General features: G+C 71.7%; 50 protein-coding genes and 1 riboswitch (2 of these 51 cut by a window edge). Of the genes, 25 read left to right on the plus strand and 25 right to left on the minus strand.

The annotated features are described in order from the left end of the window. A protein-coding gene (locus ACWCPY_RS01885) for an NlpC/P60 family protein (protein ID WP_451262312.1) crosses the window boundary here: on the minus strand, positions 1-407 show its beginning. The gene continues 655 nt to the left of window position 1, outside the view; only the first 407 of its 1,062 coding nucleotides appear in the window; it begins with the start codon at positions 405-407; its stop codon lies beyond the left edge, outside the window. 314 nt (positions 408-721) lie between these two features. On the opposite strand from ACWCPY_RS01885, the gene ACWCPY_RS01890 reads away from it, so the two are divergent. Continuing rightward, a complete protein-coding gene (locus ACWCPY_RS01890; RefSeq protein WP_451262313.1) occupies positions 722-1,075 on the plus strand; it encodes a hypothetical protein in 354 nt (117 codons plus the stop codon). Between the two features lie 55 nt (positions 1,076-1,130). Here ACWCPY_RS01890 and ACWCPY_RS01895 read toward each other — a convergent pair whose 3' ends face one another. Continuing rightward, positions 1,131-2,267, minus strand: coding sequence for an NlpC/P60 family protein (locus ACWCPY_RS01895; RefSeq protein ID WP_451262314.1), 1,137 nt, complete (start codon positions 2,265-2,267; stop codon positions 1,131-1,133). 7 nt (positions 2,268-2,274) lie between these two features. Next, a riboswitch (cyclic di-AMP (ydaO/yuaA leader) is annotated at positions 2,275-2,440 on the minus strand. Between the two features lie 247 nt (positions 2,441-2,687). Here ACWCPY_RS01895 and pcrA point away from each other — a divergent pair. Continuing rightward, the gene (pcrA, locus tag ACWCPY_RS01900) at positions 2,688-5,150 is read left to right on the plus strand and encodes a DNA helicase PcrA (protein ID WP_451262315.1); all 2,463 of its coding nucleotides are present in this window, start codon (positions 2,688-2,690) and stop codon (positions 5,148-5,150) included. A 39-nt stretch (positions 5,151-5,189) separates the two neighbouring features. Here pcrA and ACWCPY_RS01905 read toward each other — a convergent pair whose 3' ends face one another. Both ACWCPY_RS01905 and ACWCPY_RS01910 read right to left on the minus strand, forming a co-directional pair. After that, positions 5,190-6,716, minus strand: coding sequence for a M23 family metallopeptidase (locus ACWCPY_RS01905; protein ID WP_451262316.1), 1,527 nt, complete (start codon positions 6,714-6,716; stop codon positions 5,190-5,192). A 234-nt stretch (positions 6,717-6,950) separates the two neighbouring features. Further along, the gene (locus ACWCPY_RS01910; protein ID WP_451262317.1) at positions 6,951-7,880 is read right to left on the minus strand and encodes an esterase/lipase family protein; all 930 of its coding nucleotides are present in this window, start codon (positions 7,878-7,880) and stop codon (positions 6,951-6,953) included. Between the two features lie 328 nt (positions 7,881-8,208). On the opposite strand from ACWCPY_RS01910, the gene ACWCPY_RS01915 reads away from it, so the two are divergent. Continuing rightward, positions 8,209-8,622, plus strand: coding sequence for a cobalamin B12-binding domain-containing protein (locus tag ACWCPY_RS01915; protein ID WP_329818731.1), 414 nt, complete (start codon positions 8,209-8,211; stop codon positions 8,620-8,622). A 46-nt stretch (positions 8,623-8,668) separates the two neighbouring features. On the opposite strand, the gene ACWCPY_RS01920 is transcribed toward ACWCPY_RS01915, so the two are convergent. Together ACWCPY_RS01920 and ACWCPY_RS01925 are read right to left on the minus strand one after the other, a co-directional pair. Next, positions 8,669-10,276 carry a DUF5691 domain-containing protein gene (locus ACWCPY_RS01920; protein ID WP_451262318.1) on the minus strand — a complete coding sequence of 536 codons (1,608 nt, stop codon included), beginning with the start codon at positions 10,274-10,276 and terminating at the stop codon, positions 8,669-8,671. A 22-nt stretch (positions 10,277-10,298) separates the two neighbouring features. Then, positions 10,299-11,708 (minus strand): SWIM zinc finger family protein, encoded by a 1,410-nt coding sequence (locus tag ACWCPY_RS01925; RefSeq protein WP_451262319.1) that lies wholly within the window; start codon positions 11,706-11,708, stop codon positions 10,299-10,301. A gap of 485 nt (positions 11,709-12,193) precedes the next feature. On the opposite strand from ACWCPY_RS01925, the gene ACWCPY_RS01930 reads away from it, so the two are divergent. The 5 genes from ACWCPY_RS01930 (at position 12,194) to sucD (ending at position 19,347) form a co-directional block, all read left to right on the plus strand. Next, positions 12,194-13,306, plus strand: coding sequence for an ATP-binding protein (locus ACWCPY_RS01930; protein WP_451262410.1), 1,113 nt, complete (start codon positions 12,194-12,196; stop codon positions 13,304-13,306). Continuing rightward, entirely contained in the window at positions 13,303-15,765 is a 2,463-nt protein-coding gene (locus ACWCPY_RS01935) for a DUF5682 family protein (RefSeq protein WP_451262320.1), read from the plus strand. Before ACWCPY_RS01930 ends, ACWCPY_RS01935 begins: the two co-directional genes overlap by 4 nt. After that, complete coding sequence (locus tag ACWCPY_RS01940) at positions 15,762-17,018, plus strand: VWA domain-containing protein (RefSeq protein ID WP_451262321.1); 1,257 nt, start codon at positions 15,762-15,764, stop codon at positions 17,016-17,018. Before ACWCPY_RS01935 ends, ACWCPY_RS01940 begins: the two co-directional genes overlap by 4 nt. A 241-nt stretch (positions 17,019-17,259) precedes the next feature. Next, positions 17,260-18,441 carry an ADP-forming succinate--CoA ligase subunit beta gene (sucC, locus tag ACWCPY_RS01945; RefSeq protein ID WP_072486624.1) on the plus strand — a complete coding sequence of 394 codons (1,182 nt, stop codon included), beginning with the start codon at positions 17,260-17,262 and terminating at the stop codon, positions 18,439-18,441. 21 nt (positions 18,442-18,462) lie between these two features. After that, positions 18,463-19,347: a succinate--CoA ligase subunit alpha gene (gene sucD, locus ACWCPY_RS01950; protein WP_329195357.1), complete on the plus strand. Its 885-nt coding sequence runs from the start codon at positions 18,463-18,465 to the stop codon at positions 19,345-19,347. 124 nt (positions 19,348-19,471) lie between these two features. On the opposite strand, the gene ACWCPY_RS01955 is transcribed toward sucD, so the two are convergent. Further along, positions 19,472-20,812, minus strand: a complete 1,341-nt coding sequence (locus tag ACWCPY_RS01955; RefSeq protein WP_451262322.1) for a helix-turn-helix domain-containing protein — start codon at positions 20,810-20,812, stop codon at positions 19,472-19,474. Positions 20,813-20,937: 125 nt separating this feature from the next. On the opposite strand from ACWCPY_RS01955, the gene ACWCPY_RS01960 reads away from it, so the two are divergent. Next, complete coding sequence (locus ACWCPY_RS01960; protein WP_451262411.1) at positions 20,938-22,521, plus strand: cell division protein PerM; 1,584 nt, start codon at positions 20,938-20,940, stop codon at positions 22,519-22,521. Here the strand turns inward: ACWCPY_RS01960 and ACWCPY_RS01965 are convergent. Then, positions 22,511-23,416: a hypothetical protein gene (locus ACWCPY_RS01965; RefSeq protein ID WP_451262323.1), complete on the minus strand. Its 906-nt coding sequence runs from the start codon at positions 23,414-23,416 to the stop codon at positions 22,511-22,513. The genes ACWCPY_RS01960 and ACWCPY_RS01965 overlap by 11 nt on opposite strands. A 319-nt stretch (positions 23,417-23,735) precedes the next feature. Between ACWCPY_RS01965 and purN the strand changes: the two genes are divergently transcribed. Together purN and purH are read left to right on the plus strand one after the other, a co-directional pair. After that, positions 23,736-24,392 (plus strand): phosphoribosylglycinamide formyltransferase, encoded by a 657-nt coding sequence (purN, locus tag ACWCPY_RS01970; RefSeq protein ID WP_451262324.1) that lies wholly within the window; start codon positions 23,736-23,738, stop codon positions 24,390-24,392. Next, positions 24,379-25,932 (plus strand): bifunctional phosphoribosylaminoimidazolecarboxamide formyltransferase/IMP cyclohydrolase, encoded by a 1,554-nt coding sequence (purH, locus tag ACWCPY_RS01975; RefSeq protein WP_451262325.1) that lies wholly within the window; start codon positions 24,379-24,381, stop codon positions 25,930-25,932. Before purN ends, purH begins: the two co-directional genes overlap by 14 nt. A gap of 69 nt (positions 25,933-26,001) precedes the next feature. On the opposite strand, the gene ACWCPY_RS01980 is transcribed toward purH, so the two are convergent. Next, positions 26,002-26,766 (minus strand): RDD family protein, encoded by a 765-nt coding sequence (locus ACWCPY_RS01980; RefSeq protein ID WP_451262326.1) that lies wholly within the window; start codon positions 26,764-26,766, stop codon positions 26,002-26,004. 226 nt (positions 26,767-26,992) lie between these two features. Here ACWCPY_RS01980 and ACWCPY_RS01985 point away from each other — a divergent pair, with 226 nt between their 5' ends. The 4 genes from ACWCPY_RS01985 to ACWCPY_RS02000 all read left to right on the plus strand — a co-directional run bounded on the left by ACWCPY_RS01985 (position 26,993) and on the right by ACWCPY_RS02000 (position 31,522). Continuing rightward, positions 26,993-27,853, plus strand: a complete 861-nt coding sequence (locus tag ACWCPY_RS01985) for a bifunctional methylenetetrahydrofolate dehydrogenase/methenyltetrahydrofolate cyclohydrolase (protein ID WP_451262328.1) — start codon at positions 26,993-26,995, stop codon at positions 27,851-27,853. A gap of 29 nt (positions 27,854-27,882) precedes the next feature. Further along, positions 27,883-28,503, plus strand: a complete 621-nt coding sequence (locus ACWCPY_RS01990; protein WP_451262329.1) for a DUF3017 domain-containing protein — start codon at positions 27,883-27,885, stop codon at positions 28,501-28,503. 531 nt (positions 28,504-29,034) lie between these two features. Next, entirely contained in the window at positions 29,035-30,024 is a 990-nt protein-coding gene (locus ACWCPY_RS01995) for a malate dehydrogenase (protein ID WP_189544219.1), read from the plus strand. Positions 30,025-30,145: 121 nt separating this feature from the next. Continuing rightward, the gene (locus ACWCPY_RS02000; protein ID WP_451262330.1) at positions 30,146-31,522 is read left to right on the plus strand and encodes a B12-binding domain-containing radical SAM protein; all 1,377 of its coding nucleotides are present in this window, start codon (positions 30,146-30,148) and stop codon (positions 31,520-31,522) included. A gap of 4 nt (positions 31,523-31,526) precedes the next feature. Here ACWCPY_RS02000 and ACWCPY_RS02005 read toward each other — a convergent pair whose 3' ends face one another. Beyond that, positions 31,527-32,261, minus strand: a complete 735-nt coding sequence (locus ACWCPY_RS02005) for an isocitrate lyase/PEP mutase family protein (RefSeq protein WP_451262331.1) — start codon at positions 32,259-32,261, stop codon at positions 31,527-31,529. A 99-nt stretch (positions 32,262-32,360) separates the two neighbouring features. Beyond that, positions 32,361-32,876, minus strand: a complete 516-nt coding sequence (locus ACWCPY_RS02010) for a carboxymuconolactone decarboxylase family protein (RefSeq protein ID WP_451262332.1) — start codon at positions 32,874-32,876, stop codon at positions 32,361-32,363. Positions 32,877-32,923: 47 nt separating this feature from the next. Between ACWCPY_RS02010 and pdxR the strand changes: the two genes are divergently transcribed. Beyond that, a complete protein-coding gene (gene pdxR, locus ACWCPY_RS02015) occupies positions 32,924-34,327 on the plus strand; it encodes a MocR-like pyridoxine biosynthesis transcription factor PdxR (RefSeq protein ID WP_451262333.1) in 1,404 nt (467 codons plus the stop codon). A 175-nt stretch (positions 34,328-34,502) separates the two neighbouring features. Here the strand turns inward: pdxR and ACWCPY_RS02020 are convergent, their stop codons facing one another. Then, positions 34,503-35,357 (minus strand): hypothetical protein, encoded by an 855-nt coding sequence (locus tag ACWCPY_RS02020; protein WP_451262412.1) that lies wholly within the window; start codon positions 35,355-35,357, stop codon positions 34,503-34,505. Positions 35,358-35,484: 127 nt separating this feature from the next. Between ACWCPY_RS02020 and ACWCPY_RS02025 the strand changes: the two genes are divergently transcribed. Together ACWCPY_RS02025 and ACWCPY_RS02030 are read left to right on the plus strand one after the other, a co-directional pair. Beyond that, the gene (locus tag ACWCPY_RS02025; protein ID WP_451262334.1) at positions 35,485-35,760 is read left to right on the plus strand and encodes a hypothetical protein; all 276 of its coding nucleotides are present in this window, start codon (positions 35,485-35,487) and stop codon (positions 35,758-35,760) included. 5 nt (positions 35,761-35,765) lie between these two features. Then, on the plus strand, positions 35,766-36,947 hold the full coding sequence (locus ACWCPY_RS02030; protein WP_451262335.1) for a glutathionylspermidine synthase family protein: 1,182 nt from the start codon (positions 35,766-35,768) through the stop codon (positions 36,945-36,947). A 106-nt stretch (positions 36,948-37,053) separates the two neighbouring features. On the opposite strand, the gene ACWCPY_RS02035 is transcribed toward ACWCPY_RS02030, so the two are convergent. Together ACWCPY_RS02035 and rocD are read right to left on the minus strand one after the other, a co-directional pair. Next, positions 37,054-37,794: an SMI1/KNR4 family protein gene (locus ACWCPY_RS02035; RefSeq protein ID WP_451262336.1), complete on the minus strand. Its 741-nt coding sequence runs from the start codon at positions 37,792-37,794 to the stop codon at positions 37,054-37,056. Between the two features lie 66 nt (positions 37,795-37,860). After that, positions 37,861-39,066, minus strand: a complete 1,206-nt coding sequence (rocD, locus tag ACWCPY_RS02040) for an ornithine--oxo-acid transaminase (protein WP_451262337.1) — start codon at positions 39,064-39,066, stop codon at positions 37,861-37,863. A 140-nt stretch (positions 39,067-39,206) separates the two neighbouring features. Between rocD and trpS the strand changes: the two genes are divergently transcribed. After that, positions 39,207-40,220: a tryptophan--tRNA ligase gene (trpS, locus tag ACWCPY_RS02045; RefSeq protein ID WP_107408268.1), complete on the plus strand. Its 1,014-nt coding sequence runs from the start codon at positions 39,207-39,209 to the stop codon at positions 40,218-40,220. 112 nt (positions 40,221-40,332) lie between these two features. Continuing rightward, the gene (locus ACWCPY_RS02050) at positions 40,333-40,923 is read left to right on the plus strand and encodes a 2'-5' RNA ligase family protein (RefSeq protein WP_072486605.1); all 591 of its coding nucleotides are present in this window, start codon (positions 40,333-40,335) and stop codon (positions 40,921-40,923) included. A gap of 21 nt (positions 40,924-40,944) precedes the next feature. Here ACWCPY_RS02050 and ACWCPY_RS02055 read toward each other — a convergent pair whose 3' ends face one another. Then, the gene (locus ACWCPY_RS02055; RefSeq protein ID WP_451262338.1) at positions 40,945-41,820 is read right to left on the minus strand and encodes an SDR family NAD(P)-dependent oxidoreductase; all 876 of its coding nucleotides are present in this window, start codon (positions 41,818-41,820) and stop codon (positions 40,945-40,947) included. Between the two features lie 47 nt (positions 41,821-41,867). Continuing rightward, on the minus strand, positions 41,868-43,217 hold the full coding sequence (locus ACWCPY_RS02060) for an FAD-binding protein (RefSeq protein WP_451262339.1): 1,350 nt from the start codon (positions 43,215-43,217) through the stop codon (positions 41,868-41,870). Between the two features lie 143 nt (positions 43,218-43,360). Between ACWCPY_RS02060 and ACWCPY_RS02065 the strand changes: the two genes are divergently transcribed. Continuing rightward, entirely contained in the window at positions 43,361-44,290 is a 930-nt protein-coding gene (locus ACWCPY_RS02065; RefSeq protein WP_451262340.1) for a YihY/virulence factor BrkB family protein, read from the plus strand. Here ACWCPY_RS02065 and ACWCPY_RS02070 read toward each other — a convergent pair. Then, positions 44,238-45,491, minus strand: coding sequence for a D-alanyl-D-alanine carboxypeptidase family protein (locus ACWCPY_RS02070; protein WP_451262341.1), 1,254 nt, complete (start codon positions 45,489-45,491; stop codon positions 44,238-44,240). The two genes, ACWCPY_RS02065 and ACWCPY_RS02070, sit on opposite strands and share 53 nt — an antisense overlap. A gap of 121 nt (positions 45,492-45,612) precedes the next feature. On the opposite strand from ACWCPY_RS02070, the gene ACWCPY_RS02075 reads away from it, so the two are divergent. From ACWCPY_RS02075 to ACWCPY_RS02085, 3 genes are all read left to right on the plus strand, one after another. Further along, positions 45,613-45,858: an SCO4848 family membrane protein gene (locus ACWCPY_RS02075; RefSeq protein WP_093549020.1), complete on the plus strand. Its 246-nt coding sequence runs from the start codon at positions 45,613-45,615 to the stop codon at positions 45,856-45,858. A gap of 29 nt (positions 45,859-45,887) precedes the next feature. Then, positions 45,888-47,213, plus strand: coding sequence for a metallophosphoesterase (locus tag ACWCPY_RS02080; RefSeq protein ID WP_451262342.1), 1,326 nt, complete (start codon positions 45,888-45,890; stop codon positions 47,211-47,213). 187 nt (positions 47,214-47,400) lie between these two features. Continuing rightward, on the plus strand, positions 47,401-48,957 hold the full coding sequence (locus ACWCPY_RS02085) for an ABC transporter substrate-binding protein (RefSeq protein WP_451262413.1): 1,557 nt from the start codon (positions 47,401-47,403) through the stop codon (positions 48,955-48,957). Positions 48,958-49,075: 118 nt separating this feature from the next. Here the strand turns inward: ACWCPY_RS02085 and ACWCPY_RS02090 are convergent, their stop codons facing one another. From ACWCPY_RS02090 to ACWCPY_RS02105, 4 genes are all read right to left on the minus strand, one after another. Next, positions 49,076-49,816: a TetR family transcriptional regulator gene (locus ACWCPY_RS02090; protein ID WP_451262343.1), complete on the minus strand. Its 741-nt coding sequence runs from the start codon at positions 49,814-49,816 to the stop codon at positions 49,076-49,078. A 23-nt stretch (positions 49,817-49,839) separates the two neighbouring features. After that, a complete protein-coding gene (locus ACWCPY_RS02095; protein WP_451262344.1) occupies positions 49,840-50,274 on the minus strand; it encodes a thiol-disulfide oxidoreductase DCC family protein in 435 nt (144 codons plus the stop codon). Between the two features lie 5 nt (positions 50,275-50,279). Then, positions 50,280-50,711 carry a hypothetical protein gene (locus ACWCPY_RS02100; RefSeq protein WP_451262345.1) on the minus strand — a complete coding sequence of 144 codons (432 nt, stop codon included), beginning with the start codon at positions 50,709-50,711 and terminating at the stop codon, positions 50,280-50,282. Between the two features lie 67 nt (positions 50,712-50,778). Then, entirely contained in the window at positions 50,779-52,005 is a 1,227-nt protein-coding gene (locus tag ACWCPY_RS02105; RefSeq protein WP_451262346.1) for an MFS transporter, read from the minus strand. 88 nt (positions 52,006-52,093) lie between these two features. On the opposite strand from ACWCPY_RS02105, the gene ACWCPY_RS02110 reads away from it, so the two are divergent. Beyond that, complete coding sequence (locus tag ACWCPY_RS02110; protein WP_451262347.1) at positions 52,094-52,621, plus strand: MarR family winged helix-turn-helix transcriptional regulator; 528 nt, start codon at positions 52,094-52,096, stop codon at positions 52,619-52,621. A gap of 77 nt (positions 52,622-52,698) precedes the next feature. Here ACWCPY_RS02110 and ACWCPY_RS02115 read toward each other — a convergent pair whose 3' ends face one another. The 4 genes from ACWCPY_RS02115 to ACWCPY_RS02130 form a co-directional block, all read right to left on the minus strand. Then, positions 52,699-53,298: a hypothetical protein gene (locus ACWCPY_RS02115; protein ID WP_451262348.1), complete on the minus strand. Its 600-nt coding sequence runs from the start codon at positions 53,296-53,298 to the stop codon at positions 52,699-52,701. 175 nt (positions 53,299-53,473) lie between these two features. After that, positions 53,474-54,232, minus strand: coding sequence for a succinate dehydrogenase iron-sulfur subunit (locus ACWCPY_RS02120; protein ID WP_329818763.1), 759 nt, complete (start codon positions 54,230-54,232; stop codon positions 53,474-53,476). Continuing rightward, the gene (gene sdhA / locus ACWCPY_RS02125) at positions 54,232-55,986 is read right to left on the minus strand and encodes a succinate dehydrogenase flavoprotein subunit (RefSeq protein WP_329818764.1); all 1,755 of its coding nucleotides are present in this window, start codon (positions 55,984-55,986) and stop codon (positions 54,232-54,234) included. The genes ACWCPY_RS02120 and sdhA overlap by 1 nt, the downstream gene beginning before the upstream one ends. A gap of 29 nt (positions 55,987-56,015) precedes the next feature. Beyond that, positions 56,016-56,411 carry the 3' portion of a succinate dehydrogenase hydrophobic membrane anchor subunit gene (locus tag ACWCPY_RS02130; RefSeq protein ID WP_451262349.1) on the minus strand. Its footprint extends 81 nt past the window's final position, so the window shows 396 of its 477 coding nt (coding positions 82-477); its start codon lies beyond the right edge, outside the window; it ends in the stop codon at positions 56,016-56,018.

The following is a 56,411-nucleotide window of genomic DNA, read 5'->3' on the forward strand; positions in this document are numbered from 1 at the left end:
TACGACGCCCGCTCCAGGTACTGGTCCGGGTCGGAGGAGAGCGCCAGCTGTACGGACGTGTCGAGGCCGCCGGTGCGGTACTGCGCGGCGGCGAACGAACCCAGTGCGTCGCGCGAGGCGTTGAGGCGCTCGGTCCTGCGGGCGGCCTCGTCGCGCAGGTCGTCGAGGGCGTCCTCGGCGGCGGACGCCTTCTCCTTCGCGCCGTTGTACTGCTCGGTGGCGACCTCCGCGTCGTGGTACAGCCGGTCCACCTCGGCCTTGACCTGGGCGGGGGTGCGCTGCGGGTCGGCGTGCGCCGGGCCGGGCATCACTGCGGCGGTGGCGGCCCCGGTGAGGGCGAGGGTCGCCGCGGTGCGGGCAGCAGGGCCGGTGTACGGGCGCTGCTTGGGTTTTCGATGCGCTGCCACGAGGGCGTGCGTCCTTCCTGACGACTGCCCGTCGGGGGATACCGGCGGGCCCGCCACAACTCTCGGCGGGGCGACCGCTGCACCGTCCGCGTACGGAACGGCGGTGGAGCCGGTCGCCTGCCTAGGGACGCTAAACCCGGGGCACGGGCAGGAGTCGTAATGACGCTTATTGTCTGAATTTGGCGTGGCAATGTCGTCGAGTGATCGGAAAAATTACACCAGAGTAAGGCAATTGGTACAGGCGCGAGTGAAGTGGTCAGGAAGGTGTACCTGCCTGCCGAGCGGTGATATGGCCGGGGCTAGGCTGCGGCCTCATGGACGTACTCATTCATGTCTTCGTCGCCCTGCACATCATCGGCATCGCCTCCCTGCTGGGCGGTTTCCTGACCCAGATGAAGGCGATGGGCGCGGGCACGGCCCGGTTCGTCCCGGCGATGCTGCACGGCGCGCTGACCATGCTGGTCACCGGCGTCGCGCTGGTCGGGCTGAACGAGGCCGACGGCAACCACGTGAACAACATCAAGATCGGCGTCAAGCTGCTGGTCCTGGTCGTCGTCCTCGCGCTCGTCTACATCAAGCGGGACGAGGAGACGGCCGACAAGGGTGCCTTCGCGGCGGTGGGCGGACTGACGATGCTCAACATCTTCATCGCCACGCTCTGGACCTGATCCCGCCCGCGTCGCGCCGCCCCGGCACCGGGGCGGCGCGACGCGTGGAGGCCTGCTAAGCGGGCCGCACGCTGCCGTGGATCGGCATGTAGTAGATCGACTCCTCGCGCACGTTCGCCCCGGGCTTCGGCGCGTGGATCATCATCCCGTCGCCCTTGTAGATGCCGACGTGGCTGATGTCGTCGTAGAAGAAGACCAGGTCCCCCGGCCGCAGGTCCGCCGTGGCGACCCGGGTGCCGATCTCGACCTGGTCCCATGTGGTGCGCGGGATGTCGACCCCCGCCGCCTTCCACGCGGCCTGGGTGAGTCCGGAGCAGTCGTACGACGCCGGGCCCGTCGCGCCCCAGACGTACGGCTTGCCGATCTGGGCCCTGGCGAAGGCGAGGACCTTCTCCGCCTTGGTGGTGGCGCTGCTGCCGGACCCGGTGCCCGTCCCCGTGCCGCCGCCGGACCCCTTCGCGGCCTCGTCGGCCTTGCGGTCGGCCTCGGCCTTCGCGGCGGCCTGCTGCTTCGCCAGCTCCTGGGCCTTGCGCTTCGCCTCCGCCTCCTTCTTGCGCTCGATCTCCGCGAGCCGTGCCTTCTCCTCGGCGGTGAGCTTCGACAGCAGTGCGCGCGCCTCGCCCAGCTTCGCCTGGACGTTCTGCTTGCTGGTGCGCAGCGTGGCCTGCGTCGTCGTCAGCGTCTCCAGGCTCCGCACCGCTTCGGCGCGCTTCTTCGCCGTCTTGGCCTGCTGCGTACGGAAGTCCGTGATCGCCTGCTGCTGCCGGCTGGTCATCCGGTCCATCAGCTGGTTCTGGTCGAAGTACGACTGCGGGTCGTCGGCCAGGAAGAACGTGGCGCTCGGTGTGAGCGAACCGCTGCGGTACTGCGCGGCCGCGTAGGTGCCGAGCGTCCTGCGCGCCTCGTTGAGCTTGTCGGCGCGCTTCGCGACATCGTCCAGCAGGGCGTCGACCTCGGCGCGCTGGGCGGCGGAGGCCTCCTTCGCCCGGTTGTACTGCTGGGTCGCGGTGCCCGCCTGCCGGTAGAGGTCGTCGACCTTCTTCTGCACGTCCTCGATGCCGGGTTTCGGATCGGGTGCGGCCATGGCGCTCTGCGTGGAGAGCAGGGTCACGGACGCCAGCGCCGCGGTGGTGAGACCGACGGCCGGTGCGGTGGTGCGCACCCGGGTGCGCGGCTTGCGATGGGATGCCAAGGCCGGCATCTCCTTCCGTGGACCGCCTACCGGGTTAGCTGTCGGGTTCGGGCGGAACGGAAGGCTGCCCTACGGTCCGAGTGGGGGATAAGGACCGATTCACCCCGGTACTGCGTATGGGTCCCCGGTTCCGAACTCCCGTGGGGGCAGCCCGGATTCGGCGGAGGCGCCCGCTCGGCGTGGTTCGCCTCAAGGGGGTACGGGCCGCCCGGTCGAGCACGCTAGCCAACCCGTGGTGCTGCTGTGAAGGTTGATGTTCGATATGCCCGATACATTTTCGTGACCTTGCCGGAACGGGGTGGTGGAGGCCCGGAATCCCTCACGGGCTGTGGGCGCGCACCTGCGCCGGGTGTCCGTCGCGGTGTGCGGTTCGCCATGCGGCCTCCGGCTGTCGGTGGGGCGGCCTAGACTCGACTAGCGATGAGCAGCCTCTTTGACGACAGCTTCCTGGCCGGCCTCCAGCACTCGGAGGAAGAGCCCCCGCCGCCCCCCGAGGACTCCGCACCCGAAGCGGTGCCGGAGGACCTCTTCGCGGGCGTGTTCGACGGGCCCCCGCCGCCCAGGGACGCCTACTACCGCGACGGCGGGCACCGCCCCGTCATCGACGCCGCGGCGCTCCTCGACGGGCTGAACACCGAGCAGCGCGCCGCCGTCGTCCACGCGGGCTCCCCGCTGCTCATCGTCGCCGGGGCCGGCTCGGGCAAGACCCGGGTGCTGACCCACCGGATCGCCCACCTCCTCGCGGAGCGCGGGGTGCACCCCGGCCAGATCCTGGCGATCACCTTCACCAACAAGGCCGCGGGCGAGATGAAGGAGCGCGTCGAGCAGCTCGTCGGACCGCGCGCCAACGCGATGTGGGTCATGACCTTCCACAGCGCGTGCGTACGCATCCTGCGCCGCGAGTCGAAGCGGCTCGGGTTCACCTCGTCGTTCTCGATCTACGACGCCGCCGACTCCAAGCGGCTGATGGCCCTGGTCTGCCGCGATCTCGACCTCGACCCGAAGCGCTTCCCGCCGAAGTCGTTCACGGCCAAGGTCTCCAACCTGAAGAACGAACTGATCGACGAGGAGACCTTCGCAGGCCAGGCCGCGGACGGCTTCGAGAAGACCCTCGCCCAGGCCTACGCGATGTACCAGTCCCGGCTGCGCGAGGCCAACGCGCTGGACTTCGACGACATCATCATGACGACGGTCCACCTGCTCCAGGCGTTCCCGGACGTCGCCGAGCACTACCGCCGCCGCTTCCGCCACGTCCTGGTCGACGAGTACCAGGACACCAACCACGCCCAGTACACCCTCGTGCGCGAGCTGGTCGGCCCGGCGGGCGAGGGCGACGCCCCGGCGGAGCTGTGCGTCGTGGGTGACGCGGACCAGTCGATCTACGCCTTCCGCGGCGCGACCATCCGCAACATCCTCCAGTTCGAGGAGGACTACCCGAACGCGACGACGATCCTCCTGGAGCAGAACTACCGCTCCACACAGACGATCCTCTCCGCCGCCAACGCGGTCATCGAGCGCAACGAGAGCCGCCGCCCCAAGAACCTCTGGACGAACGCCGGCACGGGCGCCCGGATCACCGGCTACGTCGCCGACACCGAGCACGACGAGGCGCAGTTCGTCGCCGACGAGATCGACCGGCTGACCGACGCGGGCGACGCCAGGGCCGGCGACGTCGCGATCTTCTACCGTACGAACGCGCAGTCCCGTGTCTTCGAAGAGATCTTCATCCGCGTCGGCCTGCCCTACAAGGTCGTCGGCGGCGTGCGCTTCTACGAGCGCAAGGAGGTCCGGGACATCCTGGCCTACCTGCGCGTCCTCGCCAATCCGGAGGACACCGTCCCGCTGCGCCGCATCCTCAACGTGCCCAAGCGCGGCATCGGCGAGCGCGCCGAGGCGATGATCGACGCGCTGTCCCTGCGCGAGAAGATCACCTTCCCGCAGGCGCTGCGCCGGGTCGACGAGGCGTACGGCATGGCGGCCCGGTCGGCCAACGCCGTCAAGCGGTTCAACACGCTGATGGAGGAGCTGCGCACGATCGTCGAGTCGGGCGCGGGCCCCGCGGTGGTCCTGGAGGCCGTCCTGGAGCGCACCGGCTACCTCGCCGAGCTCCAGGCGTCCACCGACCCGCAGGACGAGACCCGGATCGAGAACCTTCAGGAACTGGCCGCCGTGGCCCTCGAATTCGAGCAGGAGCGCGGAGCGGCCGACGAGGAGGGCATGGGCACGGCCGCGGGCACCGGCACGCTCGCCGAGTTCCTGGAGAAGGTCGCGCTCGTCGCCGACTCCGACCAGATCCCCGACGAGGACGAGGACGGCTCCGGTGTCATCACGCTGATGACACTGCACACCGCGAAGGGCCTCGAATTCCCCGTCGTCTTCCTGACCGGCATGGAGGACGGCGTCTTCCCGCACATGCGGGCGCTGGGACAGGTGAAGGAGCTGGAGGAGGAGCGGCGGCTCGCCTATGTAGGCATCACCCGGGCCCGCGAGCGCCTCTATCTGACCCGGGCCGCGATGCGCAGCGCGTGGGGCCAGCCCTCGTACAACCCGCCGTCGCGGTTCCTGGACGAGATCCCGGACCAGCACCTGGAGTGGAAGCGGACCGGGCCGATGGCGGCTCCGGCCGGACCGACCTCGGGGATCACGTCCTCGCTGTCCTCGTCGCGTTCGCGCTCCGGACCCTCGGGCTTCGCGACCCGGCGGACCTCGGACAAGCCGACGATCACGCTGGTCGTCGGGGACCGGGTCACGCACGACCAGTTTGGGCTCGGCACGGTCACGGCGGTCGAGGGCGTCGGCGACCAGGCGAAGGCCACGGTCGACTTCGGCGACGAGCGTCCGAAGAAGCTGCTGCTGCGGTACGCGCCGGTCGAGAAGCTGTAGCCGGAGCGGGCGGGGGCCGTGGTCCCCGCCCCGCCGGGCTCAGGTCGGGTTGAGGCCGTGGCTGCGCAGCCACGGCAGCGGATTCACTGCCGCTCCGCCACCGGGCCGCACCTCGAAGTGCAGGTGCGGGCCGGTCGAGTTCCCGGTGTCGCCCGAGTACGCGATGACGTCACCGGCCTTGACCGGGCCCGAGCGGATCTTGGTGCTGCTGAGGTGGCAGTACCAGGTCTCGGTCCCGTCGGCCATGGTGACGATGGCCATGTTCCCGTAGGCGCTGTTGAGCTGGGTGCGCACGGTGCCGTCGGTCGCGGCCATCACGGGCGTGCCCTCCAGGACCGGGAAGTCGATGCCCGTGTGCACGGACATCCAGTTGACGCCCGCCTGGCCGAAGTACGCGCTGAGGCCGTGCTGCTTGACCGGCAGGACGAACTTGGGGCGCAGGGCCTCCTTGCGGGCGGCCTCTTCCTCGCGCTTCTTCTTCTCGGCGGCCTGCCGCTCCCGCAGGTCGATGCGTTCCTGGGTGCGGCTGGCGCGGTCGGCGAAGTTCTCCGCGTCGGCGCTGAGGTTGGCGAGCTGGGTGTCCAGCTTGTTGTTGGCCGCACCCGCCTTGACGGAGCCGGGGTCGGCCGCCGCCATCGTGGTGTTGTCGTCCTTCTTGTCCTCGCCGCCGAGCCCGCCGACGGAGGCCGCGGCGATTCCGGCCACGCTCATCACGCAGGCGGAGGGGATGGCGACGGTGAGGAGCGCGGAACGCTTGGCGGGGGAACGCCTTCGGCTGCGGCCGGCGCCGCCGCCGCGGGTGGCGGAGCGGCCGAGGGGACGGTGCGGGCCGGGCACGGCCTCTGCGGCGTCCGCGATGGCCGCGACGCTGATGGTGGCGGCGTCATGTACGTCCACGACGTCCGCTGCGGTGTCCGGGGCGTCGGCGCTGTCTGCGGCATGGGTGACGTAGGGCGCGTACGGGTCGTAGGAGCCCGGGTCGGTGTAGGTCCCGTGTGTTCCGGGCGCGTCGTGTGCCGACGGCGCCTCGTAGGGCACCTGTGCGGTTTCCGCGGTGTGCGCGAGGTGCTGTTCGTGCTCGGGCGTGGCGCCGGTGTTCCAGGCGGTGGCGTCGTACGCGCCGGTGTCGTACGCGGCGTTCTCGCCCGTGGCCCACGGCTCGTTCGTGTGCCAGCCGCTGGTGTCCCACTGGCCCGTGGCGTCCGGGGCGCCGCCCTGCGCCGGGATGCCGGTGAACGTGGCGGTGGCCGTGTTCGCCTCCGTGCCGTAGTCGGCCGAGGGCGTCCAGACGGCCGTCGTCTCGTACGTCGGTCCCGCCTCGTACTGCTGCTGGGGCTGCGCGGCGTACGGGGCGTAGGCGTCGTACGAGGCGGTCGGGTGTGCGCCCGTGTCCCACTGGGTGGAGTCGTACTGGCCGCTGTAGTCGGACTGCCCGGCTCCGTAGCCGCTGCCGTACGCGCCGTCGTGACTGCCGGGGAGTGAACCGAAGAGCGGGTCGCTGTCGAAGCCGCCGGTCGCCTCGCTGTCGTATCCGGCGTACCCGGCGTGGGGGTGCTGGTCGTTCACCAACTTCTCTCTCGCCTCGGCAGCAGGACCTGTGCTCTGGGTTTCCGGCGGGGGAATCCCAGGGGGAGCAGTGGCCGCGACTGTACCCGGCGGTACGTGACGCCGACAATCTTCGGCGGGCATGGGCGACTCAGGAAACGGGCAATCGGCCGTCTTTCGACGGACTGCGCACAGAGCCTTGGCTCTATGTTCGAAACGCGTTCTATTTGTGGGGTCCCTGTCGGGCCGTGGGGCTCATGCGGCTCCCGCGGTTCCTCCGGTTTCCCCGGCTTCTCCGGTCACTCCGAATCCGGTGGCCCCGGTGGTTCCGGCCGCCGGTTCGCGGGACTCCAGCGCCTGCCGGACCGCGGCGGCGACAGCCGGATGCACCGGCAGGGCGAGATGGCCGATTCCCGTGACGCGCACGTTCTGCGCGTCGAGATCCGGATGGTCGATGCGGCCCGCCTCGGCAGGCACGATCACCCGGTCCAGCTCGCTCCAGAAGCTCACGAACCGGGTACGGCAGCCGGGCGCGGGCCTGCGCAGCTCCTCGATCGGCGCGGACCCCGTACGCATCTGCCGCACGATGGGGTGGGCGCTCGCCAGCGGGGCGACGGCCGTGCCCGCGTGCGGTGTGCCGAGGGTGACCAGGGTGCGGACCCGCTGGTCACCACCGAGTCGCTGTACGTAGTAGCGGGCGATCAGACCGCCGAGGCTGTGCCCGACGATGTCTACCTCGTGGTGTCCGGTACGTGCGCAGATCTCCTCGACATGGCGCCCGAGCAACTCTGCCGCTGTCCGGATGTCGCAGGTCAGCGGCGAGTAGTTGAGCGATTCCAGGTGGCGCCAGCCGTGCCGGGCGAGGGAGCGGCGCAGCAGGACGAAGACCGAACGGTTGTCGATGAAGCCGTGCAGCAGGACGACGGGCGGCCGTTCGTCGCCCTCGGCGGGGAGGACGGAGGCGGCGGCCGGGGCGGTGGGGGTGGCGCCGGGAGGCGTGGTGTGCGACCCGTCCGGGAGTGGCGCGGCGCGTCGTTCCCCCGTGATGCCGGTGGGGTAGAGGAGCGCGTGGCCGGCGAGGACCACCAGCTCCAGCGCGGTGGCCTTCAGCAGTGCGACCGGCAGCAGAGCGGGGCCCGGACACGCCCGGCCCAGTGGGGGCGGAAGGAAAGGCAGGACCTTCATGGCCGACCTCCTGCTTCGGCGGGCGGGGGAGGCGGCCGGGTGGTGACCGGCGCACGGTCGGCCGGTGGACCGGATGGACCGGGCAGCCGTACCACCGTGCCGTGCGGCTGACGGCGCGGTGGTACGGCGACCTCGTCGCGGCTCCCCTGGCGGCCGGTCCCGCACGGCAGGTCTGCCGCATGACGCGGGGACGGCGCCCGGTGAACATGTCCCACGTGTGATTTCCCCCTCCCCGTCCACCGCGAAACGACGGCTTGCGGGATGCTGTAGATAACGTTCGTTCACATCCCCGGCCCTTCAGGCACGGGAGAGGCATGTGGAGGCAGTGATGGGTGTGACCGGTCCGATCCGTGTGGTGGTGGCGAAGCCGGGCCTGGACGGCCATGATCGCGGGGCCAAGGTGATCGCGAGGGCGCTGCGCGATGCGGGCATGGAGGTCATCTACACCGGGCTCCACCAGACGCCCGAGCAGATCGTGGACACCGCGATCCAGGAGGACGCCGACGCGATCGGGCTCTCGATTCTCTCCGGTGCGCACAACACGCTCTTCGCCAAGGTCATCGAGCTGCTGAAGGAGCGCGAGGCGGAGGACATCAAGGTCTTCGGCGGCGGCATCATCCCGGAGGCGGACATCGCACCGCTGAAGGACCAGGGCGTCGCGGAGATCTTCACCCCGGGCGCCACGACGGTGTCGATCGTCGAGTGGGTCAACGCGAACGTCCGCCACCCGGCGGAGGCCTGACCCGCCGGGCCCGGGGCTCGTGGCTCCGGGCCCGGGGCCGGTTCCGTCAGTCCGGGATCAGCTCCGAGTCCATCGCCGCGCGCAGCCGCAGGGTGGAGACCAGCCGTTGGAAGGCCTCGGACCAGTAGCCGTTCGCGCCCGGTGAGGCGTCCTCCGGTTCGTCCGGAGTGGTGGTGAGAACCTCCAGGCGGTCCGCCTCGGCCGGGTTCAGACAGCGTTCGGCGAGACCCATCACGCCGCTGAAGCTCCAGGGATAGCTGCCCGCGTCCCGGGCGATGTCCAGGGCGTCGACGACCGCGCGGCCCAGCGGTTCGGCCCAGGGCGTCGGGCAGACCCCCAGGATCTGGAAGGCCTCCGTCAGGCCGTGCGCGGCGATGAAGCCGGCCACCCAACCGGCCCGTTCGGCCGCGGGCAGTATGCCGAGGAGCTTCGACCGCTCGGCGAGCGACGCCGTGCCGGGGCCGTTCGACGGCGGGGCGGAGGGGGTGCCGAGCAGCGCGCGGGCCCACTCGGGGTCACGCTGGCGCACCGTGGCCCGGCACCAGGCCGCGTGCAGTTCCTCGGCCCAGCCGTCCGCGACCGGAAGGGCGACGATCTCCCGCGCGGTACGGCCGGCGAACCGCGCCGGCCAGGTGGCGAGCGGCGTCGCCTCCACCAACTGACCGAGCCACCACGACCGTTCCCCCCGCCCGGACGGGGGCACCGCCACCACCCCGTCGCGCTCCATCGGGGCGTCGCATTCGTGCGGTGCCTCCACGGCGACCGAGGCCTCGTCGCCGGTGAGGTCCGGGCTCACACAGGACAGCGCGCGGGACGCCATCCGGCCGGCCAGCGCCGACCCCGGCAGCGCGGACAGCAGCTCGGCGGCGGTCGAGCGGACATTGCGGCTGCGGTCGGAGAGGGCCTGCTCCAGGAAGGGCTCGTCCAGCGGGGACAGCCCGGTGCGCAGCGAGTCGAGGAACATCAGCCGGTCCTCGGCCCGCTCGGTGCTCCAGGTGGTCGCGAGCAGCACGAGCGCTTCGGCGGGATCATGTGCCCGGACCGCCGCGAGCAGCGCGACCCGCTCGGCGAACAGACCCTCCTCCCACAGCCGGGCCACCGCTTCCGGCTCCGTCGGGCCGGGCAGCGACGAGCCGCCCGAGGAGCCGCGCAACGCGAACTTCCACTCGGGGTTCAGCCCGGCCAGCCACAGCCCGCGCGGCCCGGCGAAGACCATGGCCGACGGCCGCAGGTCCGTACGCGCCCTGGCCGCGTCGAGCAGGGCCGGCAGCAGCGCGGCCGGGGCCCGGAAGCCCTGCCGGTTGGCCGTGGCCAGCCACTGCGGGATCAGCTCCGTGAGGTCGGGAGCCGTACCGCGCCGGCCGCCCGAGCCGCCCGCCGCCGACCGGTCCGCCAGCAGCTGGGCGAGCCTGCGCCGCGCGGCCGGGGGCAGCGCCGGCCGCGGGTCGACGGGCGCCGGCTCGGGCCGGGCGGCCGGGGCTGCGGGCAGGAGGCCCGCCCTGCGCCGCACGGTGTGGAGTGCCGCCGCGTCCAGCAGTCCGGCAGGTCCGCCGTCCGCCCCGGCGGGGCGGCGGTCGGTGCCGAGCAGCGCCGTGGTGACGAGCTCTTCCCACGGGGCGGGTGCGGACGGGGCGGGTGTGATGGTGCCGGACATGGGTCCCCCTTCGAATCCGACGTCAGATGAGCGGCACGGTCCCGCACGCCACGTCGTCACCGGACCCGGCGGACCAGGCCGCGAACGGGTCGAAGCCGCGGTGGCCGCATTCACCGAAGACCGTGACCGGCGCGCCGCCGGAGAGTGCGACGAGTCTCCACAGACCGGGCCGGGACAGCGCCACCGGGGCGACGGGCAGGGCGGCCCCGCCCGCCGCGTCGGCCAGTTGCCAGCCGTCCCCCGACGGCACGGGTACGACATCGCGCAGCGCCACCGGCCAGGCGTCCAGCCAGGGGTCCTCCCGCAGGGCGTCCCCGTACGCCTCGATCGCGGCCGCCGCCGTGTCCCCAGGAGGCGGGGTGCCGGCCGGCGACGGCACCCCGAACTGCCGCCCCAGCTCCGCCCGCAGCCGACCGGCGCCCGGATAGGGCGTGAGCTCGGCGTCGAGCGTGCCGCCCACCGGCAGTGCCAACCCCGGGGAGCGTCCGGCCGCCCCGAAGGAGAGCAGCAGCGCCGTGCGGCCGGTCTCCCTCCCGTGCAGCCAGATACGGCGCGCGACGAGCTTGCCGTCCGGGGTGTCGTACTGGGCGAGGACCAGCCAGTGGTCGCGGACCGGTGGGCCCTCGGCGGGGGCCGTCAGTCCCACCCGGGTGCGGACCGTGGCGGCCAGCGGCTCCGGCAGCCGGTCGATCCCCAGCCAGGCGCTGTCCAGCAGATGCAGCAGCGCGCACTCCTCCAGCAGGCGCACCGGCCAGCCCGGACCGGATGCCGCGAGGGCACCCAACTCCCGCACACGGGCGGCCAGTCCGGGCGCCTGGGCGTCGACCATGCGGGCCGCCGTCTCCTCCCAGAGCCCGTACCCCGGCTGATCGGCCGCCGCCAGCCCCCCGCGCAGCAGATCGGCCAGCCGCTCCTCCAGCTCCAGCGCACCGCCGGTGATCCGCTCGGCGCGGCGCTCGGCCCGCCGCCGGGCGGCCTCCGGATCGGCCGGGCCCGCGGCCGAGGCGCCCTCCGCCGTGCGCTGCTCCGCTCTCTCCGCCTTCCCGGCCGACCGTTCCCGGCGGCCCGTCAGCCACTCACCGGCCCAGTCCGGCATCTCGCCCGGCGGCAGGGCCGATTCGTCCGACGCCCAGACCAGCAACAGGCCCAGTGCGTGCTTGCACGGGAACTTCCGGCTGGGGCAACTGCATGTGTAGGCGGGGCCGGTGATGTCGACCACCGTCCGGTACGGCTTGCTCCCGCTTCCCTTGCACAGCCCCCACACCGCACCCGAACCGTCGCACCCGCCGCCCGACCAGGGACCGGCCGGACCCAGCTTGCTCCCCGCCTTGCGTGACGCATCGTCGGGAGCGAGGGCCAGTACCTGCTCCACCGTCCAGCGCGCCACCGGGCCGGCGGTGCGCAGGGGTTCTCCCCCGTGAGATAGCAGCATGGGAACGACGGTAGATCGCACCACTGACAATCGCCCTGACCTGCTGTTCGGTCAGCGTGCACGCCGTCGACGAGATCTACGAGGTCACCTACGAGGTCACCGGCTCGGGTGTCGACGGGATCCAGTTCCACGGCGGCGGGGGCAAGGCCATGGGACCGGAGATCGGGGCGGTCGAGTCGCCCGCCCTGCCCCGGCGGAAGACCGTCACGCCGCGCGGGATCATGCCGCCCGCGGTCATGCCGATCGCCGTCGACGGGAACGGGGCGGACGTCTCCTGCTCGATCACGCACAGGGGCAAGGTCATCAAGGAGGCGAAGGGCGAGGGCATGCTCGCCGCGGGCGGCTGCGTGGCCGTCTCGCCGGTGGCCGGCCGAACTCCCCGTCCACAGCCCGCGGATCGGCCCCGACCCGCGGTCGGGGCCGATTGTCAGTGCCATGGTGCACGGTGGGAACCACATCGGGTCGACCGATCCGGAGGGGGATCCATGACCGTGTCCGAAACCACCGCCACCGTCGGCGTACAGGCTCTCCGGCCGCATGCCGAGGACGCCTTCGCCCATGAGCTGAAGGCCCTCGCCGCGGCCGACGACCGCCCGCGGCCCGCCCGTTGGAAGCTTTCCCCGTGGGCCGTCGCCACCTACCTGCTCGGTGGCACCCTGCCGGACGGCACCGTGATCACACCGAAGTACGTGGGTCCGCGCCGCCTCGTCGAAGTCGCCGTGACCACCCTCGCCACCGACCGGGCCCTGCTGCTCCTCGGCGTCCCGGGCACCGCCAAGACCTGGGTCTCGGAGCACCTCGCGGCCGCCGTCAGCGGCGACTCGACACTGCTCGTCCAGGGCACCGCGGGCACCCCCGAAGAGGCCGTCCGCTACGGCTGGAACTACGCGCAGCTGCTCGCGCACGGGCCCAGCCGCGACGCCCTGGTGCCCAGCCCGCTCATGCGCGCCATGTCCGACGGCATGACCGCGCGGATCGAGGAGCTCACCCGTATCCCCGCCGACGTGCAGGACTCGCTCATCACGATCCTGTCGGAGAAGACGCTCCCCGTCCCCGAACTCGGGCAGGAGGTCCAGGCGGTCCGCGGCTTCAACGTCATCGCCACCGCCAACGACCGCGACCGCGGGGTCAACGAACTCTCCAGCGCGCTGCGCCGCCGGTTCAACACCGTCGTGCTCCCGCTGCCCGCCACCCCCGACGCCGAGGTCGACATCGTGTCCCGGCGCGTCGAGCAGCTCGGGCGCTCGCTCGACCTCCCGGCCGCACCGGACGGCATGGCCGAGATCCGTCGCGTCGTCACGGTCTTCCGTGAACTGCGCGACGGAGTCACCTCCGACGGCCGCACCAAGCTCAAGTCCCCCTCGGGGACGCTGTCGACGGCCGAGGCGATCTCCGTCGTCACCAACGGCCTGGCCCTCGCGGCCCACTTCGGCGACGGGATGCTGCGCCCCGGCGACGTGGCGGCGGGCATCCTCGGCGCGGTCGTCCGCGACCCGGCGGCGGACCGCGTGGTCTGGCAGGAGTATCTGGAGACGGTGGTCCGGGAGCGGGACGGGTGGAAGGACTTCTACCGCGCCTGCCGCGAGGTGTCCGCGTGACCCGGGCCCCACGTCCCGAGGGACCGCTGCTGCTGGGGGTGCGGCATCACGGACCGGGCTCGGCCCGCGCCGTCCGCGCGGCGCTGGATGCCGCCCGTCCGCAGGCGGTGCTCGTCGAAGGGCCCCCGGAGGCGGACGCGTTGCTGCCGCTGGCCGCCGACGAGGGGATGCGGCCGCCGGTCGCGCTGCTCGCCCATGCCGTCGACGACCCGGGACAGGCGGCGTTCTGGCCGCTGGCCGCTTTCTCGCCCGAATGGGTCGCGATCCGCTGGGCCCTTGAGCACGGCGCGCCGGTCCGGTTCATCGACCTGCCCGCGGCGAACTCCCTGGCCATGACGCGGGCCGAGGAGAGCGAAGCGGACGGGGCCGGGCAGCGCACGCCCGGCGTCGACGCCCACGCCGACGCCGGTGTCGAGGGCCCGGCCGCCGGGCCGGTACCGGTCGACCCCCTCGCCGTGCTCGCCGGGGCGGCGGGCTACGACGACCCGGAGCGCTGGTGGGAGGACGTCGTCGAGCACCGCACCCAGGGCGGCGAAGCCGCCGACCCGCGGGCGCCGTTCGCCGCGCTCGCCGAGGCGATGACCGCCCTGCGCGAGGTGCACGGGGACGGCGGCCACCCCCGCGACGCCGTCCGCGAGGCGCACATGCGCATCCAACTCCGCAAGGCCGGAAAGGAGTTCGGCGACGAGGTCGCGGTCGTCTGCGGTGCCTGGCACGTACCCGCGCTCGGCACCCGGACCACCCTCGCCGCCGACCGCGCCCTGCTCAAGGGACTGCCCAAGGTCAGGGCCGAGCTGACCTGGGTGCCCTGGTCGCACCGGCGGCTCGCCCGGCACAGCGGATACGGGGCGGGGATCGACTCGCCCGGCTGGTACGGACACCTCTTCGACGCCGCGGACCGCCCGGTCGAGCGGTGGATGACGAAGGTCGCCGGACTCCTGCGCGACGAGGACCGGTTCGTCTCGTCCGCCCATGTCATCGAAGCCGTCCGGCTCGCCGAGACCCTCGCCGCGATGCGCGGCCGCCCGCTCGCCGGACTGGGCGAGACGACCGACGCGATCCGGGCCGTGATGTGCGAGGGCTCCGACGTGCCGCTCGCGCTCGTCCAGGACCGGCTGATCGTCGGCGAGACCCTCGGCCAGGTGCCGGACACCGCCCCCGCCGTCCCCCTCCAGCGCGACCTCACCCGTCGACAACGCACGCTCCGGCTCAAACCCGAGGCGCAGGAACGGGAGCTGGAGCTGGACCTGCGCAAGGACAACGACGCGGCCCGCAGCAGACTGCTCCACCGGCTGCGCGTCCTCTCCGTCGGCTGGGGCGAGCCCGCCGAAGGCCGCGCCGGCACCGGCACCTTCCGGGAGAGCTGGCGGCTGCGCTGGGAGCCCGAGCTGTACGTACAGGTCGCGGAGGCCGGGACCTGGGGCACCACCGTGCTCTCCGCGGCGACCGCCAAGGCCGGTTCCCGGGCCGCATCGGCGACCACGCTCGCCGAGGTCACCGCCCTCGCCGAGCAGTGCCTCCTCGCGGAACTGCCCGACGCGCTCCCCGTGGTGATGCGGGCCCTCGCCGACCGCGCCGCGCTCGACGCCGACGTGGGTCATCTCGCCGACGCCCTGCCCGCGCTCGCCCGCACCCTGCGCTACGGGGACGTGCGCTCCACGGACACCGCGGCACTCGGCGCGGTCGCGGCCGGGCTCGCCGAGCGGATCTGTGTCGCGCTGCCCCCTGCCTGCACCGGGCTCGACGCCGGCGGCGCCGAGGAGATGCGCGGCCGGGTGGACGGGGTCCACACCGCGATCGGCCTGCTCACCGCGGCCGTACGGACCGGTGCCAGCACGGACGCCGACGGCCCGGACACGGACGGACTGCGCGAGCGCTGGACAGCCGTACTGCACCGGCTCGCCGCCCGGGACACGGTCGCGGGGGTCGTCCGTGGGCGCGCGACGCGCCTGCTGCTCGACGACGGGCGGCTCGCGGAGGACGACGCGGCACGGCTGATGGGCCTGGCCCTGTCGCCCGGCATGCCCCCGGCCGACGCCGCGGCGTGGATCGAGGGGTTCGTCGGCGGAGCCGCCGGCGGAGGCATGCTGCTCGTCCACGACGAGCGGCTGCTCGGCCTGGTCGACGCCTGGCTCACCGGAGTGCCCGCCGAGCTCTTCGCCGACGTACTGCCCCTGCTGCGACGCACGTTCTCGGCGTACGAAGCGGGTGTCCGGCGCACCCTGGGCGAACTCGTGAGGCGGGGCCCGGCCACCGGGGGACCGGCCGCCACCGGCGCCGGCACGGCGCCCGGGACGACGGCCACCGGATTCGCCCCGGGCCTGGACGAGGCCCGGGCCCGCGCGGTCGAGCCGGTGCTGCGCCTGCTGCTCGGACTGCACAACGACCCTGACCCGGACGGCGACACCCCGCCCGGGAGAGCCGCGAACGCCGAGGAACCGCTGGGGGCCACGGGATGACCACGACCACGACCACGGGCGCCGGAACGGCCGGCGTCGCACCACTCCCGGCCCACACCCCACCGCCCACGCACACCGGCCCGCAGCCCGGCCCGGCGAACGACGAGCGGCTACGGCGGTGGCGGCTGGTCCTGGGCGCGGACGGCGCGGAGAGCACCGGCCGCACCCTCACCGGGCGCGACGCCGCGATGGACGCCGCACTGACCGCGCTCTACGGAGACGCAGGCAGGCCCGGCGGCAGGGGCAGGAACAGCCGCTCGGCCGGGCTCGGGGCCTCCGCCCCCTCCGTGGCCCGCTGGCTCGGCGACATCCGCACGTACTTCCCCGGCTCCGTCGTCCAGGTCATGCAGCGGGACGCGATCGACCGGCTCGGTCTCGCCGCGCTGCTCCTCGAACCGGAGATGCTGGAGGCGGTCGAGGCCGACGTCCACCTCGTCGGCACGCTCCTCTCGCTCAACAAGGCCATGCCCGAGACGACGAAGGAGACCGCAAGAGCGGTCGTGCGCAAGGTCGTCGAGGACCTGGAGCAGCGGCTCGCCTCCCGCACCCGGGCCACGCTCACCGGCGCCCTGGACCGCTCGGCGAGGATCAGCCGCCCCCGTCACCACGACATCGACTGGGACCGCACCATCCGGGCCAACCTCAAGAACTACCTCCCCGAGCACGGCACCGTCGTCCCCGAACGGCTCATCGGCTACGGACGGGCCGCCCGGTCGGTGAAGAAGGACGTGATCCTCTGCATCGACCAGTCGGGGTCGATGGCCGCCTCCGTCGTGTACGCCTCCGTCTTCGGCGCCGTGCTCGCGTCCATGCGGACCCTGCGGACCAGGCTCGTCGTCTTCGACACGGCGGTGGTCGACCTCACCGACCAGCTCGACGACCCGGTGGACGTGCTCTTCGGTACCCAGCTCGGCGGCGGCACCGACATCAACCGCGCACTCGCGTACTGCCAGTCGAGGATCACCCGCCCCGCCGACACGGTGGTCGTCCTCATCAGCGACCTCTACGAGGGCGGGATACGCAACGAGATGCTGAAGCGGGTCGCCGCGATGAAGGCCTCCGGCGTGCAGTTCGTGACGCTGCTCGCACTGTCCGACGAGGGCGCGCCCGCCTACGACCACGAGCACGCCGCCGCGCTCGGCGCCCTGGGCGCACCGGCCTTCGCCTGCACCCCGGACCTCTTCCCGGAGGTGATGGCTGCGGCCATCGAGAAGCGGCCGCTCCCCGTGCCGGACAAGGAGGCCCACCGCTGACACGCTGCCGTTCCGTCCACCGGCACACGGCCACCGGCGTGATCTGTGACCGTAATCACCGCTCAGGTGCGATCTCTGATTTATGGTCCTGCGGACCACGGGGATAACCTGCGAGATGGACATGCCGCGTATCCGGGGTCACCGTGTGCGCATTCCTAGTGACAGAGCAGTCACGTTGCCCCTCGCGGCACGCCCACGCAGAAAACCAACCGCGAGACCATTGATTAAGGGACGGACGCGCGTGGACCTGTTCGAGTACCAGGCGAGGGACCTCTTCGCCAAGCACGGTGTACCGGTGCTGGCCGGTGAAGTCATCGACACGCCTGAGGCAGCCCGCGAGGCGACCGAGCGACTGGGCGGCAAGTCGGTCGTCAAGGCGCAGGTGAAGGTCGGCGGCCGTGGCAAGGCCGGCGGTGTCAAGCTGGCCGCCACCCCCGACGAGGCGGTCGCCCGCGCGACCGACATCCTCGGCATGGACATCAAGGGCCACACGGTCCACAAGGTGATGATCGCCGAGACCGCGCCGGAGATCCTTGAGGAGTACTACGTCTCGTACCTCCTCGATCGCACCAACCGCACCTTCCTGGCCATGGCCTCGGTGCAGGGCGGCATGGACATCGAGGAGGTCGCGGAGAAGACCCCCGAGGCCCTCGCGAAGGTCCCGGTCAACGCCGTCGACGGCGTCGACATCGAGAAGGCCCGCGAGATCGTCGCCCAGGCGAAGTTCCCGGCCGAGGTCGCCGAGAAGGTCGCCGAGGTCCTGGTGACGCTGTGGGACACCTTCGTCGCCGAGGACGCGCTCCTCGTCGAGGTGAACCCGCTCGCCAAGGTCGCCTCCGGTGACATCCTCGCGCTCGACGGCAAGGTGTCTCTCGACGAGAACGCCGACTTCCGTCAGCCCGAGCACGAGGCCCTCGAGGACAAGGCCGCAGCCAACCCGCTCGAGGCTGCCGCCAAGGCCAAGAACCTCAACTACGTCAAGCTCGACGGCGAGGTCGGCATCATCGGCAACGGTGCCGGTCTGGTCATGTCGACCCTGGACGTCGTCGCGTACGCCGGTGAGAACCACGGCAACGTGAAGCCCGCCAACTTCCTCGACATCGGTGGCGGCGCCTCCGCCGAGGTCATGGCGAACGGCCTGGAGATCATCCTCGGCGACCCGGACGTCAAGTCCGTCTTCGTCAACGTCTTCGGTGGCATCACCGCCTGCGACGAGGTCGCCAACGGCATCGTCCAGGCGCTCGCGCTGCTCAAGTCCAAGGGCGAGGAAGTCACCAAGCCGCTGGTCGTGCGCCTCGACGGCAACAACGCGGAGCTGGGTCGCAAGATCCTCTCCGACGCCAACCACCCGCTGGTCCAGCGCGTGGACACCATGGACGGCGCGGCCGACAAGGCCGCCGAGCTCGCCGCGGCTGCGAAGTAAGGAAGAGGGACTCAGACCACCATGGCTATCTTCCTCACCAAGGACAGCAAGGTCATCGTCCAGGGCATGACCGGTGCCACGGGCATGAAGCACACCAAGCTCATGCTCGGTGACGGCACCAACATCGTCGGCGGCGTGAACCCGCGCAAGGCCGGCACCTCCGTCGACTTCGACGGCACCGAGGTACCCGTCTTCGGCTCCGTCGCCGAGGCGATGGAGAAGACCGGCGCGGACGTGTCCGTCCTCTTCGTGCCGCCGGCCTTCGCGAAGGCCGCCGTCGTCGAGGCCATCGACGCCGAGATCCCCCTCGCGGTCGTCATCACCGAGGGCATCGCCGTCCACGACTCCGCCGCCTTCTGGGCGTACGCGGGCGCGAAGGGCAACAAGACCCGGATCATCGGCCCGAACTGCCCCGGCCTGATCACCCCCGGCCAGTCCAACGCCGGCATCATCCCGGGCGACATCACCAAGCCCGGCCGCATCGGTCTCGTGTCCAAGTCCGGCACGCTGACCTACCAGATGATGTACGAGCTCCGTGACATCGGCTTCTCGTCCGCCGTCGGCATCGGTGGCGACCCGGTCATCGGTACGACGCACATCGACGCCCTCGCGGCGTTCGAGGCCGACCCCGAGACGGACCTGATTGTGATGATCGGCGAGATCGGCGGCGACGCCGAGGAGCGCGCGGCCGACTTCATCAAGGCCAACGTCACCAAGCCGGTCGTCGGCTACGTCGCGGGCTTCACCGCCCCCGAGGGCAAGACCATGGGCCACGCCGGCGCCATCGTCTCCGGCTCCTCCGGCACCGCCCAGGCGAAGAAGGAGGCCCTCGAGGCCGCCGGCGTCAAGGTCGGCAAGACGCCGACCGAGACCGCCAAGCTGGCCCGCGAGATCCTCGGCGCCTGATCGCTCCGCCACACCGGAGCGGCACCGCTGTATCGCGTCACCGCACAGACGGCGCGGGCCCGTACCCGATCAAGGGGTACGGGCCCGCGCCGTTTCGGTGTCTCCGAGACGTCGCCGGAGCGGCTCAGCCCACCCCGGGGACCAGCCGTGCCGGGCCCCGTACGAGCTCGCCGTGGAGGTTCTTCCGCAACTTCAGGTCCCGCGGCGTCAGCTTCTGCGGACCGCCGCGCGGCGGTACCCCGCCGACCTGCTGGGCGGGCGACTCCGGGGTCTCGTAACGGGTCGCGGCCGTACCCAGCGTGAAGAGCGTCAGCCCGATGATCAGCACGGTGAAGGAGATGGCGGCCCGGGTCCACAGCTGGGCCTTGCGCTCGCTGTCCGTGCGGACCGTGACGGGCGGGGGCAGCGAGTCGGAGGACTGGGCCAGGGCGAGCGCGCCCAGCCGCTCGTTCAGGAGCGCCGACTGCTCGGCGGGCGAGGAGGGCTCCGCCAGCTCGGGCAGCCGCTCGGCGACCGCGGCGCGGGCGTTCATCAGCCGGCCCGCCGCCGCCGGGGTGCTCGCCTCCGTCTCCGCCGCGGTCTCCGGCAGATCCAGGCCGACACCGTCGTAGAGCAGCAGGGTGGCCCGGTACGAGGGCGGCAGGGCGAGCAGCGCGTCGAGCAGGGCGCGCGGACCGGGCTCCGCCGGTGGCGGGTCCAGCCGGCGGTGGGTGCGGCGCAGGCGGTGCCACGGCGACATGGCGTACTCGTACGCGGCGGCCCGCACCCAGCCGACCGGGTCCCGGTCCACCGCGACCTCGGGCCAGCGCTCCCAGGCCAGCGCGAAGGCCCGTGCGACGGACTCCCGGGAGAGGTTCCGGCGTCCGGTCAGCAGAAACGTCTGCTGGAAAAGGGCCGCGGCGCAGTGCCTGTACAGGGCATCGAACACCTCGGCGGGAGAGGGCCCGGCTTCGGCCCCGGGGGCCGGTCCGGGCGTCGCTGATACGCCGTTGGAGGTGGGGGCCGGTCCGGGCGTCGCGGACGGGCCGGGCGGATCGGGGGTGGTGCCGGGCTCGGTCGGGGCCATGGCGGTGCTCCCGGTGGCTTCGACGGGGGGCGGCGCCGGCGGTTTCGTGGACGTCACAGGCTTGGACAGCCTGGCGATCGTCGTCGGCGCCGCCGGGCGGGCCGCACGTTTGGCGGCGGCCTTCGGCCGGGTGTTCGCAGCGGCCGGTTTGGTCCGGGCGCTCGGCGGCGTGGCCTGCGGGCTCGGCCGGCCGCCACTGATCAGCCTGGCGTATGCCTCACGTTTCCGCCCCCGGGGAGTGGTGCGGCCGGTCTCCCAGGACCGGACCGTGGCGCGGGTGACGCCCACCACCGTCGCGACCTGCTCTTCACTCAGTGACTTCGCCTCACGCAGTCTGCGTCGCTCCTTGGGGGAGGGGAGCGGGCGGGCGGAGGCCGTATCGGTCGGGCCCTGTGTCATGACGGACCCCCCGCAGGGCTGCACCGGGTAGAAAAGTACATAAGCGTATATTGAGCGACACAGCGGCCATTTGCCTGTTACGCGGAAAAAGCGCGTGTCGTTGGGAACATGGCCCGGTGACCCAAGTGACCGAAGGCAACCCGTCGTTGTCGGCGGAGCAGGGCCGGTCCGCCGTGCTGGCCCTCGCTCTTCTGCGTGGAGCGGTTGCGGCCGGGCTCGGACTGGCCTCCGTCGTCGTTCTCGTCCTGGTGCTGTGGATCAGTTCCCCGGCCTCCGACAGCAACCCCGGCAGCGCGCTCCACGCGGCGGCCGGGCTCTGGCTGCTCGCCCACGGCGCCGAGCTGATCAGGACCGACACGCTCAGTGGGGTCCCTGCCCCGGTGGGCCTCGTTCCGCTGCTGCTCGCCGTGGTCCCGGTGCGGCTGGCGCACCGGGCGGCCCGGGACGTCCTGGTGCCGGAAGAGGGGCGCCCGGCGCTTTCGGCGGTGGGTGCGTTCGTCATGGTCGTCAGTGGATATCTGCTGGTCGGGGCGGTTGTCGCGTACTGCGTGCGGGACGGCTCGCCGGCCGTGCACCCGCTGTCGCTGCTCTTCCCCTCGGCCGTTGTGGTGGCGGGTGCGGCGGCGGCCGGGGTCTGGACGGCGGCCGGGCGGCCGGTCGGCCCGCCGCCTTCCTGGGCGCCGGTGCGCCTGCACGAGGCGCTGGCGCACCGCCGGTTCAGGGAGCGCGCGGGAACGGTGTGGCGGTCGGCGGCGGCCGGGGTGGCGGTGCTGCTAGGCGGCGGGGCGCTGCTCGTCGCGGTGGCGCTGATGTGGCACGCGCACTCCGCCCAGCAGTCGTTCGTCCAGCTCTCGGGCGACTGGGCGGGCCGGGTCGCGGTGCTCCTGCTCGCGCTGGTGCTGGTGCCGAACGCGGCGGTATGGGGCGCGGCGTACGGGCTGGGGCCGGGTTTCGCCCTCGGTACGGCGTCCACGGTCACCCCGGTCGCCTTCGCGGGGCGTCCGGCGCTGCCCCGCTTCCCGTTGCTGGCCGCGGTGCCCGCCGAGGGCCCGGGAACGGTCCTGAACTGGTCGGCCGTCGCGGTGCCGGTCGCGGCCGGGGTGACGGTCGCCTGGTTCACGGTGCGGCGGGCCGCGCCCCCGCACACCGCACGCGAGGAGGCGTGGAGCCTGCGGGAGACCGCGCTGGCTGCCGCCCTCGCCGCGGTGGGGTGCGGGGCCGGTACGGCGGTGCTGGCGGCGGCGGCCGGGGGGCCGCTCGGCACCCGGGCGCTGGCGGAGTTCGGGCCGGTGTGGTGGCTCACCGGCGCGGCGGCGCTGGTGTGGACGGCGCTCGTCGGCGTCCCCGCGGCGCTGCTGCTCCGGGCCTGGCGGCTGCGGGAGCCCGACGGGGGCGTGTGGTGGCGGCGGGCGGACGCGGTGCCGGCGGAGGGGGCCGGGGCGGCGAGCGTCGCCGGGGTTCCGCGCACGGCGTCGGGGATGGGCGTGAAGCCGGAGCGGGCGCCGGGAGGCGGTCCCGCGCCCCTGCCCGTGGCCTCCCCGGCGACCGGTGCCCCGGCGCCACCCGTGCCGCCCGCCGCCCGTATGACCGCGCCGGACGGGGACGAGGACTTCGCGCCGTACGACTTCCTGCCGACCGGCCCCTGGAACGAGCGGACGGCCCGGCCGGAGGAGGCCGGGCCGTCCGGGACGAAGGGTCCTAGTTCTTGACGCCGAAGAACGGCTCCAGCGGCTTCGGCAGCTGGTCGTTGCAGGCCACCTGGCCGGCCTTGGTCAGGGCGTCGTTCACGCAGGTGTAGTAGTCGCGGTAGACCAGCTGCACCGTGAACGTCGTCGCGACGATCGAGAGCGCCAGCAGCGCCGTCACCAGGCCGCTGACCGCGGCCGTGGTCTGCTGCCGGCCGCCGGTCGGGGCGGCGGGCGCGGATCCGGGCGCCGGAGCGGAACCGGAGGCCCGTGCCGGGCCCGACGCCTGTCCGGCGCCCTCGCGCGCCCCCTCGGACGCGCCCTTCGGCTTGGCGCGGAGCGAGCTGATCGCCCAGTACACGGCGAGTGCGCCGAGCAGCAGGGCGATCTCGGGGAAGTCGAAGAGCGCGAAGAAGAAGGCCCACATGCCGGAGAGCAGCGCGTAGCGCGCGCGGCGCTGTGCGGGGTCGGTGGGGTCCCAGCGCAGCCCGCCGGGGCTGCCCTCGGGGCCGCCCTGGCCGTTCTGCCCGCCCTGGCCCCCGGGCCGGCCGCCGAAGCCGCCGCTCTGGCGACCGGGCTGCCGGCTGCTCCACTGGCCGCCCCGGGCCGGCCGGTCGTCGGAGGAGCCGCCCTCGGGGGATCCGTCGCCGTTCCCCTGGCCGTTCCCGTCGCCCTGGCCGTTCCCGTTCCCGGTGTTCGCGGGGCGGCGGGGCTGCCAGGGCTGGTCGGGCCGGTTCTCGGGCGGCGCGGCGAACGGGTTGTCGTCCGCCCGGCCGGAGGAGCCCGGCGCACCGGACGAGCCGGCGGCGGAGGAAGAAGAGGAGGAGGGGCCCGTGGGGGACTGGCGTTCTCGCATCAGCAGGGAGGTCCGCTCGGGCAGCGGCTGGCGGAAGGCGGTGCGGTGGCGTCGGTCCGGCATGTGGTGAACGTCTTCCCCATCTCGTCATTTCCGCCCTGCGGACGGTTCGCTGTCCCCTGACGCTACCTCCCGGTCAGGAGGGGCCGAAAGCTGGGAGCGGGGCCCGAACGGCCGATATCCGTCACCCGGGCCCGCTCCCTCTCCCCGGAGCCGGGCCACCGGACGCCCACCCCCGTCCCGTGGGAGTCCGCCGAGGTGCCGGTATCGTTGCTGACGGTCGGCCTGTTCGTAGAGTTCCCCGTATCGAGGGGCTCAGTTCTTTCGTACGACCATACAAATCAGCGTCGCTCTGCTTCACCACGCGAGAAAGGGCCCAGCCGTGGCCGCCCCGCCCCCCTCCACCGCCCCGGCACGCCTGGTCGTGCTGGTCTCCGGTTCGGGTACGAACCTTCAAGCCCTGCTCGACGCCATCGGTGACGACCCCGAGGGCTTCGGCGCGCGGATCGTCGCGGTCGGCGCCGACCGCTCCGGCATCGCAGGCCTGGAACGGGCGGAGCGCGCCGGACTGCCGACCTTCGTGTGCAGGGTCAAGGACCACGCCACCCGCGAGGAGTGGGACGCCGCACTCGCGGCGGAGGTGGCCGGGTACCGCCCTGACCTCGTGGTGTCCGCGGGGTTCATGAAGATCGTGGGCAAGGAGTTCCTCGCCCGGTTCGGCGGCCGGTTCATCAACACCCACCCCGCCCTGCTCCCCAGCTTTCCCGGTGCCCACGGGGTGCGTGACGCACTCGCGTACGGCGTGAAGGTCACCGGGTGCACCGTCCACTTCGTCGACGACGGCGTCGACACCGGTCCGATCATCGCGCAGGGCGTGGTCGAGGTGACCGAGGAGGACACGGCGGAGGGCGAAGCCGCTCTCCACGAACGCATCAAGGAAATCGAGCGCAAGCTGCTCGTCGAGGCCGTGGGGCGGCTCGCCCGCGACGGCTATCGCATTGAGGGACGAAAGGTTCATCTCGGTCATGTCGGTGAATAAGCCCATCCGTCGCGCCCTGGTCAGTGTCTACGACAAGACGGGGCTGGAGGACCTCGCCCGCGGTCTGCACGAGGCGGGTGTCGAGCTCGTCTCCACCGGCTCCACCGCCGGACGGATCGCCGCCGCCGGAGTCCCGGTCACCAAGGTCGAGGAGCTCACCGGCTTCCCCGAGTGCCTCGACGGCCGCGTCAAGACGCTACACCCGCGCGTCCACGCAGGCATCCTCGCCGACCTCCGCCTGGACACCCATCGCGAGCAGCTCGCCGAGCTGGGCGTGGAGCCGTTCGACCTGGTGGTCGTCAACCTCTACCCGTTCAAGGAGACCGTCGCCTCCGGCGCCTCCGCCGACGAGTGCGTGGAGCAGATCGACATCGGCGGCCCGTCCATGGTCCGCGCCGCCGCCAAGAACCACCCGTCCGTAGCCGTCGTCACCAGCCCGGAGCGGTACGCCGACGTCCTCGCCGCGGTCAAGGCGGGTGGCTTCGACCTGACCGCCCGCAAGCGCCTGGCCGCCGAGGCGTTCCAGCACACCGCCGCGTACGACGTGGCCGTGGCCTCCTGGTTCGCCGACGACTACGCAGCCGCCGACGACTCGGGCTTCCCCGACTTCTTCGGTACGACGTACGAGCGCAAGAACGTCCTGCGCTACGGCGAGAACCCGCACCAGCCCGCCGCGCTCTACACCTCCGGCGCCGGCGGCCTGGCCGAGGCGGAGCAGCTGCACGGCAAGGAGATGTCGTACAACAACTACACGGACACCGACGCCGCGCGCCGGGCCGCGTACGACCACGCCGAGCCGTGCGTCGCGATCATCAAGCACGCCAACCCGTGCGGTATCGCGATCGCCGACGACGTCGCCGAGGCCCACCGCAACGCGCACGCCTGCGACCCGCTGTCGGCCTTCGGCGGTGTCATCGCCGTCAACCGTCCGGTGACCGTCGCCATGGCCGAGCAGGTCGCGGAGATCTTCACCGAGGTCATCGTCGCCCCGGCGTACGAGGACGGCGCGGTCGAGATCCTGGCACGCAAGAAGAACATCCGCGTGCTGCGCTGCCCCGACGCCCCGACCGCCCCGGTCGAGGTCAAGCCGATCGACGGCGGCGCGCTGCTCCAGGTCACCGACCGCCTCCAGGCCGAGGGCGACGACCCGGCCAACTGGACCCTCGCCACCGGTGAGGCCCTGGCCGCGGACGAGCTGAAGGAGCTCGCCTTCGCGTGGAAGGCCTGCCGCGCGGTCAAGTCCAACGCGATCCTGCTCGCCAAGGACGGCGCCTCGGTCGGCGTCGGCATGGGCCAGGTCAACCGCGTCGACTCCGCGAAGCTGGCCGTCGAGCGGGCGGGCGAGGAGCGCGCCCGCGGTGCGTACGCCGCCTCCGACGCGTTCTTCCCGTTCCCGGACGGGCTGGAGATCCTGACCGCCGCGGGTGTCAAGGCCGTGGTCCAGCCGGGCGGTTCGGTCCGTGACGAGCTGGTCGTCGAGGCCGCGAAGAAGGCGGGCGTGACGATGTACTTCACGGGCACGCGCCACTTCTTCCACTGACGGTTCCTCAGCACGAAGGGCCGGAACTCCGCGAGGAGTTCCGGCCCTTCGTGTCGTGCGCGGTGCGTGTTACTTCTTGATCACCAGGGTGCCGGCGGCACGGTCGTGCCAGCCCTGCAGCTTCCCGGAGTTGTCGAAGAACGGCGAGAGGTAGACCAGCAGCGCACCGATGTAGCAGATGAACACGCCGACGATCGGGATGATCCAGCGGATGAAGCCGGCGCCGAGGCCCGGGTTCAGGCCGGTGTTCTCCTTGACGACCTTCACGCCGAGGGCCATCTTGCCGAGGGTCGAGCCGAGCAGCGAGATCATCAGCCACTCGTAGAGCAGCGTGATCAGACCGAAGATCAGGATCATGCCGAGCATGGTGGCGATGATGCCGCTGCTCGCGTCGTTCACGCAGGACTGGTAGCCCGGGTCCAGGGAGGAGCCGCAGTCGTCGACGCTCTTGGCTATGCCCATCGCACCGGCCAGGCCGATCGCGCTGAGGATGCCGTAGAGGACACCGATGACCGCAGCGTCGATACAGCGTGCGCCGAGGCGGCGGCCCATCGAGGCGACCTGGACGGTGCCCAGGACCGGGACGTTGATGTACCCGTTGTTGGCCTGGAGGGTGCCCGGCGCCTGCTGCGGGTAGCCGTAACCCGGCTGGCCCGGCTGCTGGCCCGGCTGCTGCGGGTAGCCGTAGCCCGGCTGACCCTGCGGCGGCACGCCCTGCGGGGCCTGCTGCGGGTAGCCGTAACCGGGCTGGCCCTGCGGCGGCTGGTTCGGCTGCTGGCCCGGCTGCTGGCCGTAGGGGTTGTTCGGATTCGGGTTCGGGTCGCCGAAACTCATCTGGGCGTTCCTCCAACGTGCATGCGGGGACGATGCGGCCGCACGGAGGAAAGAAAGGTCAGTGGTCCGCCCCCCGGGTACTACTGCGGCACTGCGGCAATAATCGTTATAAACGAAATGTAAGTTTGTCCAGTCGTGACCGTTGCTTGTTGCGCAAGTGCAACATCGCGCCACCGCCTGCGGCCTGAATTGGTACGCGGGCGGGGTCATCCGCGAGGATGGGGGCATGACTGCCCAGATTCTCGATGGCAAGGCCACCGCAGCCGCGATCAAGTCCGATCTCACCGTCCGCGTGGCGGCCCTCAAGGCACGGGGCATCACCCCTGGCCTGGGAACCCTGCTCGTCGGGGACGACCCGGGCAGCCGGTGGTACGTGAACGGCAAGCACCGCGACTGCGCGCAGGTCGGCATCGGCTCCATCCAGCGCGAACTCCCCGACACCGCCACCCAGGAGGAGATCGAGGAGGTCGTACGGGAGCTGAACGCCGACCCCGACTGCACGGGGTACATCGTGCAGCTTCCCCTTCCCAAGGGGATCGACACCAACCGCGTCCTGGAGCTGATGGATCCGGCCAAGGACGCCGACGGCCTCCACCCGATGAACCTCGGCCGGCTCGTGCTGAACGAGACGGGCCCGCTGCCCTGCACCCCGCAGGGTGTCGTCCAGCTGCTCCGCCACCACGACGTGGAGATCAACGGGGCGCATGTCGTGGTCGTCGGCCGCGGTGTCACCATCGGCCGCTCGATCCCGCTGCTGCTGACCCGCAAGTCCGAGAACGCCACCGTCACCCAGTGCCACACCGGTACGCGTGACCTCTCCGCCCACCTCAAGCAGGCCGACATCATCGTCGCCGCCGCCGGGGTGCCGCACATCATCAAGCCCGAAGACGTGAAGCCGGGCGCCGCCGTGCTCGACGTCGGTGTCAGCCGGGACGAGAACGGCAAGATCGTCGGGGACGTCCACCCGGGCGTGGCCGAGGTCGCAGCCTGGATCTCCCCGAACCCGGGCGGTGTCGGCCCGATGACCCGCGCCCAGCTGCTCGTCAACGTGGTCGAGGCGGCCGAGCGCAACGCCGCCGCCGTCTGAGCCGGCCGACCCGATCCGGAGGGAACCCCATGGGTGCTGGTACGAGTCCGGTCGACCCGGCCGCCGAGGCGGACGGCACGTCCGCGGTGCCGTCACGCGCGGACGAGGGGACGTCGGACGAGGGGGCATCGGGCGCGAGGGCGTCGGACGAGTCGACGGCCGGCAAGGGGGCGGCGGACGACGCCGCACCGGGCCCGGACACGGCCGCGTCCGGTGACGGAGCCGCGGGCGGGCCGGTGCCCGGCGGCAAGCGGCCGTCGCGGCGCTTTCCGTCGTTCACCCGGGACACCGCGCGCCCCGAGGGCGGCGGCCGGGCCGCGTCCGGGGACGCACCCGCCCCGGCCCGTCAGTGGCCGCTGCTGGCCGTGCTCTGCACGGCCGGGATCGGGCTGCTGATCGTGGCGGTCGACCCGTTCGCCGAGGCCTTCAGGATCGGCACGATGCTGATCGGCGTCGCCCTCATCGGCGGCGCCGTGCTGCGGCTCGTGGTGCCGTCGGTGGGCATGCTGGCGGTGCGCTCGCGCTTCACGGACCTGGTGACGTACGGACTGCTCGGCTTTCTCATCGTGATGCTCGCGCTGGTGGCGCAGCCCAAGCCGTGGCTGGACATTCCGTTCCTGGAGCACGCGGTCCACTTCACCATCCGCTGAGCCCCGCCGGTACGGCCGGCCGCACCACGCGGAAGCGGTGCCCGTCCCCTCCCCCGAGAAGGGACGGACACCGGTGTTCGGGGCCCACCGGAACGTAGACGCCCCGGAATGCGGTGACTTGAGCGGCCTTGCCCCGTCCGGAGTTCAGCCTGGTCGACGGGTGGGGCCGGTTCAAGCGATGCCTGTGGCCTGTGGCACGGAAGTGACCATTCCGCCACTGTGTGATCGTCAGGCAACGGAGAGCCGGGCCGAGGGCGGAGCAGGGGGCGTGCGGCGGTGCCGCTGACCGGCCCGGGGCGCCGACGGCGGGCCGTGCGGGCGCCGTCGCCGGGCTGCCGCCTCCCGGGTGACCGGGGTTCGGCCGGGTGAGCGCTGTGTGACGGGTTGTGTGCGGTGCCACAGGGGGCAGGGCGGCCGGGGTGTTCCGGGTCGGATAGCCTGACCGCTGGATATCTCTTCACATCAAGATTCAGGGATGTCCAGCACCAGGGGCCAGGAACCCCCACCGCCAGCTGTCTAACGGAGATCGCCATGACCCGCACTCCCGTGAATGTCACCGTGACCGGCGCAGCCGGCCAGATCGGCTACGCGCTGCTCTTCCGCATCGCCTCCGGCCACCTGCTCGGCCCGGACGTGCCGGTCAACCTGCGTCTCCTGGAGATCCCGCAGGGCCTGAAGGCCGCCGAGGGCACCGCGATGGAGCTCGACGACTGCGCCTTCCCGCTGCTGCGCGGCATCGAGATCACCGACGACGCCAACAAGGCGTTCGACGGTGCCAACGTCGCCCTGCTGGTCGGCGCCCGCCCGCGTACGAAGGGCATGGAGCGCGGCGACCTGCTCTCCGCCAACGGCGGCATCTTCAAGCCGCAGGGCAAGGCCATCAACGACAACGCCGCGGACGACATCAAGGTCCTCGTCGTCGGCAACCCGGCCAACACCAACGCGCTCATCGCGCAGGCCGCGGCCCCGGACGTACCGGCCGAGCGCTTCACCGCGATGACCCGCCTCGACCACAACCGCGCGATCTCGCAGCTGGCCGCCAAGACCGGCGCCGCCGTCTCCGACATCAAGAAGCTGACGATCTGGGGCAACCACTCGGCGACCCAGTACCCCGACATCTTCCACGCGGAGATCGCCGGCAAGAACGCCGCCGAGCTCGTCAACGACGAGGCCTGGCTGGCCGACACCTTCATCCCGACCGTCGCCAAGCGCGGCGCCGCGATCATCGAGGCCCGTGGCGCGTCCTCGGCCGCCTCCGCCGCCAACGCCGCCATCGACCACGTGCACACCTGGGTCAACGGCACCGCCGCGGGCGACTGGACCTCCATGGGTATCCCCTCGGACGGCTCCTACGGCGTGCCCGAGGGCATCATCTCCTCCTTCCCGGTCACCACGAAGGACGGCAAGTACGAGATCGTCCAGGGCCTGGAGATCAACGACTTCTCCCGTGCGCGCATCGACGCCTCGGTGAAGGAGCTCACCGAGGAGCGCGACGCGGTTCGCGAGCTCGGCCTGATCTGATCCGTACGCCTCTCCACGCGTACCCCGGCCGCCCCCGGCAGCACCCGCTGCCGGGGGCGGCCGCGTACACGGGAGGCCGTGGCAGGGAACTGACCGCGCCCCTTCCCGAGTCTGGGCTGTCATGCGCGTGACGATGATCCTTCCGGCCCTGACCGAGGCGACCAGCCCGCTGTTCCGGCCCATCAAGTACTCGCTCTTCCCGCCGCTCGGCCTGGCGACGCTCGCCGGGTACCTCGACCCGGACGACGAGGTGACGCTCCTCGACGAGCACGTCGAACGGGTCGACATCGAGGCGCTCGACAGCCCCGACCTCCTGGTCGTCCAGCCGTACATCACCTCCGCCCGGCGCGGCTACGAGATCGCCGACCACTTCCGCGCCCGGGGCGTCCACGTCGCCATGGGCGGCCTCCACGTGACCTCGCTCCCGGACGAGGCCGCGGCGCACGCCGACACGGTTTTCACCGGGCCGGGCGAGGACACCTGGCCGCTGTTCCTCAAGGAGTTCCGCGACGGGGTGCCGGCCCGGCGGTACGACTCGAAGCTGCGCACCCTGGCCGGGCTGCCGCCCGTGCGCCGTGACCTGATCAAGCGTCAGCTGTATCTCGTGCCGAACTCGATCGTCGTCTCGCGCGGCTGCCCGCACCACTGCGACTTCTGCTACAAGGACGCCTTCTTCGAGGGCGGGAAGTCCTTCTACACCCAGGCCGTGGACGAGGCGCTCGCCGAGATCGAGCGGCTGCCGGGCCGGCATCTGTACTTCCTCGACGACCATCTGCTCGGCAACCGGCGCTTCGCCGAGGCGCTCTTCGACGGGATGGCGGGAATGGGACGGCTCTGGCAGGCCGCCGGCACCGTGAAGTCCGTACTCCGGCCGGATCTGCTGGAGCGCGCCGTGGACGCCGGGCTGCGCAGCCTGTTCGTCGGCTTCGAGACCGTCAACAGCGCGAACCTCGCCGAGCGGCGCAAGGACCAGAACATCGGCGAGGACTACGCGGCCGCCGTCCGCCGGCTCCACGACGCCGGGGTCATGGTCAACGCCAGCTTCGTCTTCGGACTGGACCACGACGGTCCGGACGTCTTCGACCGCACGGTGGAGTGGGCCGTCGAGCAGGGCATCGAGACGGCCACCTTCCACATCATGACGCCGTATCCGTCCACCGGACTGTGGAAACAGCTGGAGGCACAGGACCGGATCGTCCACCGGGACTGGGACCTCTACGACACCCGCCATGTCGTGTACCGCCCGAAGGGCATGACCCCGCGCCAACTGGAGGACGGGTACTGGCGCGCGTACCGCGACTTCTACCGGTGGTCCAACATATGGCGCGGCGCGGGCGCCCAGCCGGGCACGCACGAACGGCTCAGGCACCTGGCGTACTCGGGCGGCTGGAAGAAGTTCGAGCCCGCCTGGGACGCCTTGATCCGCTCCCGCAACGTGGTGCGGGCCATGCCGATGCTGGAGCGGACCCTGGCGGCCTTCGGCGGCAGACGGGCCTGAGTGCTCAGTGCTTCCGCAGCTCGTCCGCGATGTCGCGCACGGCGGCCATGGCCCGGCGCTGCAGCCCGGGACCGAAGGTGATCCGGGTGGCGCCCAGCTCGCCCAGCCGGCCCGGGGGCGGCCCGTCCGGCCCGGCGAAGGCGTTGAGCGGGGCCGGGACGGCGGCGGCCAGGGCGGGCAGCGCCGTGGGCGGGGCCATGATCGGGTACACGCAGTCCGCGCCCGCCGCCACGTACAGCAGCGCGCGGCGGACCGTCTCCGTCTCCGGGTCGGTGCCGTCGGGGACGCCGCGGACGTAGGTGTCGACACGGGCGTTGATGAAGAGCGCGTCGCCCGCGACCGCCCGCACCTCCGCGAGCCGGTCCGCCTGCCGCTGGGCGTCGACGAGGGTGCCGTCGGCGGAGTCCTCCAGATTGCAGCCGACGGCCCCGGTGGTGAGGAGCCGCTCGACGAGTTCCTCCGGTGCCAGTCCGTAACCCGTCTCGATGTCCGCCGAGACGGGCACGGAGGCCGGGACGGCGCGCACGATCCTGGCCACGGCCGCGAACATCTCGGCGGCGGGCGTGGCCCCGTCCTCGTAACCGAGCGAGGCCGCGACCCCGGCGCTGGGCGTGGCGAGTGTAGGGAAGCCCGCGTCGGCGAAGACGCGCGCACTCGCGGCGTCCCACGGGCCGGGGACGACCAGCGGGTCGCCGGGGGTTCGGTCGTGGTGCAGGGCGCGGAGGACGGAAGCGGTCACGCGGGGCTCCTGTGGGGTGTCGAGCGGTGGCGTTCGGCGCGGGTACGGGCCTGCCCGGCAGGCCCGCGAGGGCCGGCCTGCGGGGCCGGCCCCGTCGGGTCAGTGCTTGATGTCGCCCGGCTTGTAGTGGCCGGGGACCATGCGGGTGGTCACGGCGAAGCGGTTCCAGGCGTTGATCGTCGTGATCGCGGCGACGAGATGGGCGAGCTCCGTCTCGTCGAAGTGCTTCGCTGCCTTCTCCCACACCTCGTCCGGCACGAAACCGTCGGTCAGTACCGTCACCGCCTCGGTCAGCTCGATGGCCGCGATCTCCTTGGGCGTGTAGAAGTGCTGCGACTCCTCCCAGGCGCTGAGCTGGACGATCCGCTCGACGGACTCACCGGCCGCGAGCGCGTCCTTGGTGTGCATGTCGAGGCAGAACGCGCAGTGGTTCAGCTGCGAGGCTCGGATCTTCACCAGCTCCCCCAGGACCGGGTCGAGGCCCTTACGGGAGGCCGCGTCCAGCCGGACCATGGCCCTGTAGACATCGGGGGCGAGCTCGGCCCACCGCTGCAGGCGGGGGGTGTGCTCGGGGTTGAGCTCGGAGGTCGGGTGGCTGTGCTCGTTCGTCGTCATGGCTACGACGTTACGGGGCGGATGGCGCACCGGTATGGTCCATTTACATGACGGATTCATGGGCCACTTTCGGTGCCGACCTGCATCTTGAGACGACCGGTGCGACGGGGCTCCGGGCCGGGCTCATGGACGCCCTGCGCGAGGCCGTACGGACGGGGCGGCTGGTGCCCGGCACCCGGCTGCCGTCGTCCCGCGGCCTCGCCGCCGACCTCGGCATCGCCCGGAACACCGTCGCCGACGCCTACGCCGAACTGGTGGCCGAGGGCTGGCTCACCGCCCGGCAGGGCTCGGGCACCCGGGTGGCGCAGCGGGCCGAGCCGCGTCGGCCGGCCACCAGGACCACGCGGGCGCGGACGGTGCGCTCCAGGCCCGTCCACAACCTGCTGGGCGGCTCGCCCGACCTCTCGACCTTCCCGCGCGCCGACTGGCTCAAGGCATCCCGGCGCGCCCTGACGGCCGCACCCAACGACGCCTTCGGATACGGCGATCCGCGCGGGCGCATCGAGCTGCGCACCGTGCTCGCCGGCTATCTGGCACGGGTCCGCGGGGTGTACGCGGACCCGGAACGGATCATGATCTGCGCCGGTTTCGTGCAGGCGATGAAACTGATGGGGCCGGTGCTGCGCAAGCGACGGGTGCGGGAAGTGGCCGTCGAGTCGTACGGGCTGGACATCCACCGGGACCTGCTCTCGGACGCCGGGCTGCGGCTGCCCTGCCTGCCGGTCGACGGACTCGGGGCGAGGACCGGCGAGCTGGCCGGGATGCGGGGGGTGGGCGCGGTCCTGATGACGCCCGCGCACCAGTTCCCCACGGGGGTGCCGCTCCATCCCGACCGGCGGGCCGCGGCCGTGGACTGGGCGCGCGGCACGGGAGGGCTGATCCTGGAAGACGACTACGACGGCGAGTTCCGCTACGACCGGCAGCCGGTCGGCGCGCTCCAGGGACTGGACCCCGAACGCGTGGTGCACCTGGGGACGACGAGCAAGTCGCTGGCCCCCGGGCTGCGGCTGGGGTGGATGGTGCTGCCGGAGTCGCTGGTGGGGGAGGTGGCCGAGGCCAAGGGGATGAGCGACTGGTCGTCGAGCGCGCTGGACCAGCTGACGCTCGCGGAGTTCATCGAGTCGGGTGCGTACGACCGTCATGTGCGTTCGATGCGGCTGCGCTACCGGCACCGCCGCGACCAACTCGTCGCGGCACTGGCGGAGCGGGCCCCCGACGTCCGGATCAGCGGGATAGCGGCCGGGCTGCACGCCGTGCTCGAACTGCCGGAGGGCAGCGAGGCGTCGGTGCTCCGGGCGGCGGCGTGGCAGGGGCTGGCGCTGGAGGGGATCTCACGCTTCCGGCACCCGGACGCGGCGCCGGGCCGCGACGCGCTGGTCATCGGCTACGGAACACCCACCGACAGCGCCTGGGCGGGCGCGCTGGACGCGCTCTGCCGGGTGCTGCCCTGACGGCTGTCCCGTAATCCCCGGCGGGCGTGCGACGACAGCTACGGCACCTCGCCGCGTTGTCGGAACACGCGTTGTCGGAACACCCGAATACACCCAGTATTCGGGAGTTCCTCCGCCTTTCGATGCACCGCATCTGACGCCGCACGCTGATCCACCAGGGATTACGGGACAGCCGTCAGGGTTCTTCGGGGACGGCCGGACCCGGGGTGTCCGCCGGGGCCTCGCCGAACCGGGCCAGGGCCAGCGCGCCCGCCACCGCGACCACGAAACCGGCGACCGCCAGCCACTCCAGGCCCTCCCGGGTGCGGTCGCCGAGCCAGACGACGCCCACCAGCGCCGGGCCGATCGTCTCGCCGATCACCATGCCGGCCGTCGCCGTGGTCACCGAACCGCGCTGCAGGGCCGAGGTGAGCAGCAGGAACGCCGAACCGCCGCCCAGCAGCAGCGCGTACGTCGCGGGGTTGGCGAGCAGCGCCGGCGGGGACACGTCGTCGATCAGCCGGACCGTGACCTCCACCACCCCGAAGCCGCAGCCCGCGCCGAGCCCCAGCACCAGCGCCCGCGGCCTCTCCGGGAGACGCCCTGCCGCCGCGCCGAGCAGCAGGACTCCGAGCGCGATCCCCAGCATCCACCAGCCCAGGGCCGCCGGACCGGCCTCATGGCCCTCGCCGCCGGAGGAGAGCCCCAGCAGGGCGAGACCGGCGCAGACGACGCCGACCGCGGTCCACTCGACGGAGCTCAGCCGCACCTTCAGCAGCCGGGCGGCGACCACCGCCGTCACCGCGAGACTCGCGGCCAGCGCCGCGCCCACCGCGTAGATCGGCAGCGAACGCAGGGCGATGATCTGGAGGACGAAACCGCAGCCGTCCAGGGCGAGTCCGGCGAGGTAGCGCCACTGGCGCAGGGCGCGCAGCAGCAGCGCCGGATCGACCCCCGCGTCCGACCCCGGCTCGGCGGCGGCCCGCGCGGCGACGGCCTGGAGGACCGAGGCCGTACCGAAACAGACGGCGGCGCCGAGCGCGCAGATCATTCCCAGGAGCACAGGGGGACTCTACTTCGGGGAGGTTCGGTGCCCCCGCTTCCTGCCGTACCCGGCAGCCCTCTAATCTGACGAACAGCCACACTGGCTTGATTCGTATGGCGGGGGAGACGGAAGCATGGCCACACGCAGGCTGAGGTCGAGCACCGTGGTGCTCGGTGGCATGGGGGTGCTCGCGGCGATGATCACCTCCTGCGGTTCGGAGCCGGACAAGCGGTGCGTCGACCCGGTGACCCAGGACAAACTGCCGAGCTACGAGTGCAAGCGGAGTGACGGCCAGGGGTCGTACTACTACGGCGGCAGCAGCAGGAACGGCAAGGTACAGGGCGGCAGTTTCGACAAGTCGGCCGTCGAGCGCGGCGGCTTCGGCTGCTCGGGCACCGGCGGCGGCTGACCCGCGTGGAACGCCGCACCGCACAGCCGCGCGAGGGCTGGCAGCAGACGGTGGAGGAGCAGGGGATCGTCTTCCCGCTCACCCGTTACCCGGACGGATCGCTCCGCCCGTACTGGGACGAGAGCGCCTACTACGTCTTCTCGCTGCCCGAGGTCGAGGCGCTGGAGGACGTCGTCGAGGAACTGCACACCATGTGCCTGGCCGCGGCAGCGCACATCGTGGAGCGGGACCGCTTCGCCGAACTCGGCATCACCGACCGGCGGCTGGCCGCGCTGATCGCCCAGTCCTGGCGGCGCCGTGACGAACTCCCCTCGCTCTACGGCCGGTTCGACCTGTGCTACGACGGCACCGGTCCGGCGAAGATGCTGGAGTACAACGCGGACACCCCCACCTCCCTGGTGGAGGCCGCGAGCGCCCAGTGGTTCTGGATGGAGGACCGCTTCCCGGGCGCCGACCAGTGGAACTCGCTGCACGAACGGCTCGTCGCGGCGTGGCGGCGGCAGGGCGCCCTGCTGCCGCCGGGGCCGCTGCACTTCGCGCACTCCGACGGGGACGAACTGGGCGAGGACCTGATGACGGTCGCCTATCTGCGGGAGACCGCCGCGCAGGCCGGCATCGAGACGGAGGCGCTCTCCGTCGAGCGGATCGGCTGGGACCGGTTGAGCGGGCGGTTCGTCGACGAGCGGCTCCGCTTCATCCGGAGCTGCTTCAAGCTGTATCCGTGGGAGTGGCTGGCGACCGACCGGTTCGGCCCGCAGGTGCTGGACACCCTCGACAACGGCGGCGGTACGGGCACGACCTGCTGGATCGAGCCCGCCTGGAAGATGCTGCTGTCCAACAAGGCGCTGCTGGCGATCCTCTGGGAGCTCTACCCGGGCCACCCCAACCTGCTCGCCTCCTACCTCGACGGCCCCCGCGGACTCGCGGCGTCGGCCGGCTGGGCCGCCAAGCCGCTGCTCGGCCGCGAGGGGGCCGGGGTCACGCTCCACGCGCCGGGAAGCCCGGCGGTGGAGCGGGACGAGCCGTGCTGCTACCAGGAACTGGCACCGCTGCCGGACTTCGACGGCAACCGTGTGGTGCTGGGTGCGTGGGTCGTCGAGGACGAGGCGGCCGGTCTCGGCATCCGTGAGTCGCAGGGCCCGGTCACGGACGAGTACGCCCGTTTCCTGCCGCACGTCATCCTCTAGGGTCTTCCGTCCGGATCGAGCCCGGCATGATCCGGACGAGAGGCCCCAGGGCCGGACGCGGCTCAGGACGCCCCGCCCGCGCGCAGCCAGCCCAGCAGGTCGTCCGTCACCCGTTCCCCGGCCGCCGCCACGTCCCCGCCGATGGCGCCCAGGCCAGCCGGTGGACGGAGACGCGGTCGCGGCCGTGGTGGCGCATGAAGAACCCGTCGCCCCCGCTGTCGTCGCCGACCAGCACCCAGCCGGGCGCGTACCGGGCCACCTCGAAGGTCTCGTTGCGTTCCTGGATGAGGTGGGGGCCGTAGACCTGGACGCCGTTGCCGAGCAGCACGCCCGGCGTCGACCGCCAGAGCCGGGCGACCGCGGGATTGGGCCCGTCCCGCAGCCCGCGCAGCTCCGAGGCCCGGACGGCCAGGAAGCCGGCGAAGGACTCCGCCGTCGGGTACTCGCAGCCGTCCGTGCCGTCGCGCCGGACCACCGGGTACTCCCCGTCCCCGGCCTCCCCGGCCCGGTCGAGCGCGAAGCGGTACTCGTCGCCGCAGTCCGGCTCGACGGCGAAGCACAGCCGGTCGCCGCTCAGCCGCCACCCGGCGGTGACGGCCTCGTACGGATCGTCCTCGGACCCGGCCGTGCCGTCCTCGGATCCGCCCGGCCACACCGTCGCGATGTCCGCGTTCCCGGCCCGCCCGTGGCCGTACTCGGCCAGCCACCACCGGTACGACGGCGGCAGCGGGCCGACCCGGGCCTCGGCCCCGCGGATCAGTGCCTCCGGTACGGCGGTGGCGCGCCCGCGGCCGAACCCCGGTGAATCCTCGACCAGGTCCCGCAGCTGTGTCAGGTCAGGTCTCACGGGGCGGATTCTGCCAGGGCGGCCCGCCGGACGGCCCCGGGGCCGCCCGGCGGGCGGACGCCGGGGTCAGCCGCGCAGCACGGCGCGGATCTGTTCGAGGCCCCAGTCCAGGTCCTCCTTGCTGATCACCAGCGGCGGGGCGATCCGGATCGTCGAGCCATGGGTGTCCTTGACCAGCACCCCGCGGTCCATCAGCTTCTCGGAGATCTCCCGGCCGGTGCCGAGCGCCGGGGCGATGTCGACGCCCGCCCACAGCCCGCGGCCGCGCACCTCCTCCACCGCGCCGCCGCCGACCAGCAGCCCCAGCTCCTGGTGCAGGTGCTCGCCCAGCTCGGCCGCCCGCTGCTGGAACTCGCCGGTGCGCAGCATCGCGATGACCTCCAGGGCGACCGCGCAGGCCAGCGGATTGCCGCCGAACGTCGAACCGTGCTCACCGGGCCGGAACACCCCCAGCACCGCCTGCGACGAGACCACCGCCGACACCGGCACCACGCCACCGCCCAGCGCCTTGCCGAGCACGTACATGTCCGGCACGACCCCCTCGTGCTCACAGGCGAAGGTCCGGCCGGTCCGGCCCAGGCCCGACTGGATCTCGTCCGCGATGAACAGCACGTTCCGCTCGCGGGTGAGCGCGCGCACCCCGGGGAGATAGCCCGGCGGCGGCACCAGCACCCCGGCCTCGCCCTGGATCGGCTCCATGAGCACCGCCACGGTGTTCTCGGTCATCGCCTCCCGGAGCGCCGTGAGGTCCCCGTACGGCACGATCTCGAACCCCGGCGTGTACGGGCCGAAGTCCTCCCGCGCCTCCGGGTCCGTGGAGAAGCTGATGATCGTCGTCGTGCGGCCGTGGAAGTTGTTCGCGGCGACGATGATCTTCGCCATGCCGTCCGGGACGCCCTTCACCCGGTACCCCCACTTGCGGGCCGTCTTCACCGCGGTCTCCACGGCCTCCGCGCCCGTGTTCATCGGCAGCACCGACTCCATGCCGCACAACGCGGCGAGCTGCGTACAGAAGTCGGCGAACCGGTCGTGGTGGAAGGCGCGCGAGGTGAGGGTCACCCGCTCCAGCTGCGCCTTCGCCGCGTCGATCAGGCGCCGGTTGCCGTGACCGAAATTGAGCGCCGAGTAGCCGGCGAGCATGTCGAGGTAGCGGCGGCCCTCGACATCGGTCATCCAGGCTCCGTCCGCCGTGGCGACGACGACGGGCAGCGGATGGTAATTGTGCGCGCTGTGCGCCTCGGCGGAGGCGATGGCGGTTTCCGTGGTCGACACGGGATCTCCGTTCGTCGTGCGGCGTGGGCGGGGTGGTGCCCACTTTGTATCGTCGGTCGGATCCGGGGCGAGGAAACCTGTATTTCCCGGCGCGCCAGGCCGGTCGGGGGTCGCCGCCCGCACCTGAGACAATGAGTTCCATGGCCTCTGAACGCCCCCGCGTGCTCTCCGGAATCCAGCCCACCGCAGGCTCGTTCCACCTCGGCAACTACCTCGGTGCGGTCCGCCAGTGGGTGGCGCTGCAGGAATCACACGACGCCTTCTACATGGTCGTCGACCTGCATGCGATCACCATCCCGCAGGACCCCGCGGAGCTGCGGGCGAACACCAGGCTCGCCGTCGCCCAGCTCCTCGCCGCCGGTCTCGACCCGGAGCGCTGCACGCTCTTCGTCCAGAGCCATGTTCCCGAGCACGCCCAGCTCGGCTGGATCATGAACTGCCTCACCGGTTTCGGCGAGGCCTCGCGCATGACGCAGTTCAAGGACAAGTCCGCCAAGCAGGGCGCCGACCGCACCACGGTCGGTCTCTTCACGTACCCGATGCTGATGGTGGCCGACATCCTGCTGTACCAGGCCGACCAGGTCCCGGTCGGTGAGGACCAGCGCCAGCACCTGGAGCTGACCCGTAACCTCGCCGAGCGGTTCAACGGCAGCTACGGCGACACGTTCACCGTGCCGGACCCGTACATCCTCAAGGAGACGGCGAAGATCTACGACCTCCAGGACCCGTCGGCGAAGATGAGCAAGTCGGCGCCGACCCCGAAGGGCCTGATCAACCTCCTGGACGAGCCGAAGGCCACCGCCAAGAAGGTGAAGAGCGCGGTCACCGACACCGACACGGTGATCCGCTTCGACCGCGCGGAGAAGCCCGGTGTCAGCAATCTGCTGAGCATCTACTCGACACTCACCGGGACCGGTATCGCGGATCTGGAGCAGAAGTACGAGGGCAAGGGCTACGGTGCGCTCAAGACCGACCTCGCCGAGGTCATGGTCGAGTTCGTCACACCGTTCCGCACCCGCACCCAGGAATACCTGGACGACCCGGAGACGCTGGACTCGATCCTGGCCAAGGGCGCGGAGAAGGCCCGTGCCGTCGCGGCCGAGACCCTGGCCCTGACGTACGACCGGATGGGCTTTCTGCCCGCGAAGCACTGAGTCCAAGGACCCTGGCGGTTTCACGGCCGCAGGGGTCACACTGGCGACGGGAAGCTGAACCGGTCGGTGGCCGAAAACAGGCCATCGGCCACCGAGCATTGAGGAGGACGACGTGGGGACCGTAACGCTCGGCGTTTCGATCGCGGTCCCGGAGCCCTACGGCAGCCTGCTCCAGGAGCGGCGCGCGAGCTTCGGGGATCCTGCCGCGTACGGCATTCCCACCCACGTCACCCTTCTTCCGCCGACCGAGGCCGAGGCGGCCGACCTGCCCGCGATCGAGGCGCATCTCGCCCAGATCGCGACGGGCGGCCGCCCCTTCCCGATGCGGCTGTCCGGTACGGGGACCTTCCGCCCCCTCTCGCCGGTCGTCTTCGTTCAGGTCGTCGAGGGCGCCTCGGCCTGCACCTGGCTGCAGAAGCGGGTCCGGGACGCCTCCGGGCCGCTGGTGCGCGAGCTCCAGTTCCCCTACCACCCGCATGTGACCGTGGCGCACGACATCGCCGAGGCGGCGATGGACCGGGCGTACGCGGAGCTCGCCGACTACGAGGCCGCCTGGACCTGCGGTTCCTTCGCGCTGTACGAGCAGGGCTCGGACAGCGTCTGGCGCAAGATCAACGAGTTCCCGTTCGGCGCCGGCGGCGGCACCCCCGCCGTGCCCGCGCAGGGCGGCTCCTCCGTGGACGAGCCCTCCCTGCAGCCCTGATCACCGCCCGGCGGCTCCGGCTCAGATCGGCAGCCGTCGGAACAGCGGGCGCGGGACATGCCGCAGCGCCGACATCACCGCACGCAGCGACCCGGGCACCCACACCGTCTCCGAACGCCGCCGCAGCCCCGTCACGATGGCCTCCGCGACCGCGTCCGGGGTCGTGGTGAGCGGCGATGCCTCCAGCGGCGCCGAGACGAACCGGGCGGCGGCCCCCACCGCTCCCGCACTGCGCACCGCTCCCCGCGTCGCTCCTGCGGCCCGCACCGCTCCCGCTCCCAGCACCCGCACCGTCCCGGTCTCCGTCTCCAGCTCCGTCTCCGGACGTACGACACCGGGGCGCACGACCATCACGTGCACCCCCGTCCCGTGCAGCGCGTCCCCCAGCCCCTGTGCGAACGCGTCCAGCCCTGCCTTGCTGGACCCGTAGATGAAATCGGCGCGGCGGACGCGTTCGCCCGCCACCGAGGACAGCACCACCAGCGAGCCGTGCCCCTGCGCCTGGAGTGCGCCGGCGCACACCAGCCCGGCGGAGACGGCTCCCGTGTAGTTGGTCTGGGCGACCCGGACCGCGGCGAGCGGCTCCTCCTCGTCGCGCCCCTGGTCGCCCGCGATGCCGAAGGCGAGCAGCACCATGTCGATGTCGCCCTCGGCGAAGACCTTGCCGAGCGTGGTCTCGTGCGACGCGGAGTCCAGGGCGTCGAAGTCGACCGTGCGGACGTCGGCGCCGCGTGCGCGCAGTTCGGCGGCGGCCGCGTCCAGCGCGGGGGAGGGGCGCCCGGCCAGCCGGACCGTACGGGTCCGCAGGGCGATCAGCCGCCGTGCGGTGGCCAGGGCGATCTCCGACGTGCCGCCGAGGACGAGCAGGGACTGCGGGGCTCCGAAGGCGTCCTTCACGGGAACACTCCTTGCGACATGGGGAGGGAGGGGCGGGGCAGCGGTGATCAGAGCGACAGGCGGCGCGACAGGTCCGAGCGGAAGGCCCCGTCCGGGTCCAGCTCGGCGCGCAGCGACCGGAAGTCGGCCAGCCTCGGATACATCGCGGCCAGCAGCTCCGGCCGGAGCCGGGAGTCCTTCGCCAGACAGACCCGGCCGCCGGCCGCCGCGACCTCCTCGTCCAGCGAGTCCAGGAAGCGGGCCAGTCCGGGCAGCGCGGCGGGCAGGTCGAGCGCGAGCGTCCAGCCGGGCGCGGGGAACGAAAGCCAGCCCGGGTCGCCGGTGCCGAACCGCTTGAGCAGCGCGTTCGACGAGGGGCAGCGCCGCCGGGCGAGCCGGTGCACGATCCGGCGCAACGCCTCCTCCCGGCCGTGTCCGACGACGAACTGGTACCGCACGGACCCGGCCCGCCCCTGGACCCGGCTCCACTGCGGCAGCCCGTCCAGCGGGTGGAAGAACGCGGCCAGCCTCTGGAGCTCGCCGATCCGGTACCTGGGCGCGCCGCGGTACCGGACCTCGTTGAACAGGGCGGCCGGGGCCCCGCCGAGCAGCGCCTCCGGTACCAGGGCGGGGGAGGCAGGCAGCGGCCCCGGGCGGAACGCCAGCGGTGTGCGCCGGGCGCGCGCCGGTAGCGCGTACCGGGGCACGTGCTCCCCTCGGGTGAGCACGGAGCGCCCCGTCGCCCGGCCGCGGGCGCGGAGATCGATCCAGGCGGCGGAGTAGCGGTAGCGGTGGTCCCCGGCGCAGAGCCTCTCCAGCAGGTCGTCCAGATCGACGGTGCGTTCGGTGTCGACCGACATCCATGAGCTGGTGACGCGGTGGCACCGGAGCGTGGCGGAGAGGATCACACCCGTCAGTCCCAGGCCGCCCGCGGTCGCGTCGAAGAGGGAGGTGCCGGGCCGGACCGTACGGATCCCGCCCCCGGCGGTCAGCAGCTCAAGCTCCTGGACGTGCCGGGAGAAGGAGCCGGAGACGTGCTGGTTGTGACCGTGGATGTCGGCGCCGATCGCGCCGCCCACCGTGACGTAACGGGTGGTGGGCGTGACGGGGACGAACCAGCCGAGCGGCAGCAGGACCTCCATCAGCCGGTGCAGGCTGACCCCGGCGTCGCAGACCACGGTTCCGGTCCCGGCGTCGATGGTGCGGATCCGGTTCAGCGCGGTCATGTCGAGGACGGAGCCGCCCGCGTTCTGGGCCGCGTCGCCGTGGGCCCGGCCGAGGCCCCGGGCGATGGAGCCGCGCGGCCCGCAGCCGCGTACCGTCGCCGCCGCCTCCTCGTACGAACGGGGGCGGAAGCGCAGGGCGGTCGTCGGGGCGGTGCGGCCCCAGCCGGTCAGGGACACGGTGTCGACAGACATGACGGTGACCGTATCGCCCGGGAAAACACTTTTGAGGTATTTGTTACAACACTCACCGGTATGGGTGATTGAGGGAGCGTCAGTCCGTACGGCGACGGGGCCCGGTGCCGGTTTTCCGCGCCCGGGCGGGTAAGCCGTACGTCATGGACTGGCTGAAGAACCTCCCCGTCATCGGGCCGATCGTCGCCCGGCTGATGGCGACGCACGCCTGGCGCTCCTACGAGACGCTGGAGCGGGTCCACTGGGCCAGGCTCGCCGCCGCGATCACCTTCATCAGCTTCCTGGCGCTCTTCCCGCTGATCGCGGTGGGCGCGGCGATCGGTGCCGCGCTGCTCTCCGCCGAGCAGCTCCACAAGATCGAGGGCAAGCTCGCCGAGCAGGTGCCCGGCATCTCCGACCAGCTCGGCATCGAGAACCTGGTGACCCACGCGGGCACGGTCGGACTGGTGGCCGGTGCGCTGCTGCTCCTCACCGGCGTCGGCTGGATCGGTTCGATGCGGGACTGCCTGCGTGCCGTCTGGGGCATGGACGACATGGACCTGGGCAATCCCATCCTGCGCAGACTCAAGGACGTGGGGCTGCTGTTCGGCCTCGGCGGGGCGGCGCTCGCCACCTTCGCCGTGTCGTCGGTCGGCTCCGTCGCCGTCGGCTGGGCCGCCGGTCTGCTGAACATCTCGGACCGGGGTGCGGGCGGTGTGGTGCTGCGGGTGGCCGCCCTGGTCGTGGCTGCGCTCGCCGGCTTCCTGCTGCTGCTCTACATGCTGACCCTGCTGCCCGGCGTCGAGCCCCCGCGGCGCCGTCTGCTGGTCGCCGGGGCGATCGGCGCGGTCTGCTTCGAACTGCTCAAGCTGCTGCTCGGCAGCTACATGAGGAGCGTGGCGTCGAAGAGCATGTACGGCGCCTTCGGGGTGCCGGTGGCGCTGCTGCTGTGGATCAACTTCTCGGCGAGGCTGCTGCTGTTCTGCGCCGCCTGGACGGCGACGCGGAACGGCGAGGACACCGGGGCGGCGTCCGGGAAGGTCAGCGGCGGGGACGGCGGCGCATCAGGTCCGGCAGCGGCCAGCGCCGGTTGACCAGGAACACCCCGCCGGCCAGCAGCACCAGGGCGCCCCCGGCGATGCCCAGTGCGATCCCGACACCTCCGCCGCCGCTCTCGGCCGCGGCGTTCTCCGCGGTCCGCGCGGGGCCGTTCCTGCCCTCGTCCTTGCCCTGCTCGGCCGCGGGGCCCTTCCCGGTCCCGGTGTCGGTGGTGGCGGACTTCGGGGGCACCAGCTCACCGACCGGGGTCACCTTGCCGCTCGCGTCGAAGCCCCAGTCGAGGAGGCTGGCGGCCTCGTTGTAGACGGCGTGGGCCTTGTCGGACGAGGGGTTCATGACGGTGACGAGCAGCACCTTGCCGTTGCGCTCGGCGACGCCGGTGAAGGTGTTGCCGGCGTGCGTGGTGTAGCCGTTCTTGACGCCCGCGATGCCCTTGTACGGGGTGACGCCGTCCGCGCCGGTGAGCAGCTTGTTGGTGTTCTGGATGCCGAAGCTCTCGCGCTTCCCCTTCTTCTCCGCGCCGGGGAACTGCGCCTCGGCCGTCGAGCAGTACTCCCGGAAGTCCGCCTTCTGGAGCCCGCTGCGGGCGAAGAGCGTCAGGTCGTACGCGCTGGAGACCTGGTCGGGCGCGTCGTACCCGTCGGGCGAGACCACCTTGGTGTCGAGGGCCTGGAGCTCCTCCGCGTGCGCCTGCATGGCGTCGACCGTCTTGGGGACACCGCCGTACATCGAGGACAGTACGTGCACCGCGTCGTTGCCCGACCGCAGGAACACCCCGAGCCACAGGTCGTGGACCGTGTAGGTGAGCTTCTCCTTGACCCCGACCAGGCTGCTGCCCTCGCCGAGGTCGGCGAGGTCCTCGTCCTTGACGGTGTACTCCTGGGTCTTCGGCTGGAGCGCGGGCATCACGGTGTCCGCGAAGAGCATCTTCAGGGTGGAGGCGGGAGGCAGCCGCCAGTGCGGGTTGTGCGAGGCGAGGACCTGGCCGCTCTCCGCGTCCGCGACGATCCAGGACCGGCCCGTGAGGTCCTTCGGCAGCACCGGGGCGTCCGGTCCCAGTTTGACCTGCGTGCCGGACCTGCCCAGCAGTTCGCCACCGACCTTGGACATGTCCGAGGGCGGCTTCGGCCGGTCGTCGGAGGTGTCCTTGCCGACCGCCGATGCCGGACTGACGACAAAAGTGGACAACAAGGCGGCAGAGATGACCGTCAGTGCGGTCTTTTTGAGAGCAGGCACGGTCGGAAACGTACAGGGAGAAGATATGAAAATGGGTGCGGACGGCTTGACCCGCCGGGCGTACCGCCAGGACAGCCCACCCCGGGCGGCTCTGCCGGAGCGCGGCGGAGATACTGGGGCCATGAAGCTCAGCCGCCCCGTCTCCTGGTTCCTGCTCGCCTTCGGGGTGTGGAGCTGGTTCATCTGGATCACTTTCGTCAAGAACCTGTGGAAGGACGGCAGCGGACTCGCCTTCGACGACGCGGGTGACCCGACTGCGTACTTCTGGGTGCATCTGCTGCTCGCCATCACGTCCTTTCTCCTGGGGACGGCTGTTGGTGTGATCGGGTTCCGTGGTGTCAGGGCCCTGCGCCGCGAGCGCGCATAACAGGCCGTACGGCGGACGGGTGAGGGCAGGTGGCAGTGGCCGGTCTCGTGGTGACGGTGATCGTGGTGCTCGCACTGCTCGCCGCTGTCCACCGCTATCTCTGGCGGCGCTTCGTCGGTGACACGACGGCCGAGGGCAGCGCCCTGCGCCGGGCCGGCACGGTGGCCGCGTACCTCCTGCCCCTGCTGAGCATCGGCGCGCTGGTCTCCGGCCGCGCGGGTGCGCCCTTCCGGCTCCAGCAGGCGCTGGCCTGGCCGGGCTATCTGTGGCTGGCCGCGGTGCTGTACCTGACGCTGGCTCTGCTGGTGGGCGAGGCGGTACGGCCGGTGCTCCGCCGGGTGCTCGCCGAGCGGGCGGACCGGGCGGGCCGGGCGGAGGGCGCGGACGAGGTGTCGGCGCAGAGCGCGCTCCCCACGGACCGTACGCATGGTGCGGATCGTTTGCCGACCGCCCCGGCCGCGGAGGCATCCGGCGGAGCCGCCCCGGCCACCCTCGTCGCCGACGCCCCCGCTCCGTGGCGCCCCGCCGCTCCCACGCGCCGGATGTTCGTCGCGCGGGCCGTCGGCGGTGCCGCCGCCGTCGCCGGGTTCGGCACGGTCGGCTACGGCACCTACGGGGTGCTGCGCGGACCGCGGGTCGAGCGGATCACCGTCCCGCTCGCCAAACTGCCGCGCTCCGCGCACGGCTACCGGATCGCCGTCGTCAGCGACATCCACCTCGGCCCGACCCTCGGCCGCGCCCACACCCAGCGGATCGTCGACACCATCAACCGGACCCAGCCGGATCTGGTCGCCGTGGTCGGGGATCTCGTCGACGGAACCGTCGCCGACCTCGGGCCCGCCGCGGAGCCGCTCGCCCGGCTGAGTTCCCGGCAGGGGAATTTCTTCGTCACCGGTAATCACGAGTACTACTCCGGCGCCGCGCAATGGATCGACCAGGTGCGGGAATTGGGGCTCCACCCGCTGGAGAACTCCCGGGTCGAGATCAATGGATTCGATCTTGCGGGCGTCAATGACGTGGCCGGTGAGAGCGAAGGGCAGGGCCCCGACTTCGCCCGCGCGCTCGGCGACCGGGACCGCACCCGCGCCGCCGTTCTCCTGGCCCACCAGCCCGTCGTCATCCATGAAGCGGTCGCCCACGGAGTGGACCTCCAGCTCTCCGGTCACACCCACGGCGGCCAGCTCTGGCCGGGCAACTACCTCGCAGATCTGGCCAATCCCACGGGCGCCGGGCTCGACCGGTACGGCGACACCCAGCTCTACGTTTCACGCGGCGCGGGCGCCTGGGGCCCGCCAGTACGGGTCGGCGCACCCTCCGACATCACCGTCGTGGAGCTCGCCTCACTGCGGGCGTGACTCTCCGTCGACGACAGGTTCCGGACGTTCACATGCACCCAAGGTTTCAACTGCCGAACAAAAGGCTATGAGTCACAGTTTTACTCTTCCAGATGTGAAAATCGTGTGATTGGCTGATCGCGAGCATGCGGTGATGTGCGGATCTGAGCACGACGCCGAGGTGGGGCTGGTAAGGGAGAGCACGTCAATGCGGTCGGTCCGGCTACGGATTCTCGCGATTCTCGCGGTTTTGGTCATCGCAGGCGTTGTCGCCTGGCAGCTGCTCCCCTCGGACGAGGTGAAGGACGACCCCATCGCGGTCGGCACGACGGACGAGGTCACCTCGCTCGACCCGGCCGGTGCGTACGACGCGGGCTCCTGGGCGATGTACAGCAACATCTACCAGTCCCTGATGACGTTCAAGTCCGGGGCGGTCGTGCCCGAGCCCGACGCCGCCGAGAGCTGCGGGTTCATCGGCCAGAAGCTCCAGACGTACCAGTGCAGGCTCCGCGACGACCTGACGTTCTCCAACGGCCGCAAGATCACGGCCGAGGACGTCAAGTACTCCATCGAGCGCATGATCAAGATCAAGACGGACGTCGGTCCCTGGGTGCTCTTCCCGAGTCTCAAGAACGTGGTGGCCGACGGCCGCACCATCACCTTCAACCTCTCCTCGCGCGACGCGACCTTCCCGCAGAAGCTCGCCACCGGAGCCGGTTCGATCGTCGACCGCGAGTCGTACCCGGCGGACAAGCTCCGCAAGGGCAACACCATCGACGGCTCGGGTCCGTACCTCCTGAAGTCGTACCGGGCGGGCGAGATCGCCGAGCTGGTCCCCAACCCCCTCTACAAGGGCGCGCTGAGCAGGACCGGTGTCCCGGTCACCGTGCACTACTACGACAAGTCGGACGGGCTCCTGGCCGCATGGAAGGCCAAGCAGCTCGACGTCACGCACCGCGAACTGCCGCCGGCCACGCTCGCCGAGCTGAACCCCGGTGACCCCGATCTGCGCGTCACCGAGGCGGACAGCGCCGAGATCCGCAACCTCGTCTTCAACGTCCGCCCGAGCTCCCCGCTGGCCGACAAGAAGGTCCGGCAGGCCATCGCCTCGATCATCGACCGCGGGCCGCTGGTGACCGGTATCTACAAGGGCACCGTCGAGCCGCTGTACTCGCTGATCCCGCAGGGCTACATCGGGCACAGCACCCCGTTCTTCGACGCCTACCCCTCGCCCGACCCGGCACGCGCCAAGCAGCTGCTGAGGGACGCCGGCGTGCAGACGCCGGTGAAGATCAGCTTCGGCTACCGCGGCGGCGACGAGGCGTACACGAAGGAGACCGCGGAGCTCCGCCGTCAGCTGGAGGCCGACGGGCTGTTCAAGGTCACGGTCCACGCTGTCGACTGGCAGCAGTTCCAGAAGGATTACGCGGCCGGCAAGTACGACGCGTACACGGTCGGCTGGCTCCCCGACTACCCGGACTCCGACACCTTCAGCCAGCCGCTGGTCGGCCGCGACAACAGCCTCCACAACGGCTACTCCAGCAAGAAGGTGGACAGCCTGATCAGCTCCACGCTGCAGTACAGCGACCGCGGGCGCACCGCGGCCGACTTCAAGGAGCTCCAGGCGCAGGTCGGCGAGGACGTGCCGCTGGTCCCGCTGTGGCAGAAGAAGGACTACGTCGTCAGCACGACGGACGTCTCCGGTTCGCAGTACCTCTCGGACGGCACCGGCCTCTGGCGGCTCTGGGAACTGAAGCGGATCTGACGGACCGGACGGACCGGACGGACCTGGCGGGCCGGACGGATCCGAGGTCCTGACGGTCCGCCGGACCGGACACGGGGCGGTCGTACCGGCACTGCCGGACGGCCGCCCCGCCGCTTTCCTAAGGCCTGTCCGATGCGCCGGAGCGCCCCCGGCCCCCGGACTTCGCGGCGCCGGGCAGGAACTCCTCCAGTACGTCGTGGATCTGCCGCACCAGCGGCCGCAGCAGCCGGAACCGGGAGAGCGCGATGGCGCGGGCGCCGATCGGGGCGGAGCGCTCGACCAGGCGGCGGCTGCGCTCGGTGTGCTCCGTCCGGTCGTACACCCAGTACAGCACCAGCCCCATCTGCATCAGCCACATCAACTGCGGCAGAAGTTCGGCCAGTTCGGGGTCGGTCTTGGTGTCGGATCCGGCCAGGCACCGCCGGTGGATGGAGATCGCCGCCTCGCGGGCCGCGACCGACTCCGCCGAGAACGGGCTGAGCGGGCTCTCCGGGTCGGCGGCGTTCTTGAAGAACTGGGCGGCGAAGCGGTGGTACGGCTCCGCCACGTCCAGCCAGGTGAGCAGGACCCCGCGCATGCGCACCGCGAGGTCCCTGTCGCCGTCCAGGACCGGCTGCACCGCCGCCGCGTGCTCGGCGGCGAGCCGGTCGTAGAAGCCCTGGACGAGGTGTTCCTTGTTCGTGAAGTAGTAGTAGGCGTTCCCCACGGAGACGCCGGCCTCCTGGGCGATGGCCCGCATCGTCGTCTTGTCGTAGCCGCGTTCCTGGAAGAGCCGGAGCGCCGTTTCGAGGATGAGTGTGCGGGTCTGCTCGCTCTTGGGAGCCTTGACTTCCTTCACGTCCTTCGCTTCCTTCACCACAGCCCCGAGGGTATCCGCCGCGGTCAGCCTCCGGATCCGGGGACCGTACAGGCACCGCCCCCGTCCCCCTCGCCGCACGGTGGAGCGGTCAGGGACCGGTACTTCGCGGCGGCGAGCACGGTGGCCCGGGCGAACGGGCGGCCCGCCGGGGTGGTCAGCCAGTGCGCCCTGGGGCGGTGCTCGGCCAGTGCCCAGAGGCAGACGATCCACGCGGAGGTCGAGCGGTAGATCTGCCCCCGGTCGCCGATCACCGTGATCTCCTCCAGCGTCCCGGCGTGGTCGAGCCCGGGGAAGCGGCGGCGCGCCTCCTCGGAGGCCGCCGGGACGAGGTCGAGCGGGACGAGCTGACGCTGCTTCATCAGCCACTGCCGCAGGTGCCGGCAGAGCGGGCACCGCGCGTCGTACAGCACCGTGAGGCGCCCGACGGGGAGCGGCCGCCCGCCCGGTCCGTCCGTCATGGCGTTCAGGCCTTCGGGGCGGGCGCCGCCCACGGACCGTTGCCCGGTCCCGTCCAGCCCTGCGGGGCCACCGGCGGGATCTGCTCACGCTCCATCAGGCCGCGGCGGCGGATCCTGTTGAGCACATAGACATTGCCGAGGTGCATCACGCCGAGGACGAGCAGGACGACGCCGAGCTTCACCGACAGCGCCTCGAAGAGCCCGCGGGCGTCGGTGACGCCGTCGGAGCTCCTCAGATAGAGGGTGACGAAGCCGAGGTTGACCAGGTAGAAGCCGACCACCAGCAGATGGTTGACGGCATCGGCGAGCTTCTCGTTCCCGTGCAGCACATCGGCGAGGAACACCCTGCCGTTGCGGCTGAGCGTGCGCGCGACCCAGATGGTCAACGCCACGCTGATCAGCAGGTAGATGACGTACGCGACAACAGTGAGGTCCATGCCCCACCCTCCCTTGAACGCGTTCAAAAGCCGTTGTCATGGACTGTAGACCTGCTTTTGAACATGTTCAAGCCGGGGTCGGGGTGGCGTGCTCCACCTGTTTTCCGGGCGCTCCGAGGCGCCGTACGCCCGGCACCGCCGCCGTCCCCAGGCAGGCCGCGCCGACCGCCACCGCGGCGACGGTCAGGGGTGCTTCGGCGCCCCAGGCCGAGGCCGCGAGCGGGGCCAGGGCGTAGCCGAGCGGCATCGCGCCGAGGGAGAGCAGCCAGTCGTACGAGGTCACCCGTGCCAGCGCGTGCGCCGGTACGGCGGACTGGACCGAGGTCTCCCAGACCGGGCCGAGGAAGCCGAGACCGGCCTGGGCGACGCCGTACGCGGCGATGGTGAGCGCGACGGGCGCGTGGGCGGCCAGCAGGCCGAGCGGCAGGGCGTACGTGGCGAGGCCCAGGTTGGCCACCAGGACCGGACGGCGGGGGCGGGCCCGGCCGGCCAGCAGGGAGCCGAGGAGCAGGCCGACCGCGCCGGTCTGGAGGAGGGCGACCCAGACGCCCTTGCCGCCCAGCTCCCGGACGAAGAGTGCCGGGCCGACCGTCATCAGGACGGCCGCCGCGCCGTTCCAGGCGGCGTGCGCGATCAGGCTCGTCCAGTACCAGTCGCGGTCGCGGACCTCGCTCCAGCCCTCCTTGAGGTCGGTGAGCAGCGAGCGCCTGGGGATGGGTACGTGCCGGACCTCGACGGCGGACAGCAGTGCCGCGCTCACCGCGAAGGTGACGCCGTCCAGCACGAAGGCCCAGCCCGGACCCGCGGTGAGGATCAGCACCCCGGCGAGGGCCGGTCCGCCGAGCCGGGTGGAGCTGTTGACGACCGCCATCAGCGAATTGGCGCGCAGCAGCCCGGATTCCCCGACGGTGCCGCGGATCAGCGGCGACGCGGTCGGCATCGCGAAGGCCCCGGCGGCGCCGCCGATCGCCTCGGCGAGAGCGATCTGCCAGAGCGCGGGGGAGCCGCCGAGCAGCTCCGCGCCGACGAAGAGCTGGGTCGCGCACCGTACGAGGTCCGTGGTGAGCGCGACCGTACGGGCGTTGAAGCGGTCGCCCACGACGCCGCCCAGTGGCAGCAGGAGCAGCTTGGGGACCATCGCGCAGCCCAGGACGAGGGCGAGCGCCCCGGTCGAGCCGGTGGCCAGGTAGACGGCCAGGGAGAGGGCGGTGGGGATGACGGCGTCGCCGAGGAGCGAGAGGGTGCGGCCGATGAAGAGCAGGCGGAAGGCGCGCGTGCGCAAGGGGTGCGGCATGCGCGAGAATCTATTTCGATACCGAACTATTCGTCAACGAAATATCTTGTTCCGAAAGGTAGTTGGGGTGCGGGCGTACGCTCTCCCCATGGAACGACGCGACTGGACCGACGGACATGTGGAGCGCTGGAAGCCCGTGCTTCCCGGCCTCGATCCCGAGATCGAGGGCGCGGTGACCCGCATGAAGAAGCTCTCCGTCCATCTGCGCCGGGTACGCGAACAGTCCCTGGTCGACTTCGACCTGGACCGCCAGGAGTTCGACACGCTCCACAAGCTGGCCGGGCGCGGCGGGAAGGCGGCCCCCTCCGAACTCGCCGCCGACCTCGACCTCGCGCCCGCCTCCGTCACCGGCCGGCTGGACGCGCTCGAACGGCGCGGCTTCGTCCGCCGTACGCCCTCCGTCACCGACCGCCGCCGGGTCGACGTGGAGCTCACCGACGAGGGCCGCTCGACCTGGCTGGGCGCGATGGACGTCCTCGGTCACGAGGAGTACCGGCTGCTCGGCGTCCTCGGCAAGGACGAACGCACACTCCTCAACGACATGCTGCGGCGCATCATGGTGGTCGCGGAGGACCGGGGCGGCGCCGCCTGGGACCAGGGCCTGTCCGGCCGGTGATTCAGGCCGGTGATTCAGGTGTGCGGCCGGCCGGGGCGCGGACCGCCGGGTGCGCCCCGGACCATCGTGGACAACCGTCAGACGCTCATCGCACGGGCCGTGTTGAGCTGGGCCATCACCATGGGGAAGGTGTCGGGGCCGACCGCCGGGATCATCGTCGAGTGGTGCCGCCCGCCGCTGGTCACCGAGACCTGGACGAAGCCGGTCGTCTGCTTCTCCTTCATCAGCAGGAACAGCAGCCCGACCAGGCAGAACACCGCGAAGACGATCGCGAGCACGATCCCCACCGTCGGGATCTTCTCCTCGGTGCGGGTCAGGTCCGTGGCCGTCCACACCGAGCCCTTGAGCGGCATCGGACCGGCCGGGGTCATGATCTGGTCCTGCATCACGGCGATGTCACCGAAGGTCAGGACCGGCATCCCGGCGCCCATCGGGGCGCCCGGCTGCTGCGGGAAGCCGTGACCGGGCATGGTCGGCTGGGCCGCGGTGCCCTGCGGATAGCCGTAGGCGGGGCCGGGCTGGGCCGCGGACTCGGGCAGCGGCTGCGGGTAGCCGTAGGCCGGGGCGCCCGGAGCGGGCTGTTCCTGGCCGTCCGCGACGGTGGGCGGATTGCCCGGCTGCTGGGGAGACGGCCCCCACTTGTATGAGTCGTCCGCGTACGGATTCGGATCGCTCAACGTTCCCCGCTCTCGATCAAGCCTGTGCGCCCCGGGCCCTGCTGCGCCGGCGGCGAACCGGTGCCCGGTTCCGCACGACCGTACCGTCAAGGCCCGGACGGCGCAGCAAGAGGCCCCGTTCCCCGCAGAGTTCCTGCGGAGAACGGGGCCGGATGCGGCTGCCGTGGTGCGGCGGTCAGAAGCGGCGCGTGATCAGCGCCCGCTTGACCTCCTGGATCGCCTTGGTGACCTCGATGCCACGCGGGCAGGCGTCCGTGCAGTTGAAGGTGGTGCGGCAACGCCACACCCCGTCACGGTCGTTGAGGATCTCCAGGCGCTGCTCGCCGCCCTCGTCGCGCGAGTCGAAGATGAAGCGGTGCGCGTTGACGATCGCCGCCGGGCCGAAGTACTGGCCGTCGTTCCAGAACACCGGGCACGAGGACGTGCACGCGGCGCAGAGGATGCACTTGGTGGTGTCGTCGAAGCGCTCGCGGTCCTCGGCGGACTGCAGGCGCTCACGGGTCGGCTCGTTCCCCTTGGTGATGAGGAAGGGCATGACGTCGCGGTACGCCTGGAAGAACGGGTCCATGTCGACCACGAGGTCCTTGAGGACCGTGAGGCCCTTGATGGCCTCGACCGTGATCGGCTTCTCCGGATTGATGTCCTTGATCAGCGTCTTGCAGGCGAGCCTGTTCTTGCCGTTGATCCGCATCGCGTCGGAGCCGCAGATGCCGTGCGCGCAGGAGCGGCGGAAGGTCAGGGTGCCGTCCGTCTCCCACTTGATCTTGTGAAGGGCGTCGAGCACACGCTCCTTCGGGTCGATCGAGATCTGGAAGTCCTGCCACTGGACCTCGTCGGAGACCTCCGGGTTGAAGCGGCGGATCCGGAGGGTGACCGTGATGTACGGGGAAGCGGCGGACTCCGCCTCGACCTTGTCCAGAATCGGGGTTGCCATCAGTACTTACGCTCCATCGGCTGGTAGCGGGTCTGGACGACCGGCTTGTAGTCGAGCCGGATCGACTCGGTGCCGTCGGCCGAGACCTCGCGGTACGCCATGGTGTGGCGCATGAAGTTGACGTCGTCGCGGTTCGGGTAGTCCTCGCGGTAGTGACCGCCGCGGGACTCCTTGCGGGCCAGCGCGGAGGTCGCCATGACCTCGGCCAGGTCGAGCAGGTTGCCCAGCTCGACGGCCTCCAGGAGGTCCGTGTTGAACCGCTTGCCCTTGTCCTGGATGGACACGTCGAGGTAGCGCCTGCGCAGCTCGGCGATCTTGTCGACGGCCGTCTTGATGGTCTGCTCGGTGCGGAACACCATCACATTGGCGTCCATGCACTCCTGGAGCTCCGTGCGGATCACCGAGACCCGCTCGGTGCCCGTCGAGTTGCGCAGCCGCTCGATCTGCTCCTCGACCATCTGCGCCGGGTTCTCGGGAAGCTCGACGAAGTCGTTCTTCGCGGCGTACTCGGCGGCGCCGATGCCCGAGCGGCGTCCGAAGACGTTGATGTCGAGCAGCGAGTTGGTGCCGAGGCGGTTGGCGCCGTGCACCGAGACACAGGCGACCTCGCCGGCGGCGTACAGGCCCGGGACGACGGTGGTGTTGTCGGCCAGCACCTCGCCCTCGACGTTGGTCGGGATGCCGCCCATGGCGTAGTGCGCGGTCGGCTGGATCGGGATCGGGTCCGTGTAGGGCTCGATGCCGAGGTACGTGCGCGCGAACTCGGTGATGTCCGGGAGCTTGGCGTCCAGCTGCTCCGGCGGCAGGTGCGTGAGGTCGAGGTAGACGTGGTCGCCCTCGGGACCGCAGCCGCGGCCCTCACGGATCTCCGTGTAGATGGAGCGGGACACGACGTCACGGGACGCGAGGTCCTTCATGACCGGCGCGTACTTCTCCATGAAGCGCTCGCCGTCCTTGTTGCGGAGGATGCCGCCCTCACCGCGGGCGCCCTCCGTCAGCAGGATGCCCATGCGCCAGATGCCCGTCGGGTGGAACTGGAAGAACTCCATGTCCTCCAGCGGCAGGCCCCGGCGCCAGGCCGCGGCCTGGCCGTCACCGGTCAGGGTGTGCGCGTTGGACGTCACCTTGAAGAACTTGCCGGTGCCGCCGGAGGCGAAGATGACCGACTTCGCCTGGAAGACGTGGATCTCACCGGTCGCCAGCTCGTACGCGACGACGCCGGCGGACTTCTTGACCCCGTCCACGTCCTGGAGCAGCAGGTCCAGGACGTAGAACTCGTTGAAGAACTCCACACCCTCCTTGACGCAGTTCTGGTACAGCGTCTGGAGGATCATGTGGCCGGTGCGGTCCGAGGCGTAGCAGGACCGGCGGACCGGGGCCTCGCCGTGGCTGCGGGTGTGACCGCCGAAGCGGCGCTGGTCGATGCGGCCCTCGGGCGTGCGGTTGAACGGGAGGCCCATCTTCTCCAGGTCGAGGACGGCGTCGATGGCCTCCTTCGCCAGGATCTCGGCGGCGTCCTGGTCGACCAGGTAGTCGCCGCCCTTGACGGTGTCGAAGGTGTGCCACTCCCAGTTGTCCTCCTCCACGTTGGCGAGCGCGGCGGCCATGCCGCCCTGCGCGGCGCCCGTGTGGGAGCGGGTCGGGTACAGCTTCGTGAGCACGGCGGTGCGGCTGCGCTTGGTGGACTCGATGGCCGCGCGCATACCGGCGCCGCCGGCGCCGACGATGACGGTGTCGTACTTGTGGATCTGCATGATTTCCTCTGGTCCCTCTGGCCCGGCGCCTAGCGGATGTTCGGGTCGAAGGTGAAGATCACCAGCGTGCCCAGCAGGACGGTGAACACCGTGGCGGTGTACAGGAGCATCTTCAGCCAGAAACGGGTGTTCTCCCGTTCGGCGTAGTCGTTGATGACCGTACGGAGACCATTGGCGCCGTGCAGCATGGCCAGCCACAGCATCCCGAGGTCCCAGAGCTGCCAGAACGGCGAGGCCCAGCGGCCCGCCACGAAGGCGAAGCCGATCTTGGAGACGCCGCCGTCCAGCACCAGCTGGATCAGCAGGTGGCCGATGACGAGGACGACCAGGACGATGCCCGACAGGCGCATGAAGAGCCAGGCGTACATCTCGAAGTTGGTGCGCGAACCCTTGGGGGTCTTGCCGGTCCGCTTGCGCGGCGGCTC

It is taken from the genome of Streptomyces sp. NPDC002403, from assembly GCF_053593015.1.

Coding starts and splice junctions, on each gene's coding strand:
- ACWCPY_RS01920 (WP_451262318.1), bottom strand. CDS start 10,276: ATGTCCGGCACCATCACACCCGCCCCGTCCGCACCCGCCCCGTGGGAA.
- ACWCPY_RS01925 (WP_451262319.1), bottom strand. CDS start 11,708: ATGCTGCTATCTCACGGGGGAGAACCCCTGCGCACCGCCGGCCCGGTG.
- sdhA (WP_329818764.1), bottom strand. CDS start 55,986: ATGCAGATCCACAAGTACGACACCGTCATCGTCGGCGCCGGCGGCGCC.
- ACWCPY_RS01995 (WP_189544219.1), top strand. CDS start 29,035: ATGACCCGCACTCCCGTGAATGTCACCGTGACCGGCGCAGCCGGCCAG.
- ACWCPY_RS01890 (WP_451262313.1), top strand. CDS start 722: ATGGACGTACTCATTCATGTCTTCGTCGCCCTGCACATCATCGGCATC.
- ACWCPY_RS02105 (WP_451262346.1), bottom strand. CDS start 52,005: ATGCCGCACCCCTTGCGCACGCGCGCCTTCCGCCTGCTCTTCATCGGC.
- ACWCPY_RS02120 (WP_329818763.1), bottom strand. CDS start 54,232: ATGGCAACCCCGATTCTGGACAAGGTCGAGGCGGAGTCCGCCGCTTCC.
- ACWCPY_RS01990 (WP_451262329.1), top strand. CDS start 27,883: ATGGGTGCTGGTACGAGTCCGGTCGACCCGGCCGCCGAGGCGGACGGC.
- ACWCPY_RS01940 (WP_451262321.1), top strand. CDS start 15,762: ATGACCACGACCACGACCACGGGCGCCGGAACGGCCGGCGTCGCACCA.
- ACWCPY_RS02025 (WP_451262334.1), top strand. CDS start 35,485: ATGGCCACACGCAGGCTGAGGTCGAGCACCGTGGTGCTCGGTGGCATG.
- ACWCPY_RS02100 (WP_451262345.1), bottom strand. CDS start 50,711: ATGGACCTCACTGTTGTCGCGTACGTCATCTACCTGCTGATCAGCGTG.
- ACWCPY_RS02020 (WP_451262412.1), bottom strand. CDS start 35,357: ATGATCTGCGCGCTCGGCGCCGCCGTCTGTTTCGGTACGGCCTCGGTC.
- ACWCPY_RS02060 (WP_451262339.1), bottom strand. CDS start 43,217: ATGTCTGTCGACACCGTGTCCCTGACCGGCTGGGGCCGCACCGCCCCG.
- ACWCPY_RS02010 (WP_451262332.1), bottom strand. CDS start 32,876: ATGACGACGAACGAGCACAGCCACCCGACCTCCGAGCTCAACCCCGAG.
- ACWCPY_RS01985 (WP_451262328.1), top strand. CDS start 26,993: ATGACTGCCCAGATTCTCGATGGCAAGGCCACCGCAGCCGCGATCAAG.
- ACWCPY_RS01910 (WP_451262317.1), bottom strand. CDS start 7,880: ATGAAGGTCCTGCCTTTCCTTCCGCCCCCACTGGGCCGGGCGTGTCCG.
- ACWCPY_RS02065 (WP_451262340.1), top strand. CDS start 43,361: ATGGACTGGCTGAAGAACCTCCCCGTCATCGGGCCGATCGTCGCCCGG.
- ACWCPY_RS01965 (WP_451262323.1), bottom strand. CDS start 23,416: ATGCCGGACCGACGCCACCGCACCGCCTTCCGCCAGCCGCTGCCCGAG.
- ACWCPY_RS01955 (WP_451262322.1), bottom strand. CDS start 20,812: ATGACACAGGGCCCGACCGATACGGCCTCCGCCCGCCCGCTCCCCTCC.
- pdxR (WP_451262333.1), top strand. CDS start 32,924: ATGACGGATTCATGGGCCACTTTCGGTGCCGACCTGCATCTTGAGACG.
- sucD (WP_329195357.1), top strand. CDS start 18,463: ATGGCTATCTTCCTCACCAAGGACAGCAAGGTCATCGTCCAGGGCATG.
- ACWCPY_RS02095 (WP_451262344.1), bottom strand. CDS start 50,274: ATGACGGACGGACCGGGCGGGCGGCCGCTCCCCGTCGGGCGCCTCACG.
- ACWCPY_RS01915 (WP_329818731.1), top strand. CDS start 8,209: ATGGGTGTGACCGGTCCGATCCGTGTGGTGGTGGCGAAGCCGGGCCTG.
- ACWCPY_RS01930 (WP_451262410.1), top strand. CDS start 12,194: ATGACCGTGTCCGAAACCACCGCCACCGTCGGCGTACAGGCTCTCCGG.
- ACWCPY_RS02075 (WP_093549020.1), top strand. CDS start 45,613: ATGAAGCTCAGCCGCCCCGTCTCCTGGTTCCTGCTCGCCTTCGGGGTG.
- ACWCPY_RS01980 (WP_451262326.1), bottom strand. CDS start 26,766: ATGAGTTTCGGCGACCCGAACCCGAATCCGAACAACCCCTACGGCCAG.
- purH (WP_451262325.1), top strand. CDS start 24,379: ATGTCGGTGAATAAGCCCATCCGTCGCGCCCTGGTCAGTGTCTACGAC.
- ACWCPY_RS02000 (WP_451262330.1), top strand. CDS start 30,146: ATGCGCGTGACGATGATCCTTCCGGCCCTGACCGAGGCGACCAGCCCG.
- ACWCPY_RS02110 (WP_451262347.1), top strand. CDS start 52,094: ATGGAACGACGCGACTGGACCGACGGACATGTGGAGCGCTGGAAGCCC.
- pcrA (WP_451262315.1), top strand. CDS start 2,688: ATGAGCAGCCTCTTTGACGACAGCTTCCTGGCCGGCCTCCAGCACTCG.
- trpS (WP_107408268.1), top strand. CDS start 39,207: ATGGCCTCTGAACGCCCCCGCGTGCTCTCCGGAATCCAGCCCACCGCA.
- ACWCPY_RS02085 (WP_451262413.1), top strand. CDS start 47,401: ATGCGGTCGGTCCGGCTACGGATTCTCGCGATTCTCGCGGTTTTGGTC.